51 protein-coding genes (1 of these 51 cut by a window edge) are annotated in these 55,963 nt (G+C 74.4%); 26 read left to right on the top strand and 25 right to left on the bottom strand.

Annotated features, from left to right (window positions below; translation table 11 throughout):
• The first annotated feature begins 470 nt into the window (after positions 1-470).
• Together ACIP4P_RS41500 and ptsP are read left to right on the top strand one after the other, a co-directional pair.
• On the top strand, positions 471-920 hold the full coding sequence (locus ACIP4P_RS41500) for a PTS glucose transporter subunit IIA (RefSeq protein ID WP_400928522.1): 450 nt from the start codon (positions 471-473) through the stop codon (positions 918-920).
• 102 nt (positions 921-1,022) lie between these two features.
• A complete protein-coding gene (gene ptsP, locus ACIP4P_RS41505; RefSeq protein WP_350515982.1) occupies positions 1,023-2,693 on the top strand; it encodes a phosphoenolpyruvate--protein phosphotransferase in 1,671 nt (556 codons plus the stop codon).
• A 65-nt stretch (positions 2,694-2,758) separates the two neighbouring features.
• Here ptsP and ACIP4P_RS41510 read toward each other — a convergent pair whose 3' ends face one another.
• The 3 genes from ACIP4P_RS41510 to ACIP4P_RS41520 all read right to left on the bottom strand — a co-directional run bounded on the left by ACIP4P_RS41510 (position 2,759) and on the right by ACIP4P_RS41520 (position 6,456).
• On the bottom strand, positions 2,759-4,777 hold the full coding sequence (locus ACIP4P_RS41510; RefSeq protein ID WP_400928526.1) for an acetoacetate--CoA ligase: 2,019 nt from the start codon (positions 4,775-4,777) through the stop codon (positions 2,759-2,761).
• Positions 4,778-4,929: 152 nt separating this feature from the next.
• Positions 4,930-5,478, bottom strand: coding sequence for an NUDIX domain-containing protein (locus ACIP4P_RS41515; protein WP_400928529.1), 549 nt, complete (start codon positions 5,476-5,478; stop codon positions 4,930-4,932).
• A gap of 21 nt (positions 5,479-5,499) precedes the next feature.
• Positions 5,500-6,456, bottom strand: coding sequence for an NUDIX hydrolase (locus tag ACIP4P_RS41520; RefSeq protein ID WP_400928532.1), 957 nt, complete (start codon positions 6,454-6,456; stop codon positions 5,500-5,502).
• Between the two features lie 162 nt (positions 6,457-6,618).
• On the opposite strand from ACIP4P_RS41520, the gene mmuM reads away from it, so the two are divergent.
• The 5 genes from mmuM to ACIP4P_RS41545 all read left to right on the top strand — a co-directional run bounded on the left by mmuM (position 6,619) and on the right by ACIP4P_RS41545 (position 12,879).
• Positions 6,619-7,563 carry a homocysteine S-methyltransferase gene (gene mmuM, locus ACIP4P_RS41525; protein WP_350515986.1) on the top strand — a complete coding sequence of 315 codons (945 nt, stop codon included), beginning with the start codon at positions 6,619-6,621 and terminating at the stop codon, positions 7,561-7,563.
• Positions 7,564-7,724: 161 nt separating this feature from the next.
• The gene (locus ACIP4P_RS41530; RefSeq protein WP_350515987.1) at positions 7,725-8,489 is read left to right on the top strand and encodes an IclR family transcriptional regulator; all 765 of its coding nucleotides are present in this window, start codon (positions 7,725-7,727) and stop codon (positions 8,487-8,489) included.
• A gap of 301 nt (positions 8,490-8,790) precedes the next feature.
• Complete coding sequence (locus ACIP4P_RS41535; RefSeq protein WP_350515988.1) at positions 8,791-9,510, top strand: MIP/aquaporin family protein; 720 nt, start codon at positions 8,791-8,793, stop codon at positions 9,508-9,510.
• Between the two features lie 101 nt (positions 9,511-9,611).
• On the top strand, positions 9,612-11,132 hold the full coding sequence (gene glpK / locus ACIP4P_RS41540; protein ID WP_400928537.1) for a glycerol kinase GlpK: 1,521 nt from the start codon (positions 9,612-9,614) through the stop codon (positions 11,130-11,132).
• Between the two features lie 151 nt (positions 11,133-11,283).
• The gene (locus ACIP4P_RS41545) at positions 11,284-12,879 is read left to right on the top strand and encodes a glycerol-3-phosphate dehydrogenase/oxidase (protein ID WP_350515990.1); all 1,596 of its coding nucleotides are present in this window, start codon (positions 11,284-11,286) and stop codon (positions 12,877-12,879) included.
• A 91-nt stretch (positions 12,880-12,970) separates the two neighbouring features.
• On the opposite strand, the gene ACIP4P_RS41550 is transcribed toward ACIP4P_RS41545, so the two are convergent.
• A complete protein-coding gene (locus tag ACIP4P_RS41550) occupies positions 12,971-14,191 on the bottom strand; it encodes an amidohydrolase family protein (RefSeq protein ID WP_400928542.1) in 1,221 nt (406 codons plus the stop codon).
• 75 nt (positions 14,192-14,266) lie between these two features.
• Between ACIP4P_RS41550 and ACIP4P_RS41555 the strand changes: the two genes are divergently transcribed.
• On the top strand, positions 14,267-14,899 hold the full coding sequence (locus tag ACIP4P_RS41555) for a TetR/AcrR family transcriptional regulator (protein ID WP_400928545.1): 633 nt from the start codon (positions 14,267-14,269) through the stop codon (positions 14,897-14,899).
• A gap of 105 nt (positions 14,900-15,004) precedes the next feature.
• On the opposite strand, the gene ACIP4P_RS41560 is transcribed toward ACIP4P_RS41555, so the two are convergent.
• Positions 15,005-16,402 (bottom strand): gluconate:H+ symporter, encoded by a 1,398-nt coding sequence (locus ACIP4P_RS41560; protein ID WP_400928548.1) that lies wholly within the window; start codon positions 16,400-16,402, stop codon positions 15,005-15,007.
• A complete protein-coding gene (locus tag ACIP4P_RS41565; protein ID WP_350515993.1) occupies positions 16,399-16,953 on the bottom strand; it encodes a gluconokinase in 555 nt (184 codons plus the stop codon). The genes ACIP4P_RS41560 and ACIP4P_RS41565 overlap by 4 nt, the downstream gene beginning before the upstream one ends.
• Before the next feature lie 188 nt (positions 16,954-17,141).
• Between ACIP4P_RS41565 and ACIP4P_RS41570 the strand changes: the two genes are divergently transcribed.
• Positions 17,142-17,837 carry a FadR/GntR family transcriptional regulator gene (locus tag ACIP4P_RS41570; protein ID WP_400928551.1) on the top strand — a complete coding sequence of 232 codons (696 nt, stop codon included), beginning with the start codon at positions 17,142-17,144 and terminating at the stop codon, positions 17,835-17,837.
• 217 nt (positions 17,838-18,054) lie between these two features.
• Entirely contained in the window at positions 18,055-18,495 is a 441-nt protein-coding gene (locus tag ACIP4P_RS41575; RefSeq protein WP_400928554.1) for a hypothetical protein, read from the top strand.
• A 19-nt stretch (positions 18,496-18,514) separates the two neighbouring features.
• On the opposite strand, the gene ACIP4P_RS41580 is transcribed toward ACIP4P_RS41575, so the two are convergent.
• From ACIP4P_RS41580 to ACIP4P_RS41600, 5 genes are all read right to left on the bottom strand, one after another.
• A complete protein-coding gene (locus ACIP4P_RS41580; protein WP_400928557.1) occupies positions 18,515-18,955 on the bottom strand; it encodes a hypothetical protein in 441 nt (146 codons plus the stop codon).
• Positions 18,956-19,060: 105 nt separating this feature from the next.
• Positions 19,061-19,822: a metallophosphoesterase gene (locus ACIP4P_RS41585; protein WP_400928560.1), complete on the bottom strand. Its 762-nt coding sequence runs from the start codon at positions 19,820-19,822 to the stop codon at positions 19,061-19,063.
• Positions 19,823-19,870: 48 nt separating this feature from the next.
• Entirely contained in the window at positions 19,871-24,424 is a 4,554-nt protein-coding gene (locus tag ACIP4P_RS41590; protein WP_400928563.1) for a hypothetical protein, read from the bottom strand.
• A 42-nt stretch (positions 24,425-24,466) separates the two neighbouring features.
• Entirely contained in the window at positions 24,467-25,342 is an 876-nt protein-coding gene (locus ACIP4P_RS41595) for a hypothetical protein (RefSeq protein ID WP_400928566.1), read from the bottom strand.
• 76 nt (positions 25,343-25,418) lie between these two features.
• Positions 25,419-26,918, bottom strand: coding sequence for a hypothetical protein (locus tag ACIP4P_RS41600; protein ID WP_350516046.1), 1,500 nt, complete (start codon positions 26,916-26,918; stop codon positions 25,419-25,421).
• Between the two features lie 245 nt (positions 26,919-27,163).
• Between ACIP4P_RS41600 and ACIP4P_RS41605 the strand changes: the two genes are divergently transcribed.
• The 4 genes from ACIP4P_RS41605 to pxpB all read left to right on the top strand — a co-directional run bounded on the left by ACIP4P_RS41605 (position 27,164) and on the right by pxpB (position 30,485).
• Positions 27,164-28,201 (top strand): IPT/TIG domain-containing protein, encoded by a 1,038-nt coding sequence (locus ACIP4P_RS41605; protein ID WP_400928569.1) that lies wholly within the window; start codon positions 27,164-27,166, stop codon positions 28,199-28,201.
• A gap of 207 nt (positions 28,202-28,408) precedes the next feature.
• Positions 28,409-28,933, top strand: a complete 525-nt coding sequence (locus ACIP4P_RS41610) for a hypothetical protein (RefSeq protein ID WP_350516000.1) — start codon at positions 28,409-28,411, stop codon at positions 28,931-28,933.
• Positions 28,934-29,076: 143 nt separating this feature from the next.
• The gene (locus ACIP4P_RS41615; RefSeq protein ID WP_350516001.1) at positions 29,077-29,853 is read left to right on the top strand and encodes a 5-oxoprolinase subunit PxpA; all 777 of its coding nucleotides are present in this window, start codon (positions 29,077-29,079) and stop codon (positions 29,851-29,853) included.
• Positions 29,850-30,485: a 5-oxoprolinase subunit PxpB gene (gene pxpB, locus ACIP4P_RS41620; protein WP_350516002.1), complete on the top strand. Its 636-nt coding sequence runs from the start codon at positions 29,850-29,852 to the stop codon at positions 30,483-30,485. Before ACIP4P_RS41615 ends, pxpB begins: the two co-directional genes overlap by 4 nt.
• A gap of 9 nt (positions 30,486-30,494) precedes the next feature.
• On the opposite strand, the gene ACIP4P_RS41625 is transcribed toward pxpB, so the two are convergent.
• Both ACIP4P_RS41625 and ACIP4P_RS41630 read right to left on the bottom strand, forming a co-directional pair.
• Positions 30,495-31,442, bottom strand: a complete 948-nt coding sequence (locus tag ACIP4P_RS41625) for an aminoglycoside phosphotransferase family protein (protein ID WP_400928574.1) — start codon at positions 31,440-31,442, stop codon at positions 30,495-30,497.
• A 25-nt stretch (positions 31,443-31,467) separates the two neighbouring features.
• Entirely contained in the window at positions 31,468-32,238 is a 771-nt protein-coding gene (locus tag ACIP4P_RS41630; protein ID WP_400928578.1) for an alpha/beta fold hydrolase, read from the bottom strand.
• A gap of 131 nt (positions 32,239-32,369) precedes the next feature.
• On the opposite strand from ACIP4P_RS41630, the gene ACIP4P_RS41635 reads away from it, so the two are divergent.
• The 3 genes from ACIP4P_RS41635 to ACIP4P_RS41645 all read left to right on the top strand — a co-directional run bounded on the left by ACIP4P_RS41635 (position 32,370) and on the right by ACIP4P_RS41645 (position 34,833).
• Positions 32,370-32,906 carry a PadR family transcriptional regulator gene (locus tag ACIP4P_RS41635; protein ID WP_400928581.1) on the top strand — a complete coding sequence of 179 codons (537 nt, stop codon included), beginning with the start codon at positions 32,370-32,372 and terminating at the stop codon, positions 32,904-32,906.
• Between the two features lie 114 nt (positions 32,907-33,020).
• Positions 33,021-33,737 (top strand): class I SAM-dependent methyltransferase, encoded by a 717-nt coding sequence (locus ACIP4P_RS41640; RefSeq protein ID WP_400928584.1) that lies wholly within the window; start codon positions 33,021-33,023, stop codon positions 33,735-33,737.
• 253 nt (positions 33,738-33,990) lie between these two features.
• Positions 33,991-34,833: an undecaprenyl-diphosphate phosphatase gene (locus tag ACIP4P_RS41645; protein WP_400928691.1), complete on the top strand. Its 843-nt coding sequence runs from the start codon at positions 33,991-33,993 to the stop codon at positions 34,831-34,833.
• A gap of 66 nt (positions 34,834-34,899) precedes the next feature.
• Here the strand turns inward: ACIP4P_RS41645 and ACIP4P_RS41650 are convergent, their stop codons facing one another.
• Positions 34,900-36,399 (bottom strand): HEAT repeat domain-containing protein, encoded by a 1,500-nt coding sequence (locus tag ACIP4P_RS41650; RefSeq protein ID WP_400928587.1) that lies wholly within the window; start codon positions 36,397-36,399, stop codon positions 34,900-34,902.
• Between the two features lie 286 nt (positions 36,400-36,685).
• On the opposite strand from ACIP4P_RS41650, the gene ACIP4P_RS41655 reads away from it, so the two are divergent.
• A complete protein-coding gene (locus ACIP4P_RS41655) occupies positions 36,686-37,219 on the top strand; it encodes a hypothetical protein (protein WP_400928590.1) in 534 nt (177 codons plus the stop codon).
• Between the two features lie 71 nt (positions 37,220-37,290).
• Here ACIP4P_RS41655 and ACIP4P_RS41660 read toward each other — a convergent pair whose 3' ends face one another.
• A complete protein-coding gene (locus tag ACIP4P_RS41660; RefSeq protein WP_400928593.1) occupies positions 37,291-38,772 on the bottom strand; it encodes a hypothetical protein in 1,482 nt (493 codons plus the stop codon).
• A gap of 475 nt (positions 38,773-39,247) precedes the next feature.
• Between ACIP4P_RS41660 and ACIP4P_RS41665 the strand changes: the two genes are divergently transcribed.
• A complete protein-coding gene (locus ACIP4P_RS41665) occupies positions 39,248-40,459 on the top strand; it encodes a phosphotransferase (RefSeq protein ID WP_350516011.1) in 1,212 nt (403 codons plus the stop codon).
• A 47-nt stretch (positions 40,460-40,506) separates the two neighbouring features.
• On the opposite strand, the gene ACIP4P_RS41670 is transcribed toward ACIP4P_RS41665, so the two are convergent.
• The 4 genes from ACIP4P_RS41670 to ACIP4P_RS41685 all read right to left on the bottom strand — a co-directional run bounded on the left by ACIP4P_RS41670 (position 40,507) and on the right by ACIP4P_RS41685 (position 43,711).
• Positions 40,507-41,637: an acyl-CoA dehydrogenase family protein gene (locus ACIP4P_RS41670; protein WP_400928597.1), complete on the bottom strand. Its 1,131-nt coding sequence runs from the start codon at positions 41,635-41,637 to the stop codon at positions 40,507-40,509.
• Positions 41,638-42,023: 386 nt separating this feature from the next.
• Positions 42,024-42,107 carry a putative leader peptide gene (locus ACIP4P_RS41675; protein ID WP_350516047.1) on the bottom strand — a complete coding sequence of 28 codons (84 nt, stop codon included), beginning with the start codon at positions 42,105-42,107 and terminating at the stop codon, positions 42,024-42,026.
• 65 nt (positions 42,108-42,172) lie between these two features.
• The gene (locus tag ACIP4P_RS41680; protein ID WP_030288620.1) at positions 42,173-42,667 is read right to left on the bottom strand and encodes a hypothetical protein; all 495 of its coding nucleotides are present in this window, start codon (positions 42,665-42,667) and stop codon (positions 42,173-42,175) included.
• 855 nt (positions 42,668-43,522) lie between these two features.
• The gene (locus ACIP4P_RS41685; RefSeq protein WP_360243590.1) at positions 43,523-43,711 is read right to left on the bottom strand and encodes a DUF397 domain-containing protein; all 189 of its coding nucleotides are present in this window, start codon (positions 43,709-43,711) and stop codon (positions 43,523-43,525) included.
• Positions 43,712-44,129: 418 nt separating this feature from the next.
• Here ACIP4P_RS41685 and ACIP4P_RS41690 point away from each other — a divergent pair, with 418 nt between their 5' ends.
• Positions 44,130-44,669, top strand: coding sequence for a PTS-dependent dihydroxyacetone kinase phosphotransferase subunit DhaM (locus ACIP4P_RS41690; protein WP_400928601.1), 540 nt, complete (start codon positions 44,130-44,132; stop codon positions 44,667-44,669).
• A gap of 33 nt (positions 44,670-44,702) precedes the next feature.
• Here ACIP4P_RS41690 and ACIP4P_RS41695 read toward each other — a convergent pair whose 3' ends face one another.
• The 3 genes from ACIP4P_RS41695 to ACIP4P_RS41705 form a co-directional block, all read right to left on the bottom strand.
• A complete protein-coding gene (locus tag ACIP4P_RS41695; protein WP_400928604.1) occupies positions 44,703-45,191 on the bottom strand; it encodes an NUDIX hydrolase in 489 nt (162 codons plus the stop codon).
• Between the two features lie 10 nt (positions 45,192-45,201).
• A complete protein-coding gene (locus tag ACIP4P_RS41700) occupies positions 45,202-45,738 on the bottom strand; it encodes a sugar transferase (protein WP_400928607.1) in 537 nt (178 codons plus the stop codon).
• A gap of 262 nt (positions 45,739-46,000) precedes the next feature.
• Complete coding sequence (locus ACIP4P_RS41705) at positions 46,001-46,270, bottom strand: hypothetical protein (protein WP_350516016.1); 270 nt, start codon at positions 46,268-46,270, stop codon at positions 46,001-46,003.
• Positions 46,271-46,610: 340 nt separating this feature from the next.
• Here ACIP4P_RS41705 and ACIP4P_RS41710 point away from each other — a divergent pair, with 340 nt between their 5' ends.
• Positions 46,611-47,855: a polysaccharide deacetylase family protein gene (locus ACIP4P_RS41710; RefSeq protein WP_400928611.1), complete on the top strand. Its 1,245-nt coding sequence runs from the start codon at positions 46,611-46,613 to the stop codon at positions 47,853-47,855.
• Between the two features lie 288 nt (positions 47,856-48,143).
• Here ACIP4P_RS41710 and ACIP4P_RS41715 read toward each other — a convergent pair whose 3' ends face one another.
• Positions 48,144-48,914 (bottom strand): glutamate racemase, encoded by a 771-nt coding sequence (locus tag ACIP4P_RS41715; RefSeq protein ID WP_400928614.1) that lies wholly within the window; start codon positions 48,912-48,914, stop codon positions 48,144-48,146.
• A 66-nt stretch (positions 48,915-48,980) separates the two neighbouring features.
• Here ACIP4P_RS41715 and ACIP4P_RS41720 point away from each other — a divergent pair, with 66 nt between their 5' ends.
• Both ACIP4P_RS41720 and ACIP4P_RS41725 read left to right on the top strand, forming a co-directional pair.
• Positions 48,981-50,120: a glycosyltransferase gene (locus ACIP4P_RS41720; RefSeq protein ID WP_400928696.1), complete on the top strand. Its 1,140-nt coding sequence runs from the start codon at positions 48,981-48,983 to the stop codon at positions 50,118-50,120.
• Between the two features lie 147 nt (positions 50,121-50,267).
• Positions 50,268-51,014 (top strand): SAM-dependent methyltransferase, encoded by a 747-nt coding sequence (locus tag ACIP4P_RS41725; protein ID WP_400928617.1) that lies wholly within the window; start codon positions 50,268-50,270, stop codon positions 51,012-51,014.
• Between the two features lie 74 nt (positions 51,015-51,088).
• Here ACIP4P_RS41725 and ACIP4P_RS41730 read toward each other — a convergent pair whose 3' ends face one another.
• Together ACIP4P_RS41730 and ACIP4P_RS41735 are read right to left on the bottom strand one after the other, a co-directional pair.
• Positions 51,089-51,799 carry a thiol:disulfide interchange protein DsbA/DsbL gene (locus tag ACIP4P_RS41730; protein ID WP_400928620.1) on the bottom strand — a complete coding sequence of 237 codons (711 nt, stop codon included), beginning with the start codon at positions 51,797-51,799 and terminating at the stop codon, positions 51,089-51,091.
• Between the two features lie 188 nt (positions 51,800-51,987).
• On the bottom strand, positions 51,988-53,277 hold the full coding sequence (locus ACIP4P_RS41735; protein WP_400928623.1) for a glycosyltransferase family 4 protein: 1,290 nt from the start codon (positions 53,275-53,277) through the stop codon (positions 51,988-51,990).
• 422 nt (positions 53,278-53,699) lie between these two features.
• Here ACIP4P_RS41735 and mscL point away from each other — a divergent pair, with 422 nt between their 5' ends.
• The 3 genes from mscL to ACIP4P_RS41750 form a co-directional block, all read left to right on the top strand.
• Entirely contained in the window at positions 53,700-54,149 is a 450-nt protein-coding gene (gene mscL, locus ACIP4P_RS41740; protein WP_400928626.1) for a large conductance mechanosensitive channel protein MscL, read from the top strand.
• Between the two features lie 479 nt (positions 54,150-54,628).
• A complete protein-coding gene (locus tag ACIP4P_RS41745; RefSeq protein WP_400928629.1) occupies positions 54,629-55,429 on the top strand; it encodes a DUF6643 family protein in 801 nt (266 codons plus the stop codon).
• A gap of 295 nt (positions 55,430-55,724) precedes the next feature.
• Positions 55,725-55,963, top strand: the beginning of a protein-coding gene (locus tag ACIP4P_RS41750) for an MOSC domain-containing protein (RefSeq protein WP_400928632.1). It continues 646 nt past the right edge of the window; only the first 239 of its 885 coding nucleotides appear in the window; its start codon is at positions 55,725-55,727; its stop codon lies off the right edge, out of view.

The raw sequence follows: 55,963 nt of genomic DNA on the forward strand, positions 1-55,963 counted from the left end.
GGAACGGACGCTTCCTTCGGACCGCCTTCCAGCGGGCCCTCCGGGCGCTTCGTTCTTTCGTGTTTCCAGCTTACCAGATGTTTTCCGCTCCGTTTACCGGGGCTTTTCGCATCTGAAATCTGGTGTTAACCGCCAAGTTGTGGCGACTCGGCCAACCATAGCGGGTCGGCGGCCGCAGCGCGAATCGGGGCTCACCAGGAGTCACCCGGGTGGCGGCATGATTTGTTGCTCTCGCGAGCATATACAGCAATGGCCTCGGTTCGCCAAGATGCCTGTAGAGTGCGGCGCATCGACCAAGAGGACTAGACCAGTCGCGGGTCGATGTGACGCCGGTCGGTAGACGGGCGGGGGCGTGGGTCTTCGCCCGGGAATGTCGGCAGATGTCCGAAGTTGACATGATTTAGTCTTCAGTTGATCGTGTGCCGCACGTCGCGGCCGCTCGCTGTATTGCGCACTTGGGAGGCACCACCATGACCACTGTGACGTCGCCGCTGACCGGCCGGGTCGTCGGGCTCGCCGGCGTGCCGGACCCGGTGTTCTCGGGTGCGATGGTCGGCCCGGGCACCGCGATCGACCCGGTTCGCGAGCCCACCGAGGCGCTCGCCCCGGTGGACGGCGTCGTCGTCTCCATGCACCCGCACGCGTTCGTCGTGGTGGACGCGGACGGACACGGTGTCCTGACCCACCTCGGCATCGACACCGTGCAGCTGAACGGCGAGGGCTTCGAGCTGCTCGTCAACAAGGGCGACACGGTGACCCGCGGTCAGGCCGTGATCCGGTGGAACCCGGCCGCCGTCGAGGCTGCGGGCAAGTCCCCGATCTCGCCGATCGTGGCGCTGGAGGCCGCCCCCGACGCGCTGGGCAACCTGCGCGAGGACGGCGAGACCCTGGCGGGCGACAAGCTGTTCAGCTGGAGCTGACCTCTCTATTACGGACACACACCCGCCCCGCAGGAGTTGACGGGGCGACCCGGCACTCAGCGGTTCCCGGCGGGGCCGCTCCTCTCAGCGGAGAACAGGTACATGGAGAAGACACTGCGCGGCGTGGGTGTCAGCCACGGGGTCGCGATCGGCCAGGTGCGGCACATGGGCACGGCGGTCCTGGAGCCCCCGGCCACCCAGATCCCGACCGAGGACGCGCCCCGTGAGCAGGCGCGGGCCCAGGCGGCCGTCGAGGCCGTCGCCGCCGACCTGATCGCGCGCGGCAACCTGGCGGGCGGCGAGGCGCAGGGCGTGCTGGAGGCCCAGGCGCTGATGGCGCAGGACCCGGAGCTGATGGCCGACGTGTCCCGCCGGATCACCGTCGGCAGCAGCGCCGAGCGCGGCGTGTACGACGCCTTCGCCGCCTACCGGGCGCTGCTGGCCTCCGCCGGGGAGTACCTGGCCGGCCGGGTCGCCGACCTGGACGACGTGCGCAACCGCATCGTGGCCCGGCTGCTGGGCGTGCCGATGCCGGGCGTGCCGGACAGCGACGAGCCGTACGTGCTGTTCGCGCGGGACCTGGCGCCGGCCGACACCGCGCTGCTGGACCCGACGCTGGTGCTCGGCTTCGTGACCGAGGAGGGCGGGCCGACCAGCCACAGCGCCATCCTGGCGCGGGCGCTGGGCGTGCCGGCCGTGGTGGCGCTGCCGGGGGCGACCGATGTCGCCGAGGGCACCGTCGTCGCGGTGGACGGCAGCTCGGGCGACGTGCTGCTGGACCCGACGCAGGAGAAGCAGGACGAGCTGCGGGCGGCCGCCGCCGAGCGCAAGGCCGCCCTGGCCGCCTCCTCCGGTCCGGGGCAGACCTCGGACGGGCACCGGGTGCCGCTGCTGGCCAACGTCGGTGGCCCGGCGGACGTGCCGGCCGCGCTGGAGAACGGTGCGGAGGGCGTCGGCCTGTTCCGTACCGAGTTCCTGTTCCTGGACGACTCGGCGAAGGCTCCCAGCGAGGAGAAGCAGGTCGAGGCGTACCGCAAGGTGCTGGAGGCGTTCCCGGAGGGCCGGGTCGTGGTCCGGGTGCTGGACGCGGGCGCGGACAAGCCGCTGGACTTCCTCACCCCGGCCGACGAGCCGAACCCGGCGCTGGGCGTGCGCGGTCTGCGCACCCTGCTGGAGCACCCCGAGGTGCTGCGCACCCAGCTGCGGGCGCTGGCCACGGCGGCCGAGGGCCTGCCGGTGCACCTTGAGGTGATGGCCCCGATGGTGGCCGACCGCAAGGACGCCGCGGACTTCGCGGCCGCCTGCCGCGAGGCCGGGCTGAACGCCAAGTTCGGTGCGATGGTGGAGATCCCGTCGGCCGCCCTGCGGGCCCGGTCGATCCTCCAGGAGGTCGAGTTCCTGTCGCTGGGGACCAACGACCTGGCTCAGTACACCTTCGCCGCCGACCGTCAGGTCGGTGCGCTGGCCCGGCTGCAGGACCCGTGGCAGCCGGCGCTGCTGGACCTGGTCGCGGCGTCCGCCGATGCGGCGCGGGTGGCCGGCAAGAGCTGCGGCGTCTGCGGCGAGGCCGCTTCGGACCCGCTGCTGGCCGTGGTGCTGACCGGTCTCGGCGTCACCAGCCTCTCCATGGGCGCGGCCTCGATCCCCTATGTGCGGGCCGCGCTGGCCAAGTACACGCTGGCGCAGTGCCGCCGGGCGGCCGAGGCGGCCCGGGCCGCGGACAGCGCCGAGGAGGCGCGCGCCGCCGCGCAGCAGGTGCTGTCCGGCGAGTGAGGCAGTAGGAGCAGGACGAGAAGGGGCGCTTCCCACCGTGGTGGGAAGCGCCCCTTCGGCGTCGGTCAGGCCTGCCGGTCGCGGCGCAGCTGCTCGAAGAAGCGCAGGTGCTCGATGTTGTCGACGGAGCCCGGGTTGACGGCCTGCTCCAGCGGGGTGCCGGAGAGGATCCGCTTGACCGGGACCTCGATGCGCTTGCCGGTGAGGGTGTGCGGGAGGCCGCGCACGACGATCACCTCGTCGGGCACGTGGCGCGGGGAGAGCTCGGTGCGCAGCGAGGTGCGGATGCGGCCGATGAGGTCGTCGTCGAGTTCAGCGCCGGGGGCGAGGACGACGAACAGCGGCATCCAGTAGCCGCCGTCGGGCTCCTCCAGGCCGATGACCAGGGATTCGGCGATCTCGGGGAGGCGCTCGACCACCTCGTAGATGTCCGAGGAGCCCATCCGGACGCCCTGGCGGTTCAGGGTGGAGTCGGAGCGGCCGTGGATGATCACGGTGCCGCGGGAGGTGACGGTGATCCAGTCGCCGTGGCGCCAGATGCCGGGGTAGGTGTCGAAGTAGCTGTCGTGGTAGCGGGTGCCCTCGGGGTCGTTCCAGAAGCCGGTGGGCATCGACGGGATGGGCTTGGTGACGACGAGTTCGCCGACGGTGTCGGTGTGCGGGTGGCCCTGGACGTCCCAGGACTCGACGGCCGCGCCGAGGCAGGGGGCCTGGATCTCGCCGAGGTGCACCGGCAGGGTGGGGACGCCGCCGACGAAGCAGGAGCAGACGTCGGTGCCGCCGCTGACCGAGGCGAGCCAGACGTCCTGCTTGACCTCGTCGTAGATCCAGCGGAAGCCGTCGGGCGGGAGCGGGGAGCCGGTGGTGCCGATGCAGCGGACGGCGGAGAGGTCGAGCTCGCGGCCGGGGTGCAGGTCGGCCTTGCGGCTGGCGATGACGTAGGCGGCGGAGGTGCCGAGGACGGTGGCGCGGGTGCGGGCCGCGACGGACCAGAGGGCGCCGGTGTCGGGGTGGCCGGGGCTGCCGTCGTAGGTGACGATCGTGGCCCCGACCAGGAGGCCGGCCAGCAGGAAGTTCCACATCATCCAGCCGGTCGAGGTGTACCAGAGGAAGCGGTCCTGCGGGCCGAGGTCGAGGTGGAGGCCGGCCTGCTTGAGGTGTTCGAGCAGGATGCCGCCCTGGCTCTGGACGATGGCCTTGGGCAGGCCGGTGGTGCCGGAGGAGTAGAGGACCCAGAGCGGGTGGTCGAAGGGGACGGGCTCGAAGACCGGCTCGACGTCCTCGGCGACCAGATCGTCCCACTGGAGGGCGCCCTCGGGGGCGGGGGCGCCGAGCAGCGGGACGTGCACCACGGTGTGCAGGCTGGGGAGTTCGCGGCGCAGTTCGGCGACGACCTCGGTGCGGTCGTGGTCCTTGCCGCCGTAGTGGTAGCCGTCGACGGCGAACAGGACGCCGGGTTCGATCTGCTGGAGGCGGTCGAGGACGCTGCGGGCGCCGAAGTCGGGGGCGCAGCTGGTCCAGACGGCTCCGACGGCGGCGGTGGCCAGGAGGGCGACGGCGGCCTGCGGGATGTTGGGCAGGTAGGCGCTGACCCGGTCGCCGGGGCCCACGCCGCGGGCGCGCAGGGCGGCGGCCAGCGAGCCGACCTGGCGGCGGAGTTCGGCCCAGGTGAGGACGGCCGGCTGCTCGGTGGTCTCGTCCAGGTGGAGGATCGCCGGGCGGTCGGCGTTGGCCGGGTCGTCGGCCGCGCGCAGGGCGTGCTCGGCGTAGTTGAGGCGGGCACCGGGGAACCAGCGGGCGCCGGGCATGGCCGGGTCGGCGAGGACGGCCTCGGGGGCCCGGGTGAAGCGGACGTCGAACCACTGGGTGACCGCCGTCCAGAAGCGGTCGAGGTCGGCGGTGGACCAGGCGTGCAGGTCGGCGTAGCGCTGGGCGGCCTGCTGGTCGTCCTCGGCCGGGGCGAGCGGGGCGGCCGGGGCGGCGTGGTGCTCGGCGGCCCAGGCCTGGAAGGCCACCAGGGTGGTGGCGGCGGCGCGAGCGGGGTTGGGGCGCCAGAGCGGCTGGTCCTGGGTGGGGGTGCTCACGGTGGTGGTCTCCCGGCCGGTGGTGGGGACGGGTGAGCTCGTGGCCAACCCGTCCGGTTGGGCTGTCGGTGCAGACCATGCCATGTGCGGGCCCGCTGCGCCAGGGTCGGCCGGTGGGCCGCGGGGGCCTGTCCCGCCGGACGGACCCGAGGTCAGCCGGTGGTGAACTCGCCCTCGAACCAGCGGCGCAGGATGCCGTTGTGGAAGTCCCAGACGAGCGGGGTGTCGGCGGTGGCGAGCAGCCAGCCCTCGGTCTCGTCGGTGGGGCGGGAGGGCGGGAGTTCGGCGAGCGGGCGGGCGGGGAGCAGCCCGCAGACCATGACGAAGCGGCCGTTGGGGTCGGAGGCCAGGTGGACCAGGCGGATGTCGGCGGCGTCGGCCAGGATGCCGGTCTCCTCGGCGAGTTCGCGCACGCAGGCCTGCTGCCAGCTCTCGCCGAAGTCCATGTAGCCGCCGGGGAAGGCGAGTTCGCCGTAGCCGGGCTCGATGGTGCGGCGGATGACGACCAGGGCCGGGTCGGCGTCGGGCCGGGTGACGGGGAGGACCGTGACGGCGACGGGCAGCGGGTTGCGGTAGCTGATCTCGGCGCAGCCGGGGCAGGTGCGGGGCCAGCCGTCGGTGCCGGGCGGGTAGGGCGTGCCGCAGAAGTGGCAGTGGGAGAACGGCCGGTGGGTGGGGCGGGCGGCTTCGTCGATGGTCATGGGCGGATGGTAGCCGGGGGCTCAGCGGGGCCGGTCGGCGGTGGTGGGCCGGTCGCCGGGGGGCTCCGGTTCCTCCTCGCGGGCGGGGCGGAGCAGGGCGGGGTGGAGCAGCCGGGCGTCGCCGGCGTGGTAGGTGCGGGCGCGGGGGCCGCCGCGGGCGCCACCGCGCTCGGTGGTGGTGCCGGTGCTCTCGACGAAGCCGGGGCAGGAGAGGACCTTGCGGTGGAAGTTGCCGGGGTGGAGCTTCTCGTCCCAGACGGCCTCGTAGACGGCGCGCAGTTCGGGGATGGTGAAGTCGTGGGGCAGGAAGGCGGTGGCGAGCGGGCTGTACTCCAGCTTGGCGCGCACCCGGTCCAGGCCGTCGGCGAGGATCCGGGCGTGGTCGAAGGCCAGTCGGATCGGGCCCGCCGGGCCCGGGTGGGGACCGGTGTGCCCGTCGACGCCACCCCCGTGGGTGTCGGCGGGCACACCGGTGTCCGGTGCGCGGTCCGGGGACCGCGGTGCCGGGTCGAGGTCGGCCACCGGGTGCCAGGCGGCGGCCGCGGCGTCCGTCCCGGCCTGCGGATCGGGCAGGTCGGGGGCGAAGGCCAGGTAGGCGACGGAGACGACGTGCATCCGCGGGTCCCGTTCGGGGGCTCCGTAGGTGCCGAGCTGTTCGAGGTGCAGCCGGCAGAGCGCGGCCTCCACCTCGGAGGCGCTCTGCAGACCCGTCTCCTCGGCGAGTTCGCGCGCGGCGGCCTCGTCGAGGCTCTCCTCCCCCGCCCGCAGGAAGCCGCCGGGCAGCGCCCAGCAGCCCTGGTGGGGCGGGGCGCCGCGCTCGACCAGCAGGACGTGCAGGCGGCCGTGCCGCAGGGTCAGGGCGACCACGTCGACCGTGACGGCGATCGGGGCGTAGGCGCGCGGGTCGTACGCGGCGAGCCACTCCTGCTCGGCCGTGGGCCCGGCGGCGGGCTGGGGGGACGGTTCGTCCGCGGCCATCGCCGGCTCCTCTCCCGCACCCCTGGGGCACGTGGTGCTGTCGTTCTCGGGATGAGCACAACGTAACGACTTCGTTCCCCGGCGGCAAACGGTTTTCCCGGTGGCCGGAGGGCTCCGGCTTCTAGGCTGTGACCAGGAACGACCGTGTTCGAGGAGGCCGAGATGCCCACTGCTCCCCCGCCGGACTTCGCCGCCGCGCTGGCGGCCGGCCCGCTGGTCCTGGACGGCGGGATGTCGAACCAGTTGGCCGCCGCCGGTCACGACCTGTCGGACGGGCTGTGGTCGGCGCGGTTGCTCGCGGACGAGCCGGAGGCGGTGGTGGAGGCGCACCGGGCGTACTTCGCGGCCGGGGCCGAGGTCGCCATCACGGCGAGCTACCAGGCGAGCTTCGAGGGCTTCGCCCGGCGCGGGGTCGGGCACGCGGCGGCGGCGCGGCTGCTGGCGAGCAGTGTGGAACTGGCCCGGGAGGCGGTGCGGGCCGAACCGGGCGGGCGGCGGCGCTGGGTGGCGGCCTCGGTGGGTCCGTACGGGGCGGTGCTGGCGGACGGTTCGGAGTACCGCGGCCGGTACGGGCTGGACCACGCGGAGCTGGTGGCCTTCCACCGGCCGCGGCTGGAGGTGCTGGCGGCGGCCCGCCCGGACGTGCTGGCGCTGGAGACGGTGCCGGACGCGGACGAGGCGCGGGCACTGCTGGAGCTGGTGCACGGGCTGGGGGTGCCGGCCTGGTTGTCGTACAGCGTGGCGGACGGTCGGACCAGGGCCGGGCAGCCGCTGGCGGAGGCGTTCGCGCTGGCCGCGGACGTGGACGAGGTGCTCGCGGTGGGCGTCAACTGCTGTACGCCGCGGGACGCGGACCTGGCGGTGGCGGTGGCCGCCGAGGTGACCGGGAAGCCGGTGGTGGTGTACCCGAACAGCGGGGAGGAGTGGGATCCGGAGCGCCGGGGCTGGCGCGGGGAGCCGACCTTCCGCTCGGCGCGGGTGGGCGGCTGGCTGGCGGACGGCGCCCGGCTGGTCGGCGGTTGCTGCCGGGTCGGCACGGACGGGATCGCGGCGCTGGCGGCCGAGGTGACCGTGCGGCGGGGGCTGCTGAGCGGGGTGGACGGGTAGGGCCCGTCGTCGGACTCCCGTCTGCGGGGCCGCGGAGGTTAACACCCGGCCGAGCGCGGGTTACCGAGGGGGAAGGTGCACGGACGGACAGCGGCCTGGCAGACTCGTCCCGTCACCACTGCGGTCGACATTGTCGACCGCCTGTCAGCGCGGAGGTACCCATGCCCGGCCCGATCCAGTCGCTCTCCCGGGCCGCCGCGATCATGCGCCTGCTGGCGGGCGGTGAACGCCGGCTGGGCCTGTCCGAGGTCGCGACGGCGCTGGACCTCGCCAAGGGCACCGCGCACGGCATCCTGCGCACGCTGCAGCAGGAGGGGTTCGTCGAGCAGGACCCGGAGAGCGGCAAGTACCAGCTGGGCGCCGAGCTGCTGCGGCTGGGGCAGAGCTACCTGGACGTGCACGAGCTGCGGGCCCGGGCGCTGGTGTGGGCGGACGACCTGGCCCGGGCGGCCGGCGAGACGGTCTACCTGGGGGTGCTGCACCAGCAGGGCGTGCTCATCGTGCACCACGTGTTCCGGCCCGACGACACCCGGCAGGTGCTGGAGGTCGGTTCGATGCAGCCCCTGCACAGCACCGCGCTGGGCAAGGTGCTGGTGGCCTACGACCCGGTCGCGCGCGGGGAGTTGGGCGACGGCCCGTACGAGTCGTACACCCTGCGGACGTTGACCGAGGCGAGCGACCTGGACGCCGAGTGCGCGCTGATCCGCGAGCGCGGCTGGGCGGACTCGATCGAGGAGACCTGGGAGGGCGTGGCCTCGATCGGCGCGCTGATCCAGGACCGGCGGCGCAACCCGGTGGGCGCGGTGTGCATCAGCGGGGCGGTCGAACGGGTCTGCGAGGACGGCTTCGTGAAGCCCTCGCTGGTGGCGTCGGTGCGCAGCGCGGCGCGGGCGATCTCCCGCGATCTGGGTGCCGGGCGGTTCTGACCGCAGCGGTCTTTTTCGTCACGCTGAGGCGCGGACGGGCGGGAGGCCTGTCCGCGCCTTGGCGTTTTGCCCCGATTCGGGGCACTCCGCTGGGTAACTTCGAGGGACCCGCCGAGGCGAGGGTCACAGCTCCGTAACCCCGCCTTGACGCGGGGCCGACCTGGGGAGGAAGCTTCCGCATGACGGTCGACATTGTCGAACGATGGCCGGGAAGATCACTTCCCCCGATGCGCTCACCCGCACAGGGATCGACCCGCCGCCTGCCCCCACCCGCACCTCGGGCCATGACAAGGGAGTCTTTGTGTCCGCGTTCTCCAACGGCGACGTCTTCGTCGGCGAAACCCTCGGCACCGCCGCCCTGATACTCCTCGGCGGTGGCGTCTGCGCCGCCGTGACCCTCAAGAAGTCGAAGGCCGTCAACGCCGGCTGGCTGGCGATCACCTTCGGCTGGGGCTTCGCGGTCCTCATCGCCGCCTACATGTCGGCTCCGAAGTCCGGTGCCCACCTCAACCCGGCCGTCACGATCGCGCTCGCGGTCAAGAGCGGCGAGTGGAGCCAGGTGCCGCTCTACCTCGGCTCCCAGCTGCTCGGCGCGATCATCGGCGCCGTCCTGGTCTGGCTCACCTACCTCGGCCAGTTCCAGGCCAACGAGGAGCCCACCCTCGGCATCTTCGCGACCGGGCCCGAGGTCCGGAACAAGCTCCAGAACGTGATCACCGAGGTCATCGGGACCTTCGTGCTCTGCTTCGCGATCCTCACGATCGGCACCAACTCCGGCCTCTCGCAGTCCGGCACCAGCACCCTGATGGTCGCCTTCACCGTCGTCGGCATCGGCCTCTCCCTCGGTGGCCCGACCGGCTACGCCATCAACCCGGCCCGTGACCTCGGCCCGCGCATCGCCCACGCCATCCTCCCGATCCCGGGCAAGGGCAGCTCGGACTGGTCGTACGCCTGGATCCCCGTCGTCGGCCCGCTCCTCGGCGGCCTGGCGGCCGGTGGCCTGTACAACGCGATCTTCTAGAGCGAAGGCTTCGAACCCGCCGAGCACGGGGACCGACCGGACATCCGTGTCGGACCCACCCACCCCGTAATCCCCCCGAACTTGAGCCGAGGACCCTCCACATGACCTCCACTGGCAACTACATCGCCGCGATCGACCAGGGCACCACCTCCAGCCGCTGCATCATCTTCGGCGCCGACGGCCGGATCGTCTCCGTCGACCAGCAGGAGCACCGGCAGATCTTCCCCCAGCCCGGCTACGTCGAGCACGACGCCGCCGAGATCTGGACCCGGGTGCAGTCGGTCGTCCGCGGTGCGCTGGAGAAGGCCGGCCTGACCCGGGACGACATCCGCGCGATCGGCATCACCAACCAGCGCGAGACCACCGTCCTGTGGGACAAGAACACCGGTGAGCCGGTGCACAACGCGCTGGTGTGGCAGGACACCCGCACCGAGGCGCTCTGCCGCGAGCTGGGCCGCAACGTCGGCCAGGACCGCTTCCGCCGCGAGACCGGCCTCCCGCTGGCCAGCTACTTCGCCGGCCCGAAGATCCGCTGGCTGCTGGACAACGTCGAGGGCCTGCGCGAGCGCGCCGAGGCCGGCGACATCCTGTTCGGCACCATGGACACCTGGGTGATCTGGAACCTCACCGGCGGTGTGAACGGCGGCAAGCACGTCACCGACGTGACCAACGCCAGCCGCACCATGCTGATGAACCTCAAGAGCCTGGCCTGGGACGAGGAGATCGCCGAGTCGATGGGCGTGCCGATGGCCGTCCTGCCGGAGATCCGCTCCTCCGCCGAGGTCTACGGCGAGGCCGTCGGCGACCTGGCCGGCGTCCCGGTCGCCTCCGCGCTCGGTGACCAGCAGGCCGCGCTGTTCGGCCAGACCTGCTTCAACGAGGGCGAGGCCAAGTCCACCTACGGCACCGGCACCTTCCTGCTGCTGAACACCGGCGAGAAGATCGTCAACTCGTACCACGGCCTGCTGACCACGGTCGGCTACCGGATCGGCGAGCAGGCCCCGGTGTACGCCCTGGAAGGCTCGATCGCCGTCACCGGCTCGCTCGTCCAGTGGCTGCGCGACCAGCTCGGCATCATCTCCACCGCCGCCGAGATCGAGACCCTCGCCAACACCGTCGAGGACAACGGCGGCGCCTACTTCGTCCCGGCCTTCTCCGGCCTGTTCGCCCCGTACTGGCGCTCCGACGCCCGCGGTGTGATCGCCGGTCTGACCCGGTACGTCACCAAGGGCCACCTGGCCCGGGCCGTCCTGGAGGCCACCGCCTGGCAGACCCGCGAGGTCGTCGACGCCATGCAGAAGGACTCCGGGGTCGAGCTCACCGCCCTCAAGGTCGACGGCGGCATGACCAGCAACAACCTGCTCATGCAGAACATCGCCGACGTCCTGAACGCCCCGGTCGAGCGCCCGTACGTGGCCGAGACCACCGCCCTCGGCGCGGCCTACGCGGCCGGACTCGCCGTCGGCTTCTGGAACGACCTCGACACCCTGCGGGCCAACTGGCACCGCGCCGCCGAGTGGACTCCCCGCATGGACGAGGCCACCCGGGAGCGTGAGTACAAGAAGTGGCTCAAGGCCGTGGAGCGCACCATGGGCTGGGTGGAGGAGGAAGAGAACAACTGACCGACAAGCCGGTCGGGGCCCCGTGCCCCGACCGGCCGGTTCCGTTTGATCGGCCCGCCGCACACGGGCCGACCGGCCTCTCCCGAAGGGGCCGCACCGCACACGAGAGGAGTAACGGCGCCGCCCGACCAGCGCGCCGTACACAACCACCATGGCAACCATCCCGACCCTGGGCGCCGAGCGCACCGCCGGCCGCACCGCCTCCCGCGCCGAGACCCGTGAACTGCTCGGCAAGGCCACCTACGACCTGCTGGTGATCGGGGGCGGCATCCTCGGCACGGCCGTCGCCTGGACCGCGTCCCAGGCCGGCCTGAAGGTCGCCATGGTCGACGCCGGCGACTTCGCCGGCGCCACCTCCAGCGCCTCGTCCAAGCTCGTTCACGGCGGCCTGCGCTACCTGCAGACCGGTGCGGTCAAGCTGGTCGCGGAGAACCACAAGGAGCGCCGCGCGCTCTCCACCGACGTGGCCCCGCACCTGGTCAACCCGCTGACCTTCTTCGTGCCGGTCTACAAGGGCGGCCCGCACGGCGCGGCCAAGCTCGGCGCCGGCGTGTTCCTGTACTCGGCGCTGTCCGCCTTCCGCGACGGCATGGGCCGGGTCTCCACCGCCGCCCACGCCGCCCAGCAGGTGCCCGCGCTGCGCACCGAGGGCCTGCGCTCGGTGGCCGTCTACGGCGACCACCAGATGAACGACTCGCGCGTCGCGGTGATGACCGTGCGCGCCGCCGTCGACGCCGGCGCCGTGGTGCTCAACCACGCCGAGGTCACCGGCCTGCGCTTCACCGGCGGCCGGGTCACCGGTGCCGAGCTGCGCGACCGCCTGGACGGCAGCGAGTTCGGCGTGAACGCCCGCCTGGTGCTCAACGCCACCGGCCCGTGGGTGGACCACCTGCGCACCATGGAGGACGCCGGCGCCGCGCCGTCGATCCGCCTCTCCAAGGGCGCCCACGTCGTGGTCAAGCGCCGCTCGCCGTGGCGCGCCGCGCTGACCATCCCGATCGACAAGTACCGCGTCTCCTTCGCCATCCCGTGGGAGGACCACGTCCTCCTCGGCACCACGGACGAGGAGTACACCGGCGACCCGAAGGACGTCCGGGCCACCGACGCGGACATCGACCAGATCATGGGCGAGGCCGCGCACGCGATCCGCGACGAGCACCTCGACCGCGACCTGATCACCTACTCCTTCGCCGGCCTGCGGGTGCTGCCCGGCGGCCCCGGCGACACCGCCGCCGCCAAGCGCGAGACCGTCGTCACCGAGGGCCGCGGCGGCATGCTGTCGGTCTCCGGCGGCAAGTGGACCACCTACCGGCACATCGGCCGCGCGGTGCTGGAGAAGCTGGCCCACGTGCCCGGCACCGGCCTCGCCGAGGACATGTCCCCGATCGCCCCGACCGTCCCGCTGCCGGGCGTCGGCGCGCCGAACGCCGTGGCGCACCGCCTGCTGATCGACCGCGAGCCGGGCTCGCGGATGGAGCCGCTGGTGGCCAAGCACCTGGCCAGCCACTACGGCACCCTGTCCTTCGACATCGCCCGCATGATCGACGAGAACCCGGAGCTCGGCCGGCCGATCCACGAGGACGGCCCGGACGTCTGGGCGCAGGTCGCGTACGCGGCCGAGAACGAGTGGGCGTACACCGCGGACGACGTGCTGCGCCGCCGCACCACCATGACGGTGCGCGGGCTGGACACCCCGGAGATCCGGGACGAGGTCGAGGCCTTCCTGACGAAGCGGGCCGGCAAGTAGGCACCTCTGCCGGCAGGCGACTGCGGCACGGCGGGCGGGCGGGCGTTCGGGGTTTCCCCGGGCGCCCGCCCGCCGTTTCAGGGCCTTGGGCTCAGACCGGTCGGCCGGCCTTGATCACATGGCGGAGGTGGCGCTCCGGCCGGGTGAGCACGGTGAGGTCGGCCAGCGGGTCGCCGTCGACCAGCAGCAGGTCGGCGTGGGCACCCGGGGCCAGGGTGCCGATCTCCCCCGCCAGGCCGAGCAGCCGGGCCGCGGTGGTGGTGGCCGAGCGGAGCACGTCGGCGGCCGGCTGGACCCGGGCGCGCAGCGTGAACTCCTCCAGCTGGGCCTGGTGCAGCGGGCCGAGCAGGTCGCTGCCGTAGACCAGGTTGACGCCGGCCCGGTGGGCGCGCTCCAGGGCCTCCAGACCCCGGTCGCGGACCTCGGCGAGCTTGGCCAGCGAGGCCGGCGGCAGGCCGCTCGCGGCGCCGAGCCGGGCGGTCTGCTCATAGGCGACCAGGGTGGGGACCAGGAAGGCGTCCTTCGCCAGCAGCAGCTCGATCGTGGTGTCGTCCAGCAGGTTGCCGTGTTCGACGCAGCGCACGCCGGCCCGCAGGGCGCGGTCGATCGCCCGCGGGTGGTAGGCGTGCACGGTGACGTAGCGGTTGTGGTTCTCCGCCTCCTCGACGGCCGCCCGGATCTCCTCCTCGCTGTACTGGACCGCGGCGATCTCGTCGTGCGGGGAGGCGACGCCGCCGGAGAGCAGCACCTTGAGGTGCCGGGCGCCCTTGCGGAACTCGTCCCGGGCGGCCGCGCGCACCGCGTCCACGCCGTCGGCGATCCGGCCGAAGTGGGGGCGGGCCTCGCAGCAGGGCAGCGAGTCGTCGCCGAGCGGGCGCAGGTCGCCGTGGCCGCCGGTCTGGGAGAGCGCCTTGCCGCCGTGCAGCAGCCGGGGGCCGGGCACCAGGCCCTCGGCCAGGGCGCGGGCCATGCCGTGGTCGGCGCCGCCGACGTCGCGGACGGTGGTGAAGCCGCGGCGCAGCATCCGCTCGGCCTCGGCGAGGGCGCGCACGGTGGCGTAGCCGGGGGTCCAGTTGGCGACGTCGGGCAGGTCGAGGCTGGTGACCAGCAGGTGGACGTGGGCGTCGATCAGGCCGGGCAGCACGGTGGCGCCCCGCGCGTCCAGGACCCGGACGTCGTCGCCGGCGGCGGGCGGGCGGCCGGTGCCGGTGGCGGTGATCCGGCCGTCGGCGGCCTCCAGCCAGCCGCGGTCGGTGCGGGTGCCGTCCTCGGGGTGGAGCAGGTGGGCGTCGGTGATCAGCAGTCGGTTCATGCCGTGGTCCCCTCCAGTTCAGTACGGGCCGTATTGAATACGACTCGTACTGAATACACCATGTATCGTGCTCCCGTGAACCCACCCCCCGTCGACCGCACCGACCCCGCCGTCTCCCGGCCGCCCCGGCGCCGGGTCCACACCCGGGCCCGGCTGCTCGCCGCGGCGGGCGAGCTGTTCCTCACCGCGGGCTTCGCCCGGACGAGCATCGAGGACGTCTGCGCCGCCGCCGGCTACACCCGCGGCGCCTTCTACTCGAACTTCCGCAGCAAGGAGGACCTGCTGCTGGCGCTCTTCGACGACCAGGCCGCCGAGCGGATGGCCGAGCTGGAGCGGCTCGCCACCGCCTGCGGGGCGCTGGAGCCGCGGGAGCGGGCCCGGCGGCTGGTCGAGGCGCTGCTGCGGGTCGAGCCCGCGGAGACCGGCTGGATCCTGCTGTTCCTGGAGTTCCGGCTGGTCGCGGCCCGGTCCGAGGCGCTGACCGGGCAGATCGCCGAACACGACCGGACGGTCGCCCGGGCGCTGGCGGACGTCCTGGCGCGGGCACTGCCCGAGCTGGTGCCGCCGGGGGCGGACGCCGGGCAGGCCGCGATGGTGGTCCTGGCGGCCCGCGAGGGACTGCTGGCCCGGACGGCGGCGGGCGGCGCGGCGGCCGAGGAGCTGCTGACGGCCGCCTCGGCGGTGCTGTCGGGACTGCTCGGGCCCTGACCCCGACCCGGGCAGGAGCGCGGGCGCGGACGCGCCGAGGGGCGGCACCCGTACGGTACGGGTGCCGCCCCTCGGCGGTGACGGTGGCGGTGGCGGGACGCCGGGCTAGATGATCATGCTCAGCGGCAGGATCAGCGCTATCGCGACGACCGAGATGATCGTCTCCATCACCGACCAGGACTTCAGCGTCTGCCCGACGCTCATCCCGAAGTACTCCTTCACCAGCCAGAAGCCGGCGTCGTTGACGTGCGAGAGGAACAGCGAGCCGGCCCCGATCGCGAGCACCAGCAGGGCCGCGTGGGTCGAGGACATGTTCGCGGCGAGCGGGGAGACGATGCCGGCCGCGGTGATGGTGGCGACCGTCGCCGAGCCGGTGGCCAGGCGGATCAGCACCGCGATCAGCCAGCCGAGCAGCAGCGCGGAGATGTGCCACTTCGCGGACCAGTGGCTGACCATGTCGCCGACGCCGACGTCGATCAGGGTCTGCTTGAAGCCGCCGCCCGCGCCGACGATGAACACGATGCCGGCGATCGGGCCGAGCGCCTTGCCGACGGTGTCGGAGATCCGCGCCCGGTCGAATCCGGCCGCCTTGCCGAGGGTCAGCATGCCGAGCAGGGTGGCGGCGAGCAGCGCGATCAGCGGGGAGCCGATGAAGTCGAAGACCCGCTGGCCGACGGCCTTCGGGTCGTCGATCACCACGTCGGCCAAGGCCTTGCCGAGCATCAGCACGACCGGCAGCAGGATGGTCGCCATCACCGCGCCGAAGGACGGGGTGCGCTCGGACCTGGTCGTCTCCTCGGGGGTGACGGCGGCCGGGATCTCCAGCGGGCCGACCCAGCGCTCGGCGACCCGGGCGAACAGCGGCCCGGCCACGATCAGGGTCGGGACGGCGATCAGCAGGCCGAGCGCCAGGGTGATGCCCAGGTCCGCCTTCAGGGCGTCCACGGCGACCAGCGGGCCCGGGTGCGGGGGCACCAGGCCGTGCAGCACCGACAGGCCGGCCAGGGCCGGGATGCCGACCCGCATCAGCGGCACGTTGCCGCGCCGGGCGACCAGCAGCACGATCGGGACCAGCAGGACGACGCCGACCTCGAAGAACAGCGGCAGGCCGAGCACGGCCGCGATCAGCGCCATCGCCCAGGGCAGCGCCTTCGCGCCGGTCCGGGACAGCACGGTGTCCGCGATGATGTTGGCGCCGCCGGAGTCCGCGAGCAGCTTGCCGAGCATCGCGCCCAGGCCGATCAGCAGGCCGACGCTGGCGACGGTGGAGCCGAAGCCGGTGGAGAAGCTACTCAGCAGCTTGTCGAAGGGGGCGCCCGCGACGGCGGCCAGCAGGCCGGAACCGAGCGTGAGGGCGAGGAACGGGTGCAGCTTCAGCTTGCTGATCAGCAGGACGATCACGCCGATGCTGAGCAGCACCGCGATCAGCAGCTGGGAGTCGCTGCCGGTGTGCGGCAGGGCCGGTGGGGCGGCCGCCAGGAGGGTGGGGGTCAGGCTACTCACGCGAGGTCTCCATTGACGGGCCGCAGCAGCGCCACGGCCTTCTCGACGAGTTCTTCGGGGGACGGGCCCACGTCCAGGACGGCGCCGTGCTCGTCCGCGCCCAGGGGCTCCAGGGCGGCGTACTGGGATCCGAGCAGCGACGGCGGCATGAAGTGGCCGGCGCGGTGGGAGAGCCGGTCCTCGACCAGCTCGTGACCACCGCTGAGGTGCAGGAAGAAGGCGCCCGGGGCGGCCGCGCGCAGGATGTCGCGGTAGCCGTGCTTCAGCGCCGAGCAGGTGACCACGCCGCCGGTGCCGGCCTCGGTGCGCTCCTTGAGCCACCCGCCGACGGCGTGCAGCCAGGGTTCGCGGTCCTGGTCGTCCAGCGGGATGCCGGCGGACATCTTGGCGATGTTGGCCGGCGGGTGGAACTCGTCCGCCTCGGCGAAGGGGAGATCGAGGCGATCGGCCAGGAGGCGGGCCAGCGTGGTCTTGCCGACACCGGAGACACCCATCACCACGACGGTGAGGGGGGCGTCCGGGAGGGCTCGGTTCTCGACGTTGAGAGCCATGGGTGGTGCTCCTTCGTTGCAGGCCGCCACTATCGCTTCAAAGATATGACGTATTCAAGTGGGGGAAACCAAATCGTCATACTTTTGCGGTGTGTGCTCGATCGCAGGGGCGGCCGGACCCGGCCGCGGGTCCCGGTCGGGGCGGAGGTGCCCGGGAGAGCCCGGGCCCGGCCGTCTACGCTGGGCGGATGGAGATCCAGGGGCTGCCCGGTCGGGTGCTTGACGAGCTCGGGCCGGCGATCGCGTCGGGGGAGATCCCCGAGGGCGCGGTGCTGCGCGGGGAGGAGCTGGAGCAGCGGTTCGGGGTGTCCCGGACGGTCGTCCGGGAGGCGGTGCGCGTCCTGGAGGGGATGCGTCTGGTGGCCTCCCGGCGACGGGTCGGGATCACCGTCCAGCCGAAGTCGCTCTGGGACGTCTTCGACCCGATGGTGATCCGCTGGCGGCTGGCCGGCGCCGACCGGTCGGCCCAGCTGCGCTCGCTCGGCTCGCTGCGGATGGCCGTCGAACCGGCCGCGGCCGCGCTCGCCGCGACCCACGCCACCGACGACGACCGGCGCCAACTCAGCTCGCTGGCCGTGGAGTTGACGGTCTCCGCACGGGAGGCCGACCTGACCACCTTCCTCGGGCACGACATCGCCTTCCACGCCCTGGTGCTGCGCGCCTCCGGGAACGAGATGTTCGCCCACCTCGGGGACACCGTGGGAGCGGTGCTCACCGGCCGGACCGAGTACCATCTGATGCCCCATCAGCCCGAACCGTACGCGATCAGGCTGCACCGGGAGGTCGCCGACGCGATCTGCGGGGGCGACGCCGCCCACGCCGAGCAGGCGATGCGGACCATCGTCACCGGCGCCCTGGCCGAGCTCAACCAGCAGCTGGGCTGAACCGACAGTCGGTCGGGGCAGGCCGACAGTCGGTCGGGGCGGGCCGGGAGTTGGGGCGGGCCGGGCGCAACGCCTGTCCGGATGACACGATTTGGCAGCAGTTCAGCGGATTCGGACGCATAGTCCGGGTTCGACGGGGCAGAGTGTGTCGAGGGGGGCGCATTTCGCGTGCGCCCGTTCCGCGTTCACCACCGGATCCGCGCCTGGGGGTCGCCCGATGTCCGTGCCACGCCGCCGTCGCCGCCTGCCCGACGAGGTGCGCTCCGCCGCGGTCCGGGCGGTGCTCTCGCTGGCCTTCACCCTGGTGGGCGTGGTGGTCGCCACCCTGGCCTCGTACGCGGGCAGTTGGCTGATGACGCCCGCGCTGTTGGCGATGGGGGTCGGCGTGTTCGGCACCATGTGGTGCCTGCTGGAGATCCTGATCTCCCGCCAGGTCGCCGCCCAGCGGCAGCGCGGGCCGAACTCCGCCTCCCCGATGGCGGGCAGCCGGGTCGCCCCCGAGCCGCTGGCCGCCCGGCCGTTCCCCCGCCCCGGCGCCGCTCCCCCGCAGCACCAACCGCAGCGTCGGCCACCGCAGCCGCAGCCGTCCCAGCAGCCGTACCCGCCCCAACAGCCGTACCAGCGCCGGATGCCGCCCGGCCGGCAGTACGGCTCCTGACCGGACCCGTCGGCCGGGCCTACTCGGGGACCACCCGGTAGTGGGTGGTGAGCCGGGCGTCGTCGTCCAGGACGTGGAAGGCGAGCATCGGCGGGTGGTCGAAGCTGATGCCGCGCCCGCCCTCGCAGGGCAGCGTGACGGTGGAGACCACCCCGGGCGCGACCAGCACCGGCCGGCCCGCGAAGGTGGTCGCGGCGGGGGTGTGGGAGTGGCCGCAGAGCAGCGCGGCCACCCGGGGGTGGCGGTGCAGGACCCGCGCCAACCGGTCCTCGCCGAACTGGCGGATCCCGTCGACGCTCGGGAGGTGCAGCTCCACCGGCGGGTGGTGGAAGGCCACCAGGGCCGGCAACTCCTGGCGGCCGTCCGCCAGTCGGGCGTCCAGCCAGTCGATCGTCGGATCGTCCAGCAGGCCGTCGTGCTGCTCGGGTATCGAGGAGTCGAGCATCAGCACATCGGCCACCGCAGCCGCAGCCGTCCCAGCAGCCGTACCCGCCCCAACAGCCGTACCAGCGCCGGATGCCGCCCGGCCGGCAGTACGGCTCCTGACCGGACCCGTCGGCCGGGCCTACTCGGGGACCACCCGGTAGTGGGTGGTGAGCCGGGCGTCGTCGTCCAGAACGTGGAAGGCGAGCATCGGCGGGTGGTCGAAGCTGATGCCGCGCCCGCCCTCGCAGGGCAGCGTGACGGTGGAGACCACCCCGGGCGCGACCAGCACCGGCCGGCCCGCGAAGGTGGTCGCGGCGGGGGTGTGGGAGTGGCCGCAGAGCAGCGCGGCCACCCGGGGGTGGCGGTGCAGGACCCGCGCCAACCGGTCCTCGCCGAACTGGCGGATCCCGTCGACGCTCGGGAGGTGCAGCTCCACCGGCGGGTGGTGGAAGGCCACCAGGGCCGGCAACTCCTGGCGGCCGTCGGCCAGTCGGGCGTCCAGCCAGTCGATCGTCGGATCGTCCAGCAGGCCGTCGTGCTGCTCGGGTATCGAGGAGTCGAGCATCAGCACATCGGCCCCCGGCAGCCGGTGCAGCCGGTTGACCGGGTCCGTCGAGGGCTGCTCGCCGAGCAGCACCTGCCGGTACGGCTCCCGGCGGTCGTGGTTGCCGGGGCAGGTGAGCACCGGGTGCGGCGAGGCCAGCACCTCGGCGACCTGCCGGTACTCCTCGGCCAGGCCGTGGTCGGCGAGATCGCCGGTGGCCAGCACCGCGTCCAGCGGGCCGGGCAGGGCGTTGAGGTACGCCATCACCCGCTCGGCCCGCCGCCGGGCGCGCTTGCCGCCGTCCCGACGGTGGACCTGGCCGAGGTGGATGTCACTGAGGTGCGCGATCGTCAGCATGGCGGTCACGCTAGTGACTTCACTGTCCGGCGGGTAGCTGGCCCGGCATCAGGCCTCCGCCGGGCGCTTGAACATCCGGGTGGCGGTGATCTCACCGTGGATGGTCGGGCCGTCCGGGTCCTGCGGGGCGGGCAGACCGGGGCGCAGGTGCTCCTCCACCGAGATGTACTTGAGGCCGGCCCGCAGGTCGGCGTCGTTGCGCAGCCGGATCACCAGCGGGAACTCGGCGAGCGCGGTGGTGTCGAACAGGCCGGTGGTGTAGATGAGCTGGACGCCGAGCGCGTCCGCCACCGCGCGCTGGAGCTCCAGCAGGTAGGTGGCGTTGGCGCGGCCGATCGGGTTGTCCAGGAACAGCGTGCCGGCGTGCCGCAGCTGGGACTGGCCGCGGTCGTTGGCGCGCAGCGCGGCCATCGTGCAGTAGAGCGCGATGGCGGCGGTGAGCAGCTGGCCGCCGGAGAAGACGTCGGACATCTGGCCGACGCTCACCCGCTCGGCGCGCAGCACCGCGTCGGGCTTGAGGATCTCGACGCTGACGCCCTTGGGGCCGATCGCCGCGGCGACGCCGCGCAGCAGCAGGGACATGCCGTCCCGGCGCAGGTCGCTGTTCTTCCGGACGGCGGCCCGGGTGGCCTCGTCGATGACCTCGCCGAGCCGCTCCACCAGGGTGGCGTGGTCCGGGTCCTCGAAGCGGATCCGCAGGAACTCCTGGCCGGACCACTCCCCCAGGCCCTCGGGCAGCCGGGACAGCCGCTGGGCGGCGCGCAGCGTGGTGAGCGAGGACTCGACCAGTCCGCGCAGCCGGTCCACGATCGAACCGCGGTTCTTCTCCAGCTGGGTGAGCTCGTCGGTGAGCACCCGCAGCCGGGGCGCGAAGGCGGCGGCCCAGGCGGCCGCGTGCTCGGGCAGGGCGGCGGCGGGCAGTTCGCGGATCTGCTGGCGGGCCGGGGTGCGGACGGCCTCGTAGCGGGCGGCGTTGGCGTGCCGGACCAGCGCGTCGGAGGCGTCGCGGACGGCGAGTTCGGCGGAGGACAGCTCGCCGACGGCGGTGCGGAGGGCGCGGCGGGCGTCGGTGGAGGCGTTGCGGGCCTCGGGCAGCGAGCCGAGGTAGGGCTCGGCCGGCTGGCCGTCGTCCTCCGGCTGCTCGCGCAGTCCGTCGCGCAGCTGGCCGGCCAGTTCCTCGAAGTCGGCGCCGGCGGACTGGGCGGCGTCGAAGGTGCGCTGGAGGTCGGCGTGCGCGGTGCGGGCGGCGTCCACCGCCTCCCGGCACTCGGCGAGCCCGCTGGTGGCGGTGCGCAGAAGGGTCTGGGCGTGCTCGGGGTCGGTGGGGACGAGCTCCTCGGGCAGCTCGGTGTGCGCCTCGCCGTTCGCCGGGGCGGAGCGCTCGGCCTCGCCGCGCAGTCGGCCGAGCTGCTCGCTGGCGGCGGCCGAGCGGGCCTCGATGGTGGCGACCAGTTCCTCGGCGCGGGCGGCGGCGGCCTGGCGGGCCGGGCCGTCGGCGCCGTCGGGGCTGCCGAGCAGCTCCTCGGCGCGGGTGCGGACCTTGTTGGTGAGGCGGTCGAGTTCGGCCGCGGCGGCGGCCTCGTCGCCCTCGGCGCGGGCCTGCTCGGCGCGCAGGTCGGCGCCGACGCCGACCTTCTCATACAGCTGGGAGGCGGCCCGGTAGGCCTCGCGCAGCGCGGGCAGCGCGGCGGGGGCGGTCTGCTCGGCGGGCTCGTCGGCCTGCTCGGCGGCGGGGATCTCGGCGCGTTCGGCGCGCAGCGCGCGGACCGTGCGGCGGGCGTCGTCGGCGGCGCGCTGGGCGGCGCGGCGGTCCTCGTCGCAGGTGCGGGCGCGTTCGGCGCAGACCGTCTGGCGGCGGTCGCACTCGGCCGCGTCCTCGGCCAACTCGCGCTGGCGGCGCGCCCAGTTGGCGCGCTCGCGGAGCCGGAAGGCGAGGCCGGAGAGGGCGTCGGCGCGGCGGCGGGCGCGCTGGGCGGACTCGCGGTGCTCCTCGTGGGCGGAGGCGGCGACCGCGTGGTCGGTCTCGGCCTCGTCGTGCTCGGCGCGCAGGGTGGCCAGGGCGGCGGCGGCCAGCTCGGCGTGCTCGCGGGCGGCCTCGGCGGCGGCGGCGAGTTCGGCGAGGGTGCCGGGCGGGCAGCTGGCGTGCCAGGAGGCGAGCCGGGCGGCCAGGGCGCGGTCGGCGCCGAGCCGGCCGGCGAGTTCGCGGATGTGCTCCTCGCGGGCGGCGGCGCGGGCGCGCAGTTCGCGGCGCTCGCCGTCGGCGGCGGACTCGTCGTGCATGGCCGGGTTCGGCGGCACCAGGAAGAAGGCGGGCTCGTCGGTGATCGGGGCGATCAGCGCGGCGGCGGCGCCGACCGCCACGGTGGAGCGCGGCAGCAGGGCGGCGGCCTGGAGGGCCTCGCGGGCGCGCTCCAGCGAGGACGGGTCGGTGACGACCACGCCGTCGACCAGTTCGGGGCGGGCGGCGAGGATCGCCTCGTGGTCGGCCGGGTCGACGGACTGGGCGAGGTAGCGCCAGCCGGGCAGCGCGGGGATGCCGTGCTCGGCGAGGTACTCGACGGTGGCCAGCACGTCGGGGCCGGGCGGCAGCAGGCCGCCGTCGCCGAGCGCGGCGAGGATCCGGGAGTCGTCGGCGGCGGCGGTGCGCAGGTCGAACAGGGTGCGTTCGGCGGTGGCGATGGCCTCGTCGAGGAGTTCGCGCAGGTACTCGGCGTTGCGGTCGAGCACGACGGGGGTGAGGAAGCCGGCGTCCTCCTCGGCCTCCTCCTGGTACGGGGTGAGGGAGAGCAGGTCGGCGAGGCGCTGCTCGGTGGCGAGCAGGGCGGCGGTGCGCTGTTCGGCGGCCAGGGCGCGGGCGGCGTCCTTGCGGGCGTCGCCGGCGCGTTCGGCGGCGAGTTCGGCGCGGGAGGTGGCGGCGGCGGTCTCGCGCAGCCGGGTGGCGCCGGCCTCGGCGGCGGTGCGGGCCTGGGCCAGGGCCGCGGCGGCGGCCTTCTCCACGTCGGCGGCGTGCAGCGCGGCGCGGGCCGGGTCCACGTCGCCGTCGGCGTCGATGAAGCCGGCCTGGACGGCGGCCTCGGTCTCCTGCTCGACCTCGGCCAGGCGCTGGCGCAGGTGTTCGGCCTCGCTGCGGGCCTTCTGGGCGGCGGTGGCGGCCTCGGTGGCGTCGGACTGCGCCTTGCCGCCGTCCTCCTGGAGGTCGCTCGCGCGCTGCTCCTCGGTGTCGGCGCGGGTCTCGGCGGCCGCGGCGGCGGTCTCCAGGGCGCGGGCGAGGGCGCCGGCGGCGCGGGCCCGGGCGGCCAGCGCGGGGGCGGCGTCGAGTTCGGCCTCGCGAATGGCGGCGGCGACCCGGGTGACCCGGTCGGCGGCGGCGCGCTGGCGCAGCACGGCCTCGGCGGCCTGCCAGGCGGAGTGGAGGGTGCGGGCGTCGGTGAGTTCACGGCGCAGCGCGGCGGCCTCGGTGGTGGCCGCGGCGAGGCTCAGGGTGGCGTGCCGGTGGGTGAGTTCGTCGGCGATCAGGCTGTGCCGGGTGCGGTCGGACTCGGCGGCGGTGACGGCGCTCGCGGCGGCGGCGACCTCGATGGCGAGGTCCTGGGCGCGGTCGCGTTCGGCGGCGGCCCGGGAGGTGAGGGCATGGGCGAGGCGGCGGGCGCGGCGTTCGGCGGTGCGATGGGCCTCGCGGACCGTCTCGCGGGCGGCGGTGGCCTCGACGATGCGCTCCAGCAGGTCCAACGAGCCTGCGGTGAAGTCGCGTTCGGCGGTGAGTTCGGCGCGCAGGCCGAGCTTGGCGGCGAAGCCGTGGACCAGGTCGGCCAGGCCGTCGGTGTCCCGGGTGTCGGTGACGGCGCGCAGCAGCAGGTCGGTGAAGTCCTTGTCCTGCTTGACCGCGAAGAGGCCGGCCGCCTCGCCCTCGTCGGCGTTCATCTCGCGCTGGTAGCGGAAGAGTTCGGGGTCGAGGCCGAGTTCGCCGAGGTGTTCGGTCCAGCGGTCGTGGCCGTCCTCGAAGACCAGGTCGAGGTGCGGGTGGGCCTTGCCGGCCTCGGTGAGGGCGTCGCGGAAGCCCTTCATGGTGCGGCGGCGGCCGCGGGCCTTCTGGTCGCCGACCAGGCTGACCCGTTCGGCGACCGGCAGCGAGTCGAGGGTGAGGCCGGGGCCGGGGCGGAAGGAGTACCAGGTCTCGGCGAACTTGCGCGGGTCGGAGGAGACCTGGCGGCCGCGCCACTCGCTGACCTTGCCGACCACGATCAGCTCGCCGGTGACGGTGTGCTGCCACTCCAGGGCGACGTGGCCGCAGTCGTCGGCGAGCAGGAACTTGCGCAGCACGCCGGAGCTGGCACCGCCGAGGGTGTTGCGGTGGCCGGGGAGCATCACCGAGAAGATCAGCTTGAGCAGGACGGACTTGCCGCCGCCGTTCTCCAGGAAGAGCACGCCGGCCGGGGCGGGGCGGCGGACCGGGCCCTCGGTGTCCTCGCCGAACAGGCCGATCTGCTGCGGGGCCGGGTCGGCGACGGGCTCGCCGACGCCGCGCAGGTCGAGCACCGTGTCGGCGTAGCGGGCGCCGGCCGGTCCGATCGAGTAGAGGCGGACCCGGTTGAGCTCGTACATGTGCGGCGGTTCTCCGTGCGTCTTATGGGGTTGTCAGAACGATCAGAGCGAGTGGAACGGCAGGCCGGCGTCGGCGACCAGCTCGTCGGAGGTGTCCGGCGGCAGCAGGCTGGCGGTGCCGTCGGAGACCGGGACGATGCCGAGGTCGAGCAGTTCGGCCATCGCGGCGCCGCCGGCCAGGTCGCGGACCTGGAGCTGGTAGCGGGCGGTGGTGCGGTAGGTGCCGCCGGAATCGTCCGAGACCTTCTGCAGGAAGCCGGAGTCGACCAGGAACAGCACGGCCTTGGCGACGATGCCGATGGTGGAGCCGGAGAGCCGGCGGGCGTCCTTGGTGGCGCCGGTGGCGGTGCGCCGGGCCCAGACCCGCCAGGCGGCCTCCAGACCGGGGGCGTCGGAGGCCGGGTCGGTGTTGGCGCCGTCGGCGTCGGCCTGCTCCTCCAGCCGGCGGCAGGCCTGGCGGACGAAGGAGTCGACGCCGTTGACGGTGATCCGGCCGAGGTAGCCGTCGTCGGCGAGGTCCTCGGGGCGGGGGAAGGCCATCGCGGCGACGGCGAGGTGCGCCAGGCCGTGCAGGAAGCGGTCGGTGGACTCGGAGGCGGCGCGACGCGAGTAGTCGCCCATCCGGACCGCGAACAGCGACTCCTCGGCGGCGGCGACGGCCATGCCGGCCCGCGGCGAGACCTCCAGGACGACCAGGCCCATGCCGGTGGCGATGGCGTCGGCGAGGCGGGCGAACGGCGGGTCCTCGCGGTGGCGGCGGACGAGTTCGGCGTACTCGGCGTCGCGGGCGGGGAGCAGCTTGGCCTGGAGGCCGAAGGAGACCAGCCGGGCGGCGTCGGCGACGTCGGCCGGGGTGATCGGCGCGGGGGCCGCGGGTTCGCTCTCGGCCGCCCAGGACGTGTCGGGGTGGGTCGTCACGGGCGGTGCTCCTCGGGGGTGGCGCGGTGGTTACGGTTCGTCAAGGTGGGTGCCGGGGCGGTCGCCGCCCGGCCGGTCAGCCGGCGTCCTTGCGGTCGGCGGCCATGCCGACCGCGTCGAGCAGGGCGCTGCCGACGATCAGGTCGGCGCCGCCGAACTCCCGGTCGCGCAGCGGGGTTCCGTCGTCCACGGCGAACAACAGCCGCTCCTCGCCCTGGCGGTAGGCGGTGCCGACCGGCGGGCTGGCCGCGTGCACGGCCAGCAGGGCGACCAGGTACGGGAGTTCGGGATCCTGCCGGCGGGCGTCCGCGAGCAGGCCGGAGAGCCGACGGGGGGCGTCCGGGGGCAGGTCGAGCAGTTCCTGGGCGGCTTCCAGCTGGGCTTCGGAGAAGCGGCTGTCGTCCGGGGTGGCGACCAGGTCCGGGTCGGGCAGTTCGGCGCCGAGGTGCTCGCGCTCGACCGGCGGGGTGAGCAGCAGGTCGACCAGGTCGGCGACCCGGACCGAGACGGGCGTGCGCAGTCCGGCGCCGCGGGCGAAGAAGGCGCCGGTGGGGCGGACGGCCTGCTCTATCGGCAGCCGCAGCACGGGGGCGAGCAGCTGGCCGTAGAGGTCGATGCCGCTGCGGGCGCCCGGGGTGGCGAAGGCCTGTCGGTCCTGTTCGGCACGGAACAGCGGGCCGGCCTCCAGCAGTCGGGTCTGCAGCTTCGTGTGGCGGCGGATGCAGTCCTTGACGATGTCGAGCAGTTCGGCGGCGCGGCGCTTGTGCTCGGCCCCTTCGGGGGTGTGGGGCTCGGCCTCGTCGCGAGCCTTGCGGATGTTGGTGAGAATCGCGTTCTCGTGCCGGTAGCGGTCGGCGATGTGGTCCAGCGCCTCGTCGATGAGGTCCGGAACGGCCTGCATCCAGTCGACCGCGCGGACGTTGCGGCGGGTGGCGTCGAGGGCGCGGCGCAGCGTCTCGGCGTACTGGACGGTGCGGTAGCGGGCCTGCTCGGCGGCCAGCTGGGCGTCGGCCAGCCGGCCGCGGCGGATCAGCACCTCCAGCTTGACCTCGGCGGCGATCTGGGCCGAGGTGACGTCGGTGTCCAGCGCGCCGACCAGGACGTTGACGGCCTCGTCGGTGGTGCGCAGGTAGACGCCGCCGTCGGGGCCGGGGACCTCCTCGATCAGCTTGAAGTCGTAGTCGCGGCGGACGTACTCGCCGTCCGCGCCGAAGGTGCCGTAGACGGCGCGGAAGCCGCGGTCGACGCTGCCGACGTTGATCAGCGACTCCAGCACCCAGCGGGCGACCCGCTCGTGCTCGGCGGCGGGCCGGCGCGGGGCCTGGGCGGCGACCCGGGGCAGCAGCCGGGCGAGCACTATGTCGCGGTCGGCGCCGGTGTCGAAGTCCATGTGCAGGGTGACCAGGTCGATCGCGGCGAGGCCGACCTCGGCCATCGCGTAGCCGCCGTACTCACCGGCCAGGTTGACCTTGCGGTTGTCCAGGTCGTGCAGCGGGGCGGTGCAGGCCAGCGCCTTGAGCCGGCGGGCCAGGCCCTCGTCGGCGGCGGGGCCGGGCGCGGGCCGCGGGGCGGGCACGGCGGCACCGGCGGCCGGGCGGAGGCCGGGCTCGGTGGGCGGGTCAGCGATGACGGTCACGGTGGACAAGATTAGGGGTTCGCACCGACATCGACCGAAACGGACCTTGCGGACGGGTCCGTCGGCAGGTCGGACCGCCCGTCCGGGAGGCATTCAGAACGTGGTTTCGACGGGATCCCGCCATTCCCGAACCGATATTCGGGAAACCCGTGAAGGCCGTGCGGGGCAGCCGTGATGATCGACCTATGATCACCCGACTCGCGAAAGCGGGCCTCGCGGCCGCGCTGTCCGTGACCGTCCTCACCACCGGCGCCGCCGTCGCCACGGCCGCGCCGACCGACGGGCCCAGCCCCTCGGCGCAGCACGTGACCGCGTCGCTGAACGGCTACCTGCCGAGCACCACCCCGCCCGGGCCGGGCCAGTTCTCGGTCGGCTGGACGTCCTCCGGAACGAGCGACCTCACCGGGCCGACCCACATCACCCTCGACCTGCCGGCCGGGCTCACCACCGGGATCGGCATGTTCTACTCCACGCCGTACGACTACACCTTCACCGAGTCGGTGTCGCCGGACGGCCGCCACCTGGACGCCGTGCTGAGCGGCACCCGGCGGGTCGGGTTCTCCGAGTTCATCAAGGCCCGGGTGTACGGCGACGTCTCCCAGGCCTCCGGCCAGATCGTGGAGACGGTGAGCAATCCCAACGACACCGACCCGACCGGCCACATCTCGGTCGTCAACCTGGACGGCAGCACGCCCGCGCCGACCGTCCAGGCTCCGCCGACCGTGTCCGGCGTCGACACCACCACCGGACCGGGCGCCGGCGGCACCTCGGTGACGGTCAGCGGGAGCGGCCTCACCCACGGCATGGTGCTGGTCGGCGGCGTCCCGGCGACCGGCGGCTGCAGCGACACCGCCTGTACGGTGACCACGCCGGGCGGCTCGGGCAGCGCGCCGGTCAGCGTGGTGACGCCCGGCGGTACGGCCGTGGCGCCGACCGCCTTCGACTACACCGGCGCCCCGCCCCCGGCACCGCCCGTGCCGGTGGTCGGCGCCCTGTACCCGGCCACCGGGTCGGTCGCCGGCGGCACCATGGTCGGGATCCCGGGCGCCGACCTGACGGGCGGCTCGGTGCTGTTCGGCGGGGTGCCGGCCGACCACGTCTCCTGCGGTCCGAAGTTCTGCTCGGCGTTCCCGCCCCCGGCGGCCCAGCCCGGGCCGGTGGACGTGACCGTGACCACGGCGGGTGGGACCAGTACGCCGGTGACGTACACGTACACCGCTTAGCCGTTCGCTGCACGGATGCCCGGGGCCGCCGGTCGGCGCCCGGGCATCCGTGCGTCCGGCGGGCAGTCGGGGGGCGGGCGGGGGCACTCGAAGGCGAGTTGAACACGTTCAAATAAGGGGTCTACAGTCGGTCGTACGCAGTCGGGACAAGGCCCGCCTGCACGATCGGCATGGGCGCGCGCCCGGCGCGCGCGGGAGGTGTGCGAGATGGACGGCGACCCTGCGGTCATCCTGCGGCGGGTCCGGCACTGGCTCCGGTTCTTCCTGGTCTGCCTGGTGCTGAGCGGGCTGACCGCCTTCCCGCTGGAGACCGAGACCCGCTGGCTGGTGGAGTTCACCACCGGCCCGGCCGCTCCACTGGCCGACCACGTCCCGGCCGTCACCGCCTGGTTCGAACGGGTCCACACCGGGATCGCCGAGACCAACCGGCACTACCCCTTCCTGGCGTACGGCACCGACTGGCTGGCCTTCGCCCACCTGGTGATCGGCGCCGCCTTCTGGGGGCCGCTCAAGGACCCGGTCCGCAACATCTGGGTGATCCGCTGGGCGGTGCTCGCCTGCGGCGCGGTGATCCCGCTGGCACTGATCTGCGGACCGCTGCGGGGGATTCCACTCGCCTGGCGATTCATCGACATGTCGTTCGGCGTCTTCGGTGTCATTCCCCTGCTGATCGTGCTGCGAGCGCTCCGTCCGCTGGAACGTTCCTTCCAGCAGCGCCTTGCCGCCCACTGAGTCAACGGCCCCGGGGCGCCGCCCCGGGGCGCGTGGTCGAAGGATGCGCGCCGGTGGTCCCGTCGGCCGTCCGGGTCACGGACACCGGGCTTCACCGCCAGGCCCTACCATCTGGCTCAACAGCTGCTGGGAGGCGGACGGGCGTGGCCGATGCGGTGATCGATCTCAATGCGGACCTCGGTGAGGGGTTCGGACGCTGGACCCTGACCGACGACGAGGCCCTGCTGTCCGTGGTGACCAGCGCGAACGTCGCCTGCGGCTTCCACGCCGGGGACCCGTCGACGATGCGCCGGGTCTGCGCACTGGCCGCCGAGCGCGGTGTCCGGATCGGCGCCCAGGTCTCCTACCGCGACCTGGCCGGCTTCGGCCGCCGCGCGATGGACGTCCCACCGGAGGAACTGGCCGACGAGATCGCCTACCAGATCGGCGCGCTCCAGGTCTTCGCCCGCGCCGCCGGCTCCCGGGTCTCGTACGTCAAACCGCACGGCGCCCTCTACAACCGGGTGGTCACCGACTCCGAGCAGGCCGAGGCGGTGGTGGCCGGCGTGCTGCGGGCCGGCGCGGTCAGCGACGGACCGCTGCCCGTCCTCGGACTGCCCGGCTCCCGGCTGCTCGCGGTCGCCGAGGGCGTCGGACTGCCGGTGGTCGCCGAGGCCTTCGCCGACCGCGCCTACACCTGGGCCGGCACCCTCGTCCCGCGGCGCGAGCCCGACGCCGTGGTGCACGACCCGGAGTCGGTGATCACCCGCGCCGTCGGCATCGCCCGGGACGGCTCGGTGGAGGCCGTCGGCGGCGACCGGATCGCGGTCGAGGCCCGCTCGCTCTGCGTCCACGGCGACACCCCCGGCGCCGCCCAGCTCGCCTGGCGGATCCGCGGCGCCCTCGCCTCGGCCGGGGTCCGGGTGGAGGCCTTCACGTGACGGACGGCGGGGCCGCTCCGGTACGGCGGGTGGGAGAGCGGGCGCTGCTGGTCGAGCTCCCGGGCACGGCCGAGGTCGCGGCACTGTACGGCTGGCTGCGCGAGCGGCAGGCCGCCGGGGAACTCGGCGAGGTCGACGAGGTCGTGCCCGCCGCCCGCACCGTGCTGCTGGACGGCGTCGCCGACGTCGCCGCGGTCGCGGCGCTGCTGCGCGCCGCCCGCCCGACGGCGGCCGCGGCGACGGGCGGGCGGCTGGTGGAAGTGCCGACGGTGTACGACGGCGCCGACCTGGCGGAGGTCGCCGCCCTGTGGGGCGTCTCGCCGGAGGCCGCGGTCCGAATCCACACCGAGCCCGAGTACGTGGTCGCCTTCTGCGGCTTCGCGCCCGGCTTCGGCTACCTCACCGGACTGCCGCCGCGGTACGAGGTGCCGCGCCGGGCCACCCCGCGCAGCGCCGTCCCGGCCGGCTCGGTGGCGCTGGCCGGGCGGTACACCGGCGTCTACCCGAGCCCGTCGCCCGGCGGCTGGCAGCTGATCGGGCGGACGGCGCTGCCGCTCTGGGACACCGCGCGGGAGCCGGCGGCACTGCTGGCGCCGGGGGTGCGGGTCCGGTTCACGGTGCGGCGGGCCTAGCGGGGACCACTAGGCCTGACGGGGGCCGACGGGCCTGCCCAACAGCACGTCGGCGATGACCCGTTGGGCCGGATCCAGCACCGTCTCGCCGTCCTCCGCGTCCCAGACCGCGTTCTGCAGCACCCGGGCGAGCGTCCACGCCGCCGCCACCTCGCCGTCCAGGCCCAGCGCCTCCACCAGCAGGTCGAAGCGCCGCCGCACCGCCCGGGCCGGGTCACCGGTGGCGGTGACGTCCGTCCAGCGGTTGCGCAGGGCGGGCAGCAGCTCGAAACCGGGGTGTCCGGCCAGCGGTTTGGGGTCGATGGCCAGCCAGGGCGCCCGCCCGGCGCCGGGCAGCGGGGCGAGGACGTTGCCGTAGTGCAGGTCCCAGTGCAGCAGCCGGTCGCCCGGCTCGGCGCGGACCGCCCGCACGGCGGCCGCGCAGTCGGCGAGCAGCCGCCGCTCGTCGGGGTCGGCGTGGGCGGCGACCGCCGCCGGGGCCCGCAGCAGCAGGTCGTCCGCCAGGTGCGCCAAGGAGCGCAGTCCGGGCGGTGCCTGACGATTCGTCAACTCTCCCAGCAGTTCGCCGATCACGCGCAGCGCCACGAGGTCGTCCGGCACCGAGAGCAGCGAGCGCGACGGATCCAGGCCCTCCAACAGCATGGCGCCGGAGGCCGGTTCGTGGTCGAGCAGCCGGACGGCACCGCGCCCGCCCCAGGCCCGCAGGGCGAGCGGCTCGCCCGCCGTCTCCTCGTCCACCGGCTGGAGCTTGAGCGCCGCGGGCGTGCCGTCGACGCGGCGCACCGGCAGCACCAGCCCCACCACGCCGTGCGCCGCCGGACCGTCCGGGCGCAGCTCCCAGCGTTCGATCAACTCGGCGGCGAGGAAAGGGAGTCGGGCCGCCCAGGCGAGCCCGTCCGGGCCGAGGTGGTGGGCCAGCGAAGCGGCCAGTGCGGGCGGGACGACGACGGACGGCATGCGGGCTCCTCTCGACCGCCGCCGGTCAGGCCGGACCGAGCGCCGCGGCGGCCTCCGCAGCGTATCCGTCCGGGTTGTCGAGCATGATGTTGTGCCCGCAGTCCGGTACGGCGACCACCCGCACCCCGGCCGCGCGCAGCCCGTCGGCGCCCACGGGCTCGCCGTCGGCCGCCGGGTGCAGGAAGGTGCGCGGGAGGTCCAGGGCGACCAGCAGTTCGCGCATGGTCGGCTCGCTGCCCCGGGCGAGGTGCACGGCGCTGCGGTGAAGCGCCTCCGGCCCGGCCAGCCGCATGGTGGACCACCAGGACGGGCCGACCCGCTCGGCGACCTCGGCGCGGCCGCGCTCCAGGAACTCCGCCTCGGTGTAGCCCGAGATCCCGCTGCTGCCGATCCGCTGCCGGTCGGGGGCGATCGGGTCGAGGTTGGCGTCCACCAGGAGCAGCCGGGAGACCAGCCCGGGGTGCCGGTGCGCCAGGACGATCGCGATCGCGCCGCCCATGCTGTGGCCGACCACCTCGACCCGGCTCAGCCCGGCGGCCGCGACCGCCACCGCGACCGCGTCGGCGTGCGCCTCCAGGGTGTACGGGAAGTCGGCGGGCCGGTCGCTGATGCCGAAGCCGAGCAGGTCGAGCAGCAGCGAGCGGCGCCCGGCGAGCAGCGGGTGGGTGGCAGCGGCGGCGAAGTAGACCGGGGAGGTCGCACCGAGGCCGTGCAGGTGGAGCCGGGCGGGTTCGGCGCCGGGCAGTTCCACCCAGCGGATCCGGTCACCGCTCGGCGTGACGACGGCGTCGCGCATGCGTTCACACTCCTGTGCTGTCGATGGTGCTGTCGATCGGGAATCGCCGAGGCCAGACCATACCTCGACATCGAGGTACAACTGAACCGATATACCGATGCCCCGAGGCACGGATCTGAGAGAGTGACCCCATGCTGAAGCTCGCGATCCTCGGGTTCCTGTACGACCGGCCGCTCCACGGCTACGAGCTGCGCCGCCACCTCGCCGCGCTCACCGGCCACATCCGCCCGATCAGCGACGGCTCGCTCTACCCCGCGATCAAGCACCTGGAGGCCGACGGCCTGCTGGTGCGCGAGACCGAGCCCGGCAGTGCCGCCGCCCCCCGGCACACCCTGCACCTCACCCCGGCCGGCCGCCGGGCGCTGCTCGACCGACTGCGCGCACCCGAGCCGCTGGACATCAGCGACGGCAACCGCTGGACCACCCTGCTCTCCTTCCTCCGCCACCTCGACGAACCGGCCGCCCAGGCCGCCGTGCTCCGCCGACGGCTGGACTTCCTCGCCGAGCCGGCCAGCTTCTACTACGAGGGCGACCGCCCGCTCCGCGCCGAGGAGTTCGGCGATCCGTTCCGACGCGGCCTGCTGCTCACCGCCCGGGCCACCACCGAGGCCGAGGTCTCCTGGCTGAGCTCCGCCGAGGCGGAGCTGGAGGGTCTCGCCCGAGGCTGACGGACCGGCGGACGGACGGACGAACTGGCGGACGGACCAACCGGCAGACCGACGGACCGGCGGACTGCCCGATTCCGCCCCCGCCGTCCCGCCCCCCGTGTTCCGATGACGGGCATGGCCAACGACACGCACAACAGCGACGAACGACGCGAGGGCTACGCGGGCACCGGCGCCGGCGCGATCACCCCGGACGGCTGCGCCGTCGAGGTCTGGACCCGCCTCCCCGCGGGCGACGCACCGGAGGTGATCGAGGCGGCCGTCCCGCCCGGCGCCCGCATCCTCGAACTGGGCTGCGGCGTCGGCCGGATGACCCACCCGCTGGTCGACCGCGGCTTCGCGGTCACCGCCGTGGACGAGTCCGCCGAGATGCTGGCCCGGGTACGGGAGGACGTCCGCACGGTGCGCAGCCCGATCGAGCGGCTGGACCTCGGCGAGCGCTTCGACGTCGTGATGCTCGCCTCCTTCCTGGTGCACGCCGGCGACGAGGCCGTCCGCCAGGGCCTGCTGGAGACCTGCCGCCGCCACGTCGCCGAGGACGGCTGCGTGCTGCTGCAGCGCGAGGGCGAGGACTGGCACCTGAACGTGCCGCGGGAGAGCCGGATCGCCGGGACGGACGGGGTGTCCCGGATCCTCTCCACGACACCGGTCGGTTCCGGGGTGAATTCCGTCCGCGCGGAGTACGTCTTCCCGGACGGCACCTGGACCCAGACCTTCCTCTCCCGCCCGCTCACCACGGCGGCCTTCGAACAGGCGCTGGACGAGGCCGGTCTGCGGGTCGAGACCTACCTGACCGAGGACCGCACCTGGGTCCGGGCCCGGCCGACGGGCTGATCCGGAGCGGCCTCGGAGCGGCCCGGGTCCGAGCCCGGGTGCGAGCCCGGTGCGGACCCGGTGCGCAAAGTCCGGTTAAAGGGTGAACAAAGAACTGTTACCTTCACCCCGTACCATCGGCCGCGCGCCGGGCCCGTGCGCGGCCCCGGGTCGCGCGGGTCGCGGACGTCCGCACGCCCGCTCCGACCCGCGAGGACCCGCCCATGCCGCAGCCGCGCCACACCCGCCCGATACCCCTGGCGGGTGTCCGGTGATCGACTGGTTCCACGGGGCCGTGCTCGGCCTGATCCAGGGGCTCACCGAGTTCCTGCCCGTCTCCTCCAGCGCCCACCTGCGGGTGTTCTCCGCCCTGTTGGGCTGGGACGACCCGGGCGCGGCCTTCACCGCCGTCACCCAGCTCGGCACCGAGGCCGCGGTCCTGATCTACTTCCGCCGGGACATCGCCTCGATCGTCCGGACCTGGGCGCTGTCGCTGTTCCGCCCGGCCCTGCGCTCCGCCCCGGACGCCCGGATGGGCTGGTTCGTGATCATCGGCACCCTGCCGATCGCCGTCCTCGGCAAGCTGTTCCAGCACTCCATCGAGACCCACCTGCGCGACCTGCGGATCATCGGCACCACGCTGATCGTGTTCGGCCTGGTCCTGGCCCTCGCCGACCGCACCCGGGCCGTGCGCCGGGCCCGTCCGATCACCGACCTGACCCTGCCGCACGCGGCCGCCTACGGCTTCGCCCAGGCGCTGGCGCTGATCCCGGGCGTCTCCCGCTCCGGCGGCACGATCAGCGCGGGCCTGCTGCTCGGCTACAGCCGGGAGGCGGCGGCCCGCTACTCCTTCCTGCTCGCGATCCCGGCCGTGCTCGCCTCGGGCACCCTGGAGCTGTTCAAGATCGGCGAGGGTCCGGCCCCGGCCTGGGGGCCGACCGTCCTGGCCACCCTGATCGCCTTCGCGGTCGGCTACGCGGCGATCGCCTGGTTCCTCAAGTACATCTCGAACAACAGCTTCATCCCGTTCGTGGTGTACCGGGTGCTGCTCGGCGCACTGATCATCGGACTGGTGGCCGGCGGCGTCCTGGCCCCGGACGCGGGCTCGGTCAAGTAGAACGCCGTTCCACAGCAGTGGGCCGGGACACCCGACGGTGTCCCGGCCCACTGGAACGTTGCGAACCTAGCGCCCGAACTCCCGGGCGGCGGTCAATCGGCCGCGGACGGCGGCGTGGACCTCGGCCTCCTCGGCCGGGTCGGCGGCGAGCCTTCGCAGCCGCTCCAGCACACGCGCGTCGCCGGTGGTGGCGACATGGCGCGCGGCGAGCTCGCGGGTGGACTCCTCGCAGTCCCAGAGGCACTCGACGGCGGGCCCCTCGGGGAAGTGCACATCGGTCACGGCGAGCGCCCGGGCGGCGCGGCCGCGCAGTTCGGAGGAGGCGGCCTCCCCGTAGATGTGGCGCAGGACCGGGACGGCGTCGGCGGCGGCCAGCCGCCCCGCACCGTCGACCAGCGACCCCAGGCCGGTACCGCTGACCCCGCGCACGGAGATCCAGCGGCGCAGCCCGGCCACCACCAGCGGCGCGTCGGCCGGCTCCCCGGCGTCCGCGAGCAGGCGCACGGCGGTCTCGCCGAGCGCGCTGTCCGCTCCCCCGCTGGCCGGGTCGGCCCAGCGACGGGCCTGGACCAGCACCTCGGGGCCGCGCATCCGGCCGAGCAGCTCCAGAGCGGCCCGGACGATCCGGTCGTCCACATCAGCTGCAGCGGCCTCGATCAGTTCGAGGGCGGCCGGATCGTGCTGGTCGACCAGGTAGCGCAGGGCGGCCCGGCGGGCGCCGGGCAGGCCGTCGCGGGCGGCCTCCAGCAGGAGCGGACGGTCCTCGGGGCGGACCACGGCGGTCAGACAGCGGGCGGCCGCGGCGGCCCGGCGGTCCACGGCGTCGGGGCCGGGCCCGTCCTCGTCGGCGCGCACCGGCTCGGGGCGACTCAGGAAGGCGTCGGCGCCGAGGTCGCCCAGCCGGCCCTGGTCGGCCCAGGCCAGCACGTCGGTGGTGGACCAGCCCGGGGTGACCCCGCCGCGGTTGAGCTGGCGCTGCCAGAGGTCGAAGGGCGACTGCTCGCTGGCGGCGGCCACTCTCGGGTGGTAGGCGGCCCAGAGCCGCCAGGGGCGGGGCTCGTAGGCGTTGCGGATGAACTCGCGCAGCTCGGCGTCGCCCTCGGGGCCCGGCGCGAAGTGGTCCAGCACGGCGGTGCCGAGCAGCAGCAGGCCCCGGTCGTCGTCGCGCAGGGCCAGCTCGTCGAGGGCCCAGGCCCAGTTGGCACCGGTGGCGGCGTACTCGCGCAGCATCAGCAGCGCGTCGCGCCGGCCGTACGCGGCGAGGTGGCCGAGGACGGAGAGGACCAGGCCGGTGCGGCTCTCGTCGTCGCTGACGAGGTCCTCGGCGGAGTGGAGGTGGTCCTCGATGCCGTCGAGGGGGGCCTCCAGCTCCATGTACAGGCGGGCGTAGTAGAGGGAGCGGCTCTCGACCTGCCAGTCGGCCCGCGGATCCCTGGTGACGCACTCCTCCAGCGCGGCGATGGCCTCGGCACGGTCGGCGGCCAGCGCGTGGAGCTGCCCGTCACCACGGCCTCGCTGAAGGAGGCCTAGGAGGCTGGCACTAGGTGCTATCACTGGCTCGAACATGAGGTCAGCATCCGTTGCGGCGGTCGTAGTGGCAACGGGATTTCCGTCGCCGGGGTCTCTGGATCTTTACTGCGGTGGGCGCCCGGGCGCCGGAATCACCGAAGGTTACCGCCTCGGACCCCCTTCCGCACACAGGGCGACGAAGGCCGCTGCCACAGTGGCATATGCCACTGGAACTTTGCCTGCGTTCTGTCCAAATCGCCCACACCGGTGCGAACCCTGTGCGACAGTCGTCTCACCACCCCCCGACCCGCGTACGGCGGGCCGCATCGAGCGATGGACCGCCATGAACATGCCCTTAGGCACCGCTCGCCCGCCGGACCCCGCCACGGCGGCCGGCCCCCGGGCGGGCACGGACCGCGTCGTCGGCACCGCGGGCGGCGCCGACGACGGCTGCGACAGCGGAACGGACGGCAGAGTGGACGGCACGGCCCGGGACCCGTCCGGTTTCCTCCACAACGGCGGCACCGCCCGCGACGGCGGCACCTCCCACCACAACGACCGCGCCGTCGGCTCGGCCGAGTGGGACCTGCTCACCGACGACGTCCGCTGGACCGCGGAGACCTACCTCCTCCTCGGCTGCGATCCGCGGCACGGCCCGCTCAGCCTCGACCGGCTGCCCGACCGCCTCCCCGAGGCGGACCGGCCGGTGCTGCGCCGGATGATGACCGACGCCCTGGTGCACGGCCGCCCGGCCGCGGGCACCCTGCGGATCCGCCGCCCCGGCGGACGGCACGACGACGTCGAGTGCGCGGGCGAACCCGTCCTCGGCGCCGACGGCACCGTCACCGCGCTGCGGATGCTGCTCCGGAAGGCCTGACCCCTCCTTCCGTCCCTCCGCCCGCCGCGCCGGACCCCGTCCGGCTCACCACCGCCCGTCCCCCGCCCTCCTCACGTCCGCCGCGGTCGGTTCTTGGCGTCCGCCGCGCGCAGCTCCCGGCCGAGCTCCGCGCGCAGCTCGTCCACCACCGGCAGCCCCCGGTAGCGGGCGGTCAGCCGGTACATCTCGCGCAGCCGGTCCCAGGTCCGGTGCGAGGAGTTCTGGCCGATCAGGTTCAGCACCATCTTGGCCTGGAACTCCGCCGCGTCCGGCTCCCCGGTGATCCAGTGCACCGAGGCCAGGGTGATCCGGTCGAACAGCGCCGAGCGCAGTTGCCCGGTGCCCTCCCGCAGGGTGATCACCCGCTCCGCGTGCCGCCGCGCCCGCGGGGCGGCCGCCGGGTCGTGCTCGGCCAGGGTGCGCAGCACCAACGCCTGCATGCCGCGCAGTTCGGCCTCGTCGAAGACCTGCATCCAGGACGGCGGCGGCTCCGGCGCGTCCTCGGCGAACAGCTCCTCCGCCTCGCCCAGCAGCCGGTAGGTGTCCTGGCCGTGCCCGATCGAGGCGTGCGCCCAGGCCTCCACCGTGTTGAACATCGCGCGCGTCCTGGGCAGCAGCAGGCCGCCCCCCGCCTTGGCCGCCGACATCAGCTCGATCGCCTCGTCGGCCCGGCCCAGGTGGACCATCTGCCGCGCGGCCCGGGAGATCGCCTCGCCGGCCCGCGGCCGGTCGCCGGCCTCCTTGGCCGCCTCGGCCGCCATCATGAAGTACCGCTGGGCGGTGGGCTCCAGACCCACGTCGTGCGACATCCAGCCGGCCAGCACCGCCAGGTTGGCCGCGACCAGCCACAGCCGCCGCTCCACCGCCTGCGTGTGGCGGTGCGTCAACAGTCCGCCCACCTCGTTGAGTTGACCGACCACCGCCTTGCGCTGGAGCCCGCCGCCGCGGGCGGCGTCCCAGGCCCGGAACACCTGCACCGAGTGCTCCAGCGACTCCACCTCGTCGAGCCCCACCGGGCCCGCGTCGTACACGTCGACCACCGGGCGCGCGGCGCTCCCGGTGACCAGTTGGCGCGGGCCGGGCACGGAGGCCGCGTACGCGACCGCGTCCCCGCCCAGCCAGCCCTTCAGCGAGTCGGCGACGACCGCCCCGGCCGTGAGCGCGGCTCCGGCGCCCACCAATCCACGTCGGTTCAGCATGAGGTCCATTCCCGTGAACTCGGTGAGGACCGCGGCTGTTCGATCCGGCGTCCACGGCACTGCTGCGGACGGCTCCGCTCCGGACCTGGTGGGCCGGTGTCGTTCCAGACCGAGGTCCTCAGTGGTGACGACACGTCCGAGCCGCTCCGTGAACACGGCCGCCAGCACCCTCGGCACCGGATCGCGCGGGATCTCCCCCTGCTCGATCCACCGCCGTACCCTCGAAGTGTCGGTGGACAGTTGCTGCTGTCCCAGCGCGGCACCCCGACGGTTGACCAGCCGGGCCAGTTCGCCCTTGGACCATCCGGTCAGGACGAACAGATCGGCGAGTCGGGTGTTGGGTTCCCTGCTCAAATGAAGCCCCCAGGTTCCTCGGCACCTCCGAGGCTAGAGGCTCCGGCAAGTGCCAGGCGAGCATTCGCCACCGTTCGCCAGGGCCCGCCAGACTACTAAGCCAGTGCCTGAGGGGTGTGTTGTAGGAATGCGCCACCGCGCCCCTCGGGTCCGGCGGCGTCCCACCAGGGCCGGGGCATTCCCCCGACCGTGGCACGGGACGCTCCCGGTCCTCACCCGAGGGGGTGGCGCGGCCGGGTGGCGCGGGGGCGCCGGGCACGGCCACGGCAGTCCGGTCGGCCGCATTCCCCAGGGTGCGGACGGCCGGAGCGCCGTCGAACCGGGGTTCCGACCCCGCGTCCGTGCCCGGCGCCCGCGCACCACCCGCCGACGACCGAAGCAGGGCCGCCGTCACGCCAGGAAGCTCGCGGCACCAGCCCTCCCCCGCCCCGCGGGGCGCACCCGCAGACGGACCGGAAGGGACCACCCTCAGCCCATGTACTCCTCAGCGACGACCCCCACGCCGACCGCGACCCGAACGGCGCTGCGCCCCCCCACCGCAGCCGCCGGCCGTCCAGGCCCCAAGCAGGTGCCCCCGGCGAGCCGCCCGGTGGCCCCGCGCGGCGCCGAGGGCCGGGTCACGGACGCCCGGGTCCCGGCCGGCCGTACGGCGCTGGGGCTGCGCGGCCCCGAGACCGCCCCGCCGCCCGGCCACCGCCTCCCGCTGGCCCGGCAGGCGGACGGCCAGGTGCTGCGCGCCCGGCGGCCCGGCCAGCCGGGCGGACCGGAGCGGATCGACCCGTCGGCGCTGCAGACGCCGTCGGTACGGGCCGCGCTGGGGAGCATCGCGCGGATATGTCCGGCGTTCACCCCGCGTCAGGTCCTGCGTGAGGGCAGCCGCCACATCCTGGTGGCGGGCACCATCGGGCGGGCGCCGGTGGTCGCCAAGTGCCTGGCGCCGCAGGCGGTGCGGAGTGAGTACTTCGAGCAGCTGGTGGCCGACTTCCACCACGAGGTCGCGGTCTACCGGGCGTTCGTCCGGCACCGCCCGCCGGTGCGGCTGCCCCGGCTGGTCGCGGCCGACCACGACCGCTGCGTGCTGGTCATGGAGCGCATTCCGGGGCGCCCGGCGGCCCGCGAGCGCCACCCGGTCAACGCGCCCACCCCGGGCGAGGTGCGGGCGCTGCTCGGCGCCGTCCGGACGCTGAACCTCTGGCGGCCGCCGAGCGACGTGTTCCAGCCCCGCCTGGACTACCAGATGGAGATCGCCCGCTACCACTCGGTGGGCCAGCTCACCGACCGGGACGCCGGCGACCTGCGCGGCCTGCTGCACGGGCTGGGCAACACCCCGCTCCAGCTGTGCCACGGCGACGCCCTGCTCAGCAACATGCTGCTGGCGCCGTCCGGCCCGGTGCTGGTCGACTGGGAGCAGGCCGGCTGGTACCTGCCGGGCTACGACCTGGCGGTGCTGTGGAGCGTGCTCTCCGGCGACACCGCCGCCCGCCGCCAGATCAGCCAACTCGCCCAGAGCGGCGGCACGATGGCCCGGGACGCGTTCCTGGTGAACCTGGTACTGGTGCTGATGCGGGAGATCCGGCTGTACGACGTGCCGGGCGCCGGCGAGGAGCAGCGGATCATGATCCGCCGGCTGTACGACGACGCCGCGCTGGCCCGTCGCGCGGTCCGGGCCGCGGTCGGCACCCGCTGACCGACGGTCCGCCCCACGGCTGACGGGCTGCTACCGCCGGGTGGCCCTCACGGCCGGGCGCCGCGGGCGAGGGCGGCCCGGCCGGCGGTGTCCAGGACGCTCTCCTCGGGCGCCAGGTGCACCCGGCTGCTGAGCACGTCCCGCAGGTAGCGCTCCAGCGGGTGCCGGCGGCTCAGCCCCGGGTTGCCGGTGAGCGCCACAGCCTGCTGAACGGCCGTGGTGGCGGCCCGGGTGGCCAGCAGGTGGGCCGGTCCGGTCCGGGCGACGGCGTCCGGTTCGCCCCGGTCGACCCGGGCGGCCAGGCCGTGCACGAGTTCCTCGGCGCCGATCAGCTGGGCGTCGATCTCGCCGAGCCCGGCGCGGTAGCGCGGCAGGGTGCCGAGCGGCTCGGTCAGGTTGGCCGGAGTGCGCTGGTTCAGGAAGCGGACCAGCCAGGCCTCGGCGGCCCGGGCGACCCCGATCGCCACCGCGGCGAGGGCCAGATCGTGCCAGGCGCGGGCGAGTTCGGCCGCCACGCCGTCCGCGTCGTCCGGACCGCCGACCGCTCGATCGGGTGTGCGCAGGCCGAGGGCGAGTTCGACCGGGACCGTCACCCCGTCGAGGACGACGTCGTGGCTGGCGCTGGCGCGCAGGCCGAGTTGGTCCCAGGTCGGGTCGATCTCCAGGCCCTCGCTCTCGCCGCGCACCAGGAAGGTGCCGACCCGCGGCTCGGGTTCGTCCGTCCGCGCCGTGACGGCCATCCAGGCCAGCGCCTCGGCGCCGGTGCAGTAGGTCTTCCGGCCCGTCAACTGCCAGCCGTCCGCGCCCCGTCGGGCGACCGTGCCGGGCAGCGCGTCCGTTCCGCCGCCGGGCTCCGCCCACAGCGTGTTGACCAGCGCCGGCCCGCGCCGGGACTCGGTGAGCAGCCGCCGGTAGCCGGCCGCCGGCCAGCTCGCCCGGCGGGCCTGCTCGGCGTGCTGGAGCAGGGTGAAGGCGGTGACCACGGCCACCGAGGCGTCGCCGCGGCCGAGTTGGGCCAGCACCCGGACGGTGTCGGCCAGCGTGCCGCCCGCTCCGCCGTACCGCTGGGAGACGGTCAGGGTGAGCAGCCCGGCCTCGTGGACGGCCTCGATGCCCTGGTACGGGAAGGTGGCGTCCCGGTCGTGCTCCTCGGCGCGGGCGGCCAGCAGGTCGACCACCCGGGGCAACCCGGCCAGGGCGGCCTCGACCGCCGAGCGGTCGGCGGCGGATCCCGTTGCCGGGGTCGACGGCGCCGGGGTGGCCGGCGTCGAGGCCGGCGGCGCGGGATGACCGGAATCCGTCGCTGCGGATCGCGATGAGGTTCGCGACGCGGATCGATGCGCGGATCGGGAACGATCGTTCGACGAGCGGTCGTCGGCAGCGGTGGTCGTCATGGTGCTGGTGCCTCCGGGCGGCAGCATGGGCTCAGCGGGTACGGGCGGCACGCCCTGACGGCGCGCGGAACCGGTCGGCGGCCCGGAAGCCGGTCGCTCGACCCGACCCCCCGGTCTCGGCGCCGACCCGGTCCGGTCGGTCGCCCGCCGCCACGGGGACGAGATCCCCCTCAGCGGCCCGGACACACCGCGCTGGCGGTCCGACACAGGTCCAGATGCCTGCGACGGGTCAACAGCGGGAGACGGCACGGCATGTCCGCGACTGTACGAACCGTTGATCGATACCGTCAAGCAGCGTCCGGGTCCCGGGCGGACCCGGTCAGCCCTGCTGGAACATGTCGGCCGGAAGCGGCTTCAGCAGCTGATACAGGTCGTCCGAAATCGGTCGGTCCCAGGACGCGATGGTGACCAGGACGCCGTCGCTGCGGCCGAACTGGGCGCAGAACACGCGCTCCTCGCTGACCTTGACCTTCTTCACGATCAGCAGGTCGTCCCCGAGCATGACCGGGAAGTCCTCGGCCGAGACGAACTCGACCGGCTCGTCGTTCTCCAGCGCCGCGAGCAGCTGACGCACCTCGAAGGGCACCTCGTCGCCGGTCTCCCGCGCGGGAGACCCCTCGGGGAGGTTGCCGATGAACATCGCCGGCCCTCTGCCGCCGAACAGGTCGTAGCGCAGGAAGATGCCCTGGCAGGAGCCGTCCGGGCCGGTCATCATGGCCGCACCGAAGTCGCCGGGCCAGTCACCCGGGTCCATCGCGAGCACGTCGAAGTCCGGGCCGGCGGGCTGTCCGGAGCGACGGCGGAGAAAAGACATGGGAACATCGTACGTGTCCGGCACACCACACTCGCGAGGCGGGTGGGGCACCGACGGGGGACCGGCGGGAGGTCGACGCTCAGAGACCAATGTTGACTCTGAGCAACCGTCCGGGCTACGTTCGGTTCAGCACGGCAGCCGTTCTGGGTTTCACCCTCCGGGGGGACGGCATGTCGCAACGCGGCCCTACACGCGTATCCCTCACTGTGCACTTGTCGTGCCGAACTGCCGAGCACCCAGCTTCGTCGTCGCACACAGCACAAACACACAAGCCAACAGTTCCACTGCAGTTCCGTGCAACAAGAGCCAGATCCGCGGGGCCCCGGCCCGTCGCTCCCGTGGATCTGCTCGGGACGCCGCCGCGTGGGGGCGTGCGGGTCCCGAGCAAACGGTGCCGTTTCCGAGTCGCTCTCGGCGTCGGCGCCAGCCTCCCGGCGACTGCCGGCCCTTCGTGGGCCGGGACCGGCCGACGCACCCCGGTGCGCAGGGGATGACTGGGAGGTGGGCCTGGCAGCTGCCGGGCCGCACAGCAGGCGCCGTGTCTGGCCGCGTGGGGGCGGTGGGCACGGCGTCTGCCTGTGCTCATACTCTGAGCTGCGTTTGTCTAACAGTCAACAGAAATTCTGACGGGGCACGCTCAAAAGATCATCAGTTGTGATGTTCGGTGCCGAAATCATCGGCGGCGCCGGGGTCCGTGCCGCCCTGCCGTCGACCTGCGTCGCCCCGCCGTCCACCTGCGTCGCCCCGCCATCGGCCCGGAACCACCTGCGGAGCGGTCCCGAGACTGCGCGTCCTGCCGCAGTTCGGGCCGCTCCGCGACGCGCCGGACGGCGCGCGGGTGGCTCGGGCGCGGACTCAGGTGAGGTCGAACTCGCCGTCCCGGGCGCCGAGCACGAAGGCCCGCCACTCGGCCGGGGTGAAGACCAGCACCGGCCCGTCCTCCTGGCGGCCGTCCCGCATCCCGATGTACCCGTCCACGAACGCGATCTGGACGTCCCCGACCCCCTGGCTGCTGCACAGCCACTCGGCCCCGGTGAAGTCCACCCTCGGCTTGCCGTTCGGCGCGAGCGCCGGCCCGACGCCGGCCTCGGCGGTGTTCGCCCCGGTGTCCGTCCCGCTGTTGACTGCCACTGACCGATCTCCTCCCGACGGAATTCCACGGCCAGCCTAGCCACACCCCCGGGGCCCGGTCAGCGGGTTGACGAGGACTCCCCCGAGGGCTGCCCCGAGCACTCCCCCTGCTCCCCGGCCGGGGACGTCCCCGGGTGGGCGGCAGGGCCGGTGGAGAAGCGCTCGGGGCGCGGTGGGGCGTGTCCCGACCGGCGGGGCCGCGGGCAGCTGCCAGAGTGCTGCCAGGGCGCGCTCGCGACCCGTCCGTGCCCCGCCCACGACGCACCCCGCGCCCCGCGCCCCGCCCACGAACTCGCCCCATCCCGCCCCACCTCGCCCCAGGGAGCAGCCGATGAGCCGCCGGGACGGCACCCGCGCCGACGTCATCCCCATCTCCGACGCCCCCTCGGCCCACCCGCCGGCGCCCCGCACCCCGCCCTCGGCCACCCCGCTGCCCCGGCCCACCCCGGCGCGGGCCGCCGTGCACGGCCGGGTCGGGATCGTCCTGGTCTCGCACAGCCGGGAACTGGCCACCGCCGTACGGTCCCTGGCGCTCACCCTGACCGGATCCGACTCCCCCGCGCCGGTCGCCGCGACCGGCGGCGACCCGGCCGACGGACCGGGCATCAGCGCGGTGCTGGTGGCCGCCGCCACCCGGCGGGTCGACCAGGGCCACGGCGTGGTGGTGCTCGCCGACCTGGGCAGCGCGGTCACCACCGTACGGGCGCTGCTGTCGGAGGCCGACGAGCACGGCCTGCCGTTCCCGGTCCGCTTCGCCAACGCGCCGTTCGTGGAGGGCGCGGTCGCCGCCGCGGCGACCGCCACCGCGGGCGGGGACCTGGCCGCCGTGCTGGACGCGGCCGAGGAGGCCTACCGGCAGCAGAAGGGCTGAGCCCGACCGCCCCGGGCCCGCGGGGCCACCGGGCTACGGGTGTTCCCGGCCGTCCAGGGTGAAGACCGCCGGGCCCTTGCACTCCAGCGCGTGGCGCAGCCGGTCGTGCTCGGAGTCGATCATCGGCGGCAGCTCGTCCAGCGCGAACCAGCCCACCTCCAGCGACTCGTCGTCGTTCACCCGGGCCTCGCCGCCGACCGCCCGGCAGCGGAAGGTCAGCACCAGGTACTGCGTCACGTCGCCGTTCGGGTAGCTGATCGGCGGCGTGACGGTGGCCGAGGCGAGCAGCTCGGGCACCACCACCACACCGGTCTCCTCCAGGCACTCGCGCACCACGCCGTCGGCGGGCTGCTCGCCCGGGTCGAGGATGCCGCCGACGGACGCCCACCGGCCGTCGTCGGCCCGGCGGGCGAGCAGCACCCGCTGCCGGTCGTCCACGACGACGGCGGCGACGGCGCTCAGCCAGAGCGGGTGGTTGCCCACGAAGGTGCGGAGTTCGGCGAGGAAGGGAGGAATGGCCATGCGGCGCAGCCTATCGAGCGGGTCGCCCGCCCTCCTCGTCCAGTGGGCGGGTGGCGGACGGGCGGAACGCGGCGAGCACCGTGCGGCCGAGGATGCGCAGGTCGAGCCGGAGCGAGCGGTGCTCGACGTACCAGAGGTCGAGTTCGGCCCGGGACGGCGGGGTGAGCGGGCGGTCGGCGTGCAGTTGGGCCCAACCGGTCAGTCCGGGCCGTACGGCGAGGCGGCCGCGCTCCCGGCCGGAGTAGCGGAGCACCTGCTCGGGCCGGTCCGGGTGGGGGCCGATCACGCCCATCTCGCCGCGGGCGACGTTCCACAGCCGGGGCAGCTCGTCCAGGCCGGTGCGGCGCAGCAGGGCGCCGAGCCGGCCGTGCGGATCGGTGCGGAAGCGCAGGATCCGGAACTCGCGCCCGTGCCGTCCGGTGCGGGTCTGCCGGAGCAGCACCGGTCCGGTGGTCCCGCAGCGGAGCAGGACGGCGATCAGCAGGGCCAGTGGGAGCGCGACGACGGCGGCCAGGGCGGTGACGGCGAGGTCGCCACCGCGTTTCATGAGGCGGACACGGCGATATCCGGTCTGCCGCTCATCACTCCCCCTTCAGGGCGTTCCGAGCCGCCAGAACGCATTCACAGTAGAGGGGGGACGAAGCCGCTGTCCGGGAATGGCGGAAGAAGAGCGCAGAGAATTGTCGGATGAGCTGGAATTCGGTCGTTCTGACCAATTTCGATCGATCTGTTGATCAATCGCACGGACCGCGCGGAAGTGCCCGGGAGCACCCGGAAGGCCTCCGCCCGACCGGCGGTCACCCCGGCCGTCAGAGCGTGGCACCCCGCCGACGGAGCACCCCGAAGGCGATCCGGCCGAGCAGCAGGACCCCCGTCGCCAGGCAGCCGGCCACCGCCATCGCCCAGGCCGGACCGTCACTGTCCGGAACGATCACGGCCACGACGATGCCCAGCGCGAGACAGGCCAAGCCCGTCACCGCCAGCGGAATCCGGTGGGTGACCAGGGCTCCGCCACTGCACGCGCGGTTCCAACGGGTCGCACCGTGCAGGTGGAAGGGATCACGGTCCGCATCTGCCATGAGCCCAAGGTACCCCGGGCCGGGCCCCGGGGCAGCCCGCAGGGAGTGAAGGCCCGGACACGCTCCGCAAGGCCTCTCCGGGGGTGCTCCCGGCCTGCGGACACGTGTGCATGCTCCACAATCAGTCCACGAAAAATCCTCGTCCCCCCGGTACAACCATCCGCCTGGTGCAGCGGTCTCAATGGCATCGAGTGATCCAGGAGCCGTTCCCGGGACGGGTGAGAACCCCCCACCGGGAACCGGAATACCCAGGGGGCGGAGCCGCCGCACCCTGGAGTCGGAGGCCGGGCTCCGTCCTCCGGCGGTACCGCCACGCCGCTCGGCGACCAAGGGGGAACCGTTGCCGCAGACCCAATCCACCCCGTCGACCTCCACCGCCCGCGCCAGGCCCGTGCCCGGCGTGCGGGCACTGCCCCCTCCCACCGGCTACGCGTCCGACCACCACGGCGCCGGCCGACCCCCCGTCGAGGCGAAGCGCCTCGACACCAAGCGCATCGACACCAAGCGACGCGAGACCAAGCGACTCGACACCAGGCTCCTCGACGTACGACACGTCGACGCCACGTACGCGGACGCCACGTACGCGGACGCGACGTATGCGGACGCCACGCACGTCGGAACGCCGTCCACCGGAAGCGGGCACGTCGACGCCGAACGGACCGAGCCGGAGCAGCAGGACGCACGGGGCGAATGGCTGCGGTTCGCCCCCGTCCAGCCGCTGTTCCGGGCCCGGGCCGCCCAGCGACTCGCCGTGCTCGCCTACCACGGGGTCACCGACCACCGCTCCTTCGGCGCCCAGCTGGACCGGCTGCGGCGGCTCGCCACCCCGGTCTCGCTGGAAGCCGTCCTCCAGGCCGTCACCGAGCGGCGGCCGCTGCCGCCGCGCAGCGTCCTGGTCACCTTCGACGACGCCGACCGGAGCGTCCTCACCCACGCCCTGCCCGCCCTCGACGCCCGCGGGATCCCCGCCACCGCCTTCGTCATCTCCGAACTCATCGGCACCGAGCGCCCCTTCTGGTGGCACGAGGCCGACTTCCTCGCCCGCCACGGCGGCCGCGCCCGCTCACTCGACTGCGGCCACCCCTCCCAGCTGCTCCCCCGGCTCAAGGCCATGCCCGACCCGGACCGGCGCCGCAGCCTGCACGAACTGCGGGCCAGCGCCGACCGCCGGCCGCCCCGCCAGGAACAGCTCACCCCCGCCGACCTGCTCGCCCTGCGGGCCGGCGGCGTCGCCATCGGCAACCACACCCAGGGGCACCCGTGCCTCGGCCGCTGCGACGACGCCACCGTCCGGGCGGAGATCGCCGGCGCCCACGAAGCCCTCACCCACTGGCTCGGCGAACCCCCGATCGCCTTCGCCTACCCCGACGGCGGCCACGACCCGCGTGCCGAAACCGTCCTGCAAGAGCTCGGCTACCGCCTCGGCTTCCTCTCCGACCACCGCCTGGGCCCCCGACTCCCCACCCACCCGCTCCAGATCAGCCGCCTCCAGGTCGACTCCAGCACCAGCATCCGCCGCTTCGACACCATCCTCTCCGGCCTCGAACCCGCCTACCGCCGCTGGCGGCGCCAGGCGGTGGCCTGACCGACGGGGTCACCGCTGCGCAGGAAGTCGGGCCGGTCGACTTCCTGCGCGGCGCGGTTCCGTGCGTCGCGCGGCAGGGCGTGCCGGCGGCAGGGTGCGCCGAGCGGCCTGCCGGTCAGGCACGCGCCGTGCCTGGTCGGTACCGCCGGGCGCGTGATCCAGCCACCTGCGGGCACCGGCCGGGCGGGCGCTCCTTCATCGACAAGTCGACTCGGGAAGGCACGGGGATGTCCTGCCTCGCGCGAGAAGTCGGCCGGGCCGACTTCCGGTACCGGGCTCGGCCAGGGGTCAGGCGGTGACCGGGGCCAGGGTGCGGCCCTGGGGGTAGAGCGCGGCGGTACCGGGGAGGGTCGCCGGGATGCCGGCGTGGAGGACGGTGAGGGTGCCGGTGCCGGGGCGGGAGGGGTCGGCGACCCGGCGGAGGGCCTGGGCGGCGACGGCGTCCGCGGAGCCGAGGAAGGTGAGCGCCGGAGAGGCGGTGGGGGCGACGGCGGCGCGGATGCGGTCGACCACCAGTTCGTAGTGGGTGCAGCCGAGCACCAGTGCGTCGATGCCCTGCGGCGTCCGGGCGGCCGCGTCGGCGATGGCCGCCGTGATGCCCTCGTCGTCGCCGTGCTCGACGGCGTCCGCGAGGCCCGGGCAGGCGACCTCGGTGATGTCGGCGGTGCCGCCGAAGTCACGGATCAGCCCGCGCTGGTAGGCACTGCCGGTGGTCGCCGGGGTGGCCCAGATGGCGACGCGGCCGCCGAGGGCGGCGGCCGGCTTGATCGCGGGGACGGTGCCGATGATCGGCAGGCCGGGTTCGAACTCGGCGCGCACCGCGGCGAGCGCGTGGACCGAGGCCGTGTTGCAGGCGATCACCAGGGCGTCCGGTGCGTGGGCCGCCGCGGCCCGGCAGCAGCCGAGGGCCAGCTCGGTGACCTCTTCCGGCGTGCGCGGTCCCCACGGCATCGAGGCCGGGTTGGAAGAGAGCACCAGATCGACGTCCGGGCGCAGCTTCCGAAGGGCGTCGGCGGCGGCCAGCAGGCCGATCCCGGAGTCCATCAGTGCGATCTTCACGAGGCAAGACTTTAGTCGATCCACCCGTCGCGACCCGTTCTGCGGCAGACTGCCGGGGTGACCGTCCTGCTGTGGATCGCCGCGTTCTCCCTGCTGGTCTGGCTCTGGCTGGCGTGCTGCCACGGCGGGTTCTGGCGCACCGACGTCCGGTTGCCACCGCGTCGCCCGCCGGTGCGGTGGCCGGAGGCGGCGATCGTGGTGCCGGCCCGGGACGAGGCGGCGGTGCTGCCGGTGAGCCTGCCGACCCTGCTGGCGCAGAGGTATCCGGGGCGGGCGCGGGTGATCCTGGTGGACGACCACAGTTCGGACGGCACCGGCGCACTGGCGGCGGAGCTGCGGACGATGGACGGACTGGAGCTGACCGTCACCTCCCCTCCCCCGCTGCCGGCCGACTGGACGGGCAAGCTGTGGGCGCTGCGGCACGGGGTGGAACTGGCCGGTCCGGACGTCGAGTACCTGCTGCTGACGGACGCGGACATCGCGCACGGCCCGGACTCGCTGGCCGAGTTGGTGGCCGCGGCCGAGTCCGCGGGGCTGGACCTGGTGTCGCAGATGGCCCGGCTGCGGGTGGAGACCGGCTGGGAGCGGCTGATCGTCCCGGCCTTCGTGTACTTCTTCGCCCAGCTGTACCCGTTCCGCCGGGCCAACCGCCCCGGTGCGCGGACGGCGGCCGCGGCGGGCGGCTGCTCACTGGTGCGGCGGGACGCGCTGGAGCGCGCGGGCGGGGTGGCGGCGGTCCGGGGGGCGGTGATCGACGACGTCTCGCTGGCCCGGGCGGTGAAGACCGCGGGCGGGCGCACCTGGCTCGGCCTGTCCGGGGTGGTGGACAGCATCCGGCCGTACCCGCGGCTGGAGCAGTTGTGGCGGATGGTGTCGCGCAGCGCGTACGCCCAGTTGCGGCACTCGCCGCTGCTGCTGCTCGGGACGGTGCTGGGGCTGGCCCTGGTGTACCTGGTGCCGCCGGTGGCGACGGTGGCCGGACTGGTGGCGGGCGCGCCGGCGGTCGCGGTGGCGGGCGGGGCGGCCTGGGCGCTGATGGCGGGCACCTACCTGCCGATGGTCCGCTACTACGGGCAGCCCGCCGCGGCCGTGCTGCTGCTGCCGTTCACGGCCGCGCTGTACCTGCTGATGACGGTGGACTCGGCGGTGCAGCACTGGCTCGGCCGGGGGGCGGCCTGGAAGGGGCGGACGTACTCGCGGGCGTAGCCCCGGGCGCCGACGGGCGTAGCCCCGGGCGATACCGACGGGCATGGCGCCCGGCTGCACCGACGGGCCCGGGACGGCTGGTCCACGGGCCCCGGGACGGCGCGAAAAAGCCCGGCGCTGCGGGCCGGGCTGATCCATACTGCTCGGATGGACCGTCAGCGGATATCCCGGCTCGCCCATGCCCACCATCCGATCGCGGCACCGCTGGCGGACGACTCGGTGGCCCGTCTGCTGGAGCGCGCGCTGGGCGGTCGGGAGTCCGGCCGGGCGCTGGACCTGGGCTGCGGCGAGGGCGCCTGGCTGCTGCGGGCGCTGACCGCGCGGCCGGGCTGGCGCGCGGTGGGCGTGGACGTGGACTCGGCGGCGCTGACCCGGGCCCGGGAGACGGCGACCGCGCTCGGCGTGGCGGGCCGGATCGGCCTGCACCACCGGGACGCCCGGGAGTTCACCGACCGGGAGCCCTTCGACCTGGTGCTCTGCGTGGGCGCCACCCATGCCTTCGACGGGTTGCTGCCCACCCTCGCGGCGGCCCGTGAACTCCTCGCCCCCGGCGGGCGGTTGCTGGTCGGCGAGGGGTTCTGGGAGCACCCGCCGTCGCGGGCCGCGCTGGACGGACTGGGCGCCGCCGCGGAGGACTTCGCGGACCTGGCGACCACCACCGACCGGGTGCTCGCGGCCGGCTGGACCCCGGTGTACGGGCACGTCAGCACGGCCCTGGAGTGGGACGACTACGAGTTCTCCTGGACGGGTTCGCTGGCCGCGTGGGCGCTGGACCACCCGGAGCACCCGGACGCGGCGGCCGCCCGGGAGGCCGCGGACCGCCACCGCTCCGGGTGGCTGGACGGCTACCGGGGGACGCTCGGCTTCGTCACCTACCTGCTGCGCCGCGACTGAACTCCCGTACCGGCGCAGCCGATTGCGGGCCGCGCCACGGGGAACCGCGGGGAGCAACGGGGAGCAACGGGGAATCAGTGTCGCTGCACCTGTCCGTGCCGCTGCACCTGTCCGTGCCGCTGCACCTGCTCCTGCTGCACCAGGTAGTCGAGGACCTCGGGCATCGCCTCGACGCCGCCGGCCTTGGTCGGCGAGGTGCGGTACTCGCCCTGGACGACCACCGTCGGGAGCTCGTTGATGCCGTAGCGGACGAACTGGGCGGCCGCGTCGTCCACCGACGTCCGCACCTCGGCGGAGTCGTAGGCCGTGCGGAAGCTCCGGGCGTCGACGCCGTGGCGCACCGCCCAGTCGGTGGCGGCGGCCTCGGTGGTGAGGTCGGCCCGGTCGGTGTGGATCGCGCGGAAGGCGCTGACCTGCAGGCGCTCGACCAGGCCGAGGCGTTCCAGCGTGTAGTACAGGCGGGCGTGGGCGCGCTGCGTGCCCTCGTCCGGGCTGCCCTGCCAGATCGCCGGGACCCGGCGCAGCGCGACGTCGGAGCGGTGCTTCTCGGCCCAGGCCTGCAGCGGCTGTTCCAGTGCCTGCGAGTGGCCGCAGTCGTACCAGAAGAACTCGACGGCCTCGGTGCGGGCGTTCTCGCGCACCGGCTGCGGGTGGTCGAGCCGGACGAACTGCGCGCCCTCGGACGGGGGTTGGTGGGTCGCCGCACCGGCCTGGACCGGGGACACCGCGATCCCGGCGGCGACGGCGAACAGGACGGTGGACCGCAGCAGCGACTTCGAGTTCACACCGGGCAGTGTGGTGCTGACGTCCCGTTACCGGCGAGTCGGTACGGGGCGTCGGGCCCGGATTCGCCCGAACGGCGTAACGGGGCCCGCGCGCCCGACGCTCCTGGAACGGCGGCCCAACCGGTCGGACCAATCGGTCGGACCAACCGGTCGGACCAATTGGGCGGCTCAGCTGGGCGGTCCGCGGCTCAGTGGGCGGGGGCACCCGTCCACACCTCGGTGACCAGGCGCTGCCAGTCGTCCACCACCGCGCCCAGTTCGAAGTGCTCCAGCGCGTGCGCCCGGGCGGCCGCGCCGAGGCCCGCGCGATTGCAGGCCAGCACCTTGGCCAGGGCCTCGGCCAGCGCGAGCGGGTCCCCGGGGGCGACCACCGCTCCGGTGGCACCGTCACGGACCACCTCGCGCACCCAGCCGACGTCGGTGGCCACCGCGGGCACCCCGGCGAGTGCCGCCTCGATCAGCGCACCGGGCACCCCCTCGCTGTCGCTGGTGAGCAGCAACGCGTCGGCGGCCCGGTAGAGCGGGACCGGGTCGGGCAGCGGGCCGAGGAAGTGGGCGCGGGCGGCGGCCGGGTGGCGGGCCAGCGCCTCCAGCAGCGGGCCGTCCCCGGCGACGGCCATCCGGACGTCGGGCAGCCGGTCGAGCACGTCGAGGGCGAGGTCGAGCCGCTTCTCCGGGGATATCGCACCGATCCAGGCGACCAGCAGGACGTCCGCCGGCAGGCCCAGGGCGTGCCGGGCGGCGCGCCGGTCGTCCCGGCCGTCGGCGGGCGGATAGCTCTCGGCGGCACGGGAGTTGGCGATCACCCGGACCTTGCCCTCGGGCAGTCCGAACTGCTCCTCCAGCACCTCGCGGGCCTGCTCGGTGAGGGTGGTGACGGCGGCGGCCCGGTGCATCAGCGCTCCGCCGCGGAGTCGGCGCAGCCGGGTCGCGGTCCAGTAGCGGGGGTGGCCGACCGAGACGTAGACGAAGGGGGTGGTGGTACCGGCCAGGGCGAGGGCGCAGGCGGCCAGGGTGTCGGAGCCGTGCGCGAGCACCACGTCGGCGGCGCGGGCGGCGGAGCGCAGGGCCCGCAGGGTGGTCGGGCGCAGTCGGCCGGGGCCGAGGACGGCGGCGGCGCGCAGCCGGGCCGTGTCGGGGCAGCCCTCACCGCAGGTGCCCGGGACGGCCGTCCCCGCGGTGCACAATCCCGGCAGCACCGGGCCCCCCGACGTCCCCGCCGCCGTCGGCTTCCCCGGGACGGCGGACGGTCCTGCGGACGGCCCCGCGGACGGCCCCGAAACGGCCGCACCCGGCCGGGCGGGTGGCACGGCCGGGTGCGGGGCGAGCGCGCACAGTGCGGAGGCTTGGCCCCGACGGCGCAGTTCCCGGTGGAGGTCACGGGCGAAGTTCTGGGCGCCGCCCCGGCGTTCGTCGCTGATCAGGTGCAGGACTCGCGGGCGGGCTCCGGCCGGATCGGCCGCAGTATGGTCGGGCATGGACCGACCTTGGCACAGCGTCCCGCCCGGTACAGCCCCTTCGCGCAACCTGGTGGTGGCCCGTGCGCCCGCGCCCGTACACCCGTTGTGCGCTGAAGGCCCGCCGTCGTGCGCCGGTTGCGACCGCCGTGCGCCCCGTCTCGCCCCTCGCCGCTCCGCCCGGCCGCCCTCCGCTCCTTCGTACGCCGCGTCGGCCACCGGCTCACACCATCGGGTCAACCACGAGCCGTCGGACGGCGAACGGCCGGTACGCGGAGGGCCCCGGCGCCGCCCGGGCGGGCCGGGCCCGGGGCGCGGGACGGTTACGCGGATCGGGTGAACGCGGTTGGACCTCGACCCCGGCAGGTCGGCAGGATGTCCGGCCGGGGCGCCCCTCGCGCTGCCCCATCTCCCCCTTCCCCGTTCGGATTTGGAGTCACCCGGTGTTCAAGGGATTCCGCAGCTTCCTGCTGCGCGGAAACGTGGTGGACCTCGCGGTCGGCATCGTGATCGGTGCGGCCTTCACCGCCGTCGTCACCGGGTTCGTCAGTGCCTTCCTCACCCCGCTGGTCGGGGTCGCCACCGGTGCGGTGGGCGACTTCACCCAGAAGACCTTCGAGGTGGGCGGCACCAAGTTCCCGTACGGCCTCTTCGTCAACGCGGTGATCGGGTTCGTGCTGGTCAGCGCCGTCATCTACTTCTGCGTGGTGGTGCCTGTCGGCAAGCTCCACGACCGCTTCGAGAAGAGCGGGCCCGCGCCGGTCGCCAAGGCGGACTGCCCGGAGTGCCTGAGCTCGATCCCGGCCGCCGCGACCCGCTGCTCGTTCTGCACCTCCGAGGTCGCCGCCCGGCCCGGGCTGCCGACGCAGTCCCAGGCGCTGCAGTCGCACTGACGACCCGACGGCGGTGTGCCCGGGGCGGGTTCGAGGCCGGCTGCGAGCCGGCCTCGGACGCCGGCTCCTGTCCGGTTCCGGGCCGGCTGCATGCCGGTTCCGGACCGGCTGCGCCCCGCTCGGACCTCGTCCGGATCACCCCTTCTGGGCCCTGACGGGAAATTTATTCCCCAAACATTCACGAGCCCCCGTCGCACCGTCGGCGGGGGCTCGAATGCGCCGGCGCACGCCCCGTGCGCAAAAGTTTCTCCACGAGGCCCTCGGGCGTCCACCGCCCGGTCACCGCAAGGTCTTCCGGCGGCCGCGTCCGGGCACTGTTCGATCACTGACGGGGCGCCAGACTTGTCCGGAACCGAGCGCCGTTATGTCCGTTCTTCCTACTTTCGAAACCTTTGTGCGGGCGAAGACTGTGTAAACACTCGAACTGCTCCCCCTCCCGCTCTCCTCAGCAGCCGCATTGTGGGCTTACCGTATGCCCCATGACCTCGCCCCGCTCCTACGACGGAGTCGGCTACCCCTCTCCGTCCTTCTCCTCCGGCACGCCGATCTACGACAGCCTCGTGGCTGAGCGCGGTGTCCCCCAGATCGCACCCATCAACGTGCCGGCCGCCCTCCCGCCGGCACTGTCCTCCGGTTACGGATCCGGCCTCGGCCAGTCCTACGAGAACCGGTACGGCAACGGGTACGAGAGCGCCGGCAGCAACCTCCCCGCGCTGCCGCCCGCCCGCCTCGCCCTGGGCCCCGGCCCGAGCAGCGGCCCCTCCGCCGGCCCGGCCACGGCGTACATCCCGGCGCAGCCCGCGCCCGCGTACGCCGCCGCGCCCCAGCCGCCCGTCCCCGGTTACGGCGCCCCCCAGCCGTACCAGCGGCAGCAGCCCCCGGCCCCGACCTTCGCGCAGACCGCCAGCGGTGGCTACCAGCCGACCGGCGGCCAGAGCTTCGGCGGCCAGAACACCTTCATCGGCCAGGGCGGCCAGCAGACCTTCGGCGCGCAGCCGACCGGTGGGCCGGCCGGTTTCGGCCAGGGCCAGCCCGGCAGCGCCCCGCAGGGCGGTCCGCAGAGCTTCGGCGGCCAGCAGTCCTTCGGCGGCCCGAACCCGGCCGGCCCCGGCTTCCCCGGCGGCCAGGGCGCCGACCAGGGCTTCGGCGGCGGCCAGCTGCGCCCGGCCATGGCGCCGGTCGCGCCGGTCCGCCCGATGCAGCCGCAGCGTCCGGGCCCGTACGGCGAGCCCGGCGGCTACCAGCAGGGCGGCTACCAGCCGCAGGGGCAGGGCTACTGAGCCACTGACCCGGGGCCGACCCCACCGGCCCGCACCCGCACCACCTGAACAGCACCCGGCGACCCCCGAGCGCCGGGCGAACGGAGAAACGGGTCATCCACGGACCGCCCGGAACGCCCCCCACGGCGTACCGGGCGGTCCGTGCGCGTACGGGGGGCACTGGGGTGTGCGGAGGGTCGGGCACCGGGTTGTGCGGCGGGTCGGGTGGCGGGAACGGACGGAGGACGCGGGCGGCGGGAAGCGGGCCGGGCCGGGGGCGTGCGACCGGCCGGAGCGCTGCTGGCAGGATGGGGGGATGCAGCTCACCGGACTCCACGTCCACCCCGTCAAGTCGATGTACCGCCTGAGCCCGGAAACCGCCGCGGTCCATCCCTGGGGTCTGGCCGGAGACCGCCGCTGGATGCTCGCCGACCCCACCGGGCGCTTCGTCAGCCAGCGCGAGAACACCGCCCTCGGACAGATCCGGGTCGGCCTGCTGCCCGACGGCGCGCTGGCGCTGACCGCGCCCGACGGCTCCCGGATCGAGGTCACCGC

The organism is Kitasatospora sp. NPDC089509 (assembly GCF_044749365.1).
In the GTDB taxonomy this organism is placed as follows: domain Bacteria; phylum Actinomycetota; class Actinomycetes; order Streptomycetales; family Streptomycetaceae; genus Kitasatospora.

Bases quoted from the DNA above. Each gene is read 5' to 3' on its own strand.
- ACIP4P_RS41635 (WP_400928581.1), top strand. From the start codon at position 32,370: ATGCTGAAGCTCGCGATCCTCGGGTTCCTGTACGACCGGCCGCTCCAC.
- mmuM (WP_350515986.1), top strand. From the start codon at position 6,619: ATGCCCACTGCTCCCCCGCCGGACTTCGCCGCCGCGCTGGCGGCCGGC.
- ACIP4P_RS41625 (WP_400928574.1), bottom strand. From the start codon at position 31,442: ATGCCGTCCGTCGTCGTCCCGCCCGCACTGGCCGCTTCGCTGGCCCAC.
- ACIP4P_RS41550 (WP_400928542.1), bottom strand. From the start codon at position 14,191: ATGAACCGACTGCTGATCACCGACGCCCACCTGCTCCACCCCGAGGAC.
- ACIP4P_RS41630 (WP_400928578.1), bottom strand. From the start codon at position 32,238: ATGCGCGACGCCGTCGTCACGCCGAGCGGTGACCGGATCCGCTGGGTG.
- ACIP4P_RS41695 (WP_400928604.1), bottom strand. From the start codon at position 45,191: ATGGCCATTCCTCCCTTCCTCGCCGAACTCCGCACCTTCGTGGGCAAC.
- ptsP (WP_350515982.1), top strand. From the start codon at position 1,023: ATGGAGAAGACACTGCGCGGCGTGGGTGTCAGCCACGGGGTCGCGATC.
- ACIP4P_RS41520 (WP_400928532.1), bottom strand. From the start codon at position 6,456: ATGGCCGCGGACGAACCGTCCCCCCAGCCCGCCGCCGGGCCCACGGCC.
- ACIP4P_RS41650 (WP_400928587.1), bottom strand. From the start codon at position 36,399: ATGTTCGAGCCAGTGATAGCACCTAGTGCCAGCCTCCTAGGCCTCCTT.
- ACIP4P_RS41665 (WP_350516011.1), top strand. From the start codon at position 39,248: ATGTACTCCTCAGCGACGACCCCCACGCCGACCGCGACCCGAACGGCG.
- ACIP4P_RS41585 (WP_400928560.1), bottom strand. From the start codon at position 19,822: ATGCTGACGATCGCGCACCTCAGTGACATCCACCTCGGCCAGGTCCAC.
- ACIP4P_RS41745 (WP_400928629.1), top strand. From the start codon at position 54,629: ATGACCTCGCCCCGCTCCTACGACGGAGTCGGCTACCCCTCTCCGTCC.
- ACIP4P_RS41690 (WP_400928601.1), top strand. From the start codon at position 44,130: ATGAGCCGCCGGGACGGCACCCGCGCCGACGTCATCCCCATCTCCGAC.
- ACIP4P_RS41640 (WP_400928584.1), top strand. From the start codon at position 33,021: ATGGCCAACGACACGCACAACAGCGACGAACGACGCGAGGGCTACGCG.
- ACIP4P_RS41500 (WP_400928522.1), top strand. From the start codon at position 471: ATGACCACTGTGACGTCGCCGCTGACCGGCCGGGTCGTCGGGCTCGCC.
- ACIP4P_RS41570 (WP_400928551.1), top strand. From the start codon at position 17,142: ATGGAGATCCAGGGGCTGCCCGGTCGGGTGCTTGACGAGCTCGGGCCG.
- ACIP4P_RS41530 (WP_350515987.1), top strand. From the start codon at position 7,725: ATGCCCGGCCCGATCCAGTCGCTCTCCCGGGCCGCCGCGATCATGCGC.
- ACIP4P_RS41590 (WP_400928563.1), bottom strand. From the start codon at position 24,424: ATGTACGAGCTCAACCGGGTCCGCCTCTACTCGATCGGACCGGCCGGC.
- ACIP4P_RS41705 (WP_350516016.1), bottom strand. From the start codon at position 46,270: ATGGCAGATGCGGACCGTGATCCCTTCCACCTGCACGGTGCGACCCGT.
- ACIP4P_RS41675 (WP_350516047.1), bottom strand. From the start codon at position 42,107: ATGCCGTGCCGTCTCCCGCTGTTGACCCGTCGCAGGCATCTGGACCTG.
- ACIP4P_RS41735 (WP_400928623.1), bottom strand. From the start codon at position 53,277: ATGCCCGACCATACTGCGGCCGATCCGGCCGGAGCCCGCCCGCGAGTC.
- ACIP4P_RS41680 (WP_030288620.1), bottom strand. From the start codon at position 42,667: ATGTCTTTTCTCCGCCGTCGCTCCGGACAGCCCGCCGGCCCGGACTTC.
- ACIP4P_RS41575 (WP_400928554.1), top strand. From the start codon at position 18,055: ATGTCCGTGCCACGCCGCCGTCGCCGCCTGCCCGACGAGGTGCGCTCC.
- ACIP4P_RS41565 (WP_350515993.1), bottom strand. From the start codon at position 16,953: ATGGCTCTCAACGTCGAGAACCGAGCCCTCCCGGACGCCCCCCTCACC.
- glpK (WP_400928537.1), top strand. From the start codon at position 9,612: ATGACCTCCACTGGCAACTACATCGCCGCGATCGACCAGGGCACCACC.
- ACIP4P_RS41605 (WP_400928569.1), top strand. From the start codon at position 27,164: ATGATCACCCGACTCGCGAAAGCGGGCCTCGCGGCCGCGCTGTCCGTG.
- ACIP4P_RS41515 (WP_400928529.1), bottom strand. From the start codon at position 5,478: ATGACCATCGACGAAGCCGCCCGCCCCACCCACCGGCCGTTCTCCCAC.
- ACIP4P_RS41655 (WP_400928590.1), top strand. From the start codon at position 36,686: ATGAACATGCCCTTAGGCACCGCTCGCCCGCCGGACCCCGCCACGGCG.
- ACIP4P_RS41700 (WP_400928607.1), bottom strand. From the start codon at position 45,738: ATGAAACGCGGTGGCGACCTCGCCGTCACCGCCCTGGCCGCCGTCGTC.
- ACIP4P_RS41725 (WP_400928617.1), top strand. From the start codon at position 50,268: ATGGACCGTCAGCGGATATCCCGGCTCGCCCATGCCCACCATCCGATC.
- ACIP4P_RS41545 (WP_350515990.1), top strand. From the start codon at position 11,284: ATGGCAACCATCCCGACCCTGGGCGCCGAGCGCACCGCCGGCCGCACC.
- ACIP4P_RS41610 (WP_350516000.1), top strand. From the start codon at position 28,409: ATGGACGGCGACCCTGCGGTCATCCTGCGGCGGGTCCGGCACTGGCTC.